Origin of the sequence: Aneurinibacillus aneurinilyticus ATCC 12856, from assembly GCF_000466385.1 — a bacterium.
GTDB lineage: Bacteria > Bacillota > Bacilli > Aneurinibacillales > Aneurinibacillaceae > Aneurinibacillus > Aneurinibacillus aneurinilyticus.
This window is the reverse complement of sequence record NZ_KE952751.1, coordinates 1-42050: the sequence shown is the minus strand read 5'-3', so window position 1 is coordinate 42050 and position 42050 is coordinate 1. Positions and strand designations below refer to the sequence as shown.

At 43.9% G+C, this 42050-nt stretch carries 28 protein-coding genes, 1 pseudogene and 1 riboswitch; of the genes and pseudogenes, 10 read left to right on the top strand and 19 right to left on the bottom strand.

Features of this window, described 5'->3' with window-relative positions:
* Window positions 1-55 precede the first annotated feature (55 nt).
* Window positions 56-1390 (bottom strand): annotated as a pseudogene (locus HMPREF0083_RS08685) (aminotransferase-like domain-containing protein).
* A gap of 131 nt (window positions 1391-1521) precedes the next feature.
* Here HMPREF0083_RS08685 and HMPREF0083_RS08680 point away from each other — a divergent pair.
* Window positions 1522-2439 (top strand): DMT family transporter, encoded by a 918-nt coding sequence (locus tag HMPREF0083_RS08680; RefSeq protein WP_021620861.1) that lies wholly within the window; start codon window positions 1522-1524, stop codon window positions 2437-2439.
* 110 nt (window positions 2440-2549) lie between these two features.
* Here the strand turns inward: HMPREF0083_RS08680 and HMPREF0083_RS08675 are convergent, their stop codons facing one another.
* The 11 genes from HMPREF0083_RS08675 to HMPREF0083_RS08630 form a co-directional block, all read right to left on the bottom strand.
* Window positions 2550-4685: a DNA topoisomerase 3 gene (locus HMPREF0083_RS08675; protein WP_021620860.1), complete on the bottom strand. Its 2136-nt coding sequence runs from the start codon at window positions 4683-4685 to the stop codon at window positions 2550-2552.
* Window positions 4686-4818: 133 nt separating this feature from the next.
* On the bottom strand, window positions 4819-5073 hold the full coding sequence (locus HMPREF0083_RS27080) for a DUF2306 domain-containing protein (protein WP_021620859.1): 255 nt from the start codon (window positions 5071-5073) through the stop codon (window positions 4819-4821).
* A 39-nt stretch (window positions 5074-5112) separates the two neighbouring features.
* Window positions 5113-9903, bottom strand: a complete 4791-nt coding sequence (locus tag HMPREF0083_RS08670) for a helix-turn-helix transcriptional regulator (protein ID WP_040302119.1) — start codon at window positions 9901-9903, stop codon at window positions 5113-5115.
* Between the two features lie 164 nt (window positions 9904-10067).
* The gene (locus tag HMPREF0083_RS08665) at window positions 10068-10949 is read right to left on the bottom strand and encodes a GNAT family N-acetyltransferase (RefSeq protein WP_021620857.1); all 882 of its coding nucleotides are present in this window, start codon (window positions 10947-10949) and stop codon (window positions 10068-10070) included.
* 221 nt (window positions 10950-11170) lie between these two features.
* Window positions 11171-14071 (bottom strand): NHLP bacteriocin export ABC transporter permease/ATPase subunit, encoded by a 2901-nt coding sequence (locus HMPREF0083_RS08660; RefSeq protein ID WP_021620855.1) that lies wholly within the window; start codon window positions 14069-14071, stop codon window positions 11171-11173.
* Complete coding sequence (locus tag HMPREF0083_RS08655; RefSeq protein WP_040302117.1) at window positions 14068-16272, bottom strand: NHLP family bacteriocin export ABC transporter peptidase/permease/ATPase subunit; 2205 nt, start codon at window positions 16270-16272, stop codon at window positions 14068-14070. The genes HMPREF0083_RS08660 and HMPREF0083_RS08655 overlap by 4 nt, the downstream gene beginning before the upstream one ends.
* Before the next feature lie 18 nt (window positions 16273-16290).
* Window positions 16291-17112 (bottom strand): HlyD family efflux transporter periplasmic adaptor subunit, encoded by an 822-nt coding sequence (locus HMPREF0083_RS08650; protein WP_021620853.1) that lies wholly within the window; start codon window positions 17110-17112, stop codon window positions 16291-16293.
* Between the two features lie 35 nt (window positions 17113-17147).
* On the bottom strand, window positions 17148-19976 hold the full coding sequence (locus HMPREF0083_RS26305) for a cyclic nucleotide-binding domain-containing protein (protein WP_021620852.1): 2829 nt from the start codon (window positions 19974-19976) through the stop codon (window positions 17148-17150).
* A gap of 153 nt (window positions 19977-20129) precedes the next feature.
* Window positions 20130-21614 (bottom strand): SMP-30/gluconolactonase/LRE family protein, encoded by a 1485-nt coding sequence (locus HMPREF0083_RS26300; RefSeq protein ID WP_021620850.1) that lies wholly within the window; start codon window positions 21612-21614, stop codon window positions 20130-20132.
* Window positions 21615-21658: 44 nt separating this feature from the next.
* The gene (locus HMPREF0083_RS08635; protein WP_040302115.1) at window positions 21659-23509 is read right to left on the bottom strand and encodes a FecR family protein; all 1851 of its coding nucleotides are present in this window, start codon (window positions 23507-23509) and stop codon (window positions 21659-21661) included.
* On the bottom strand, window positions 23506-25266 hold the full coding sequence (locus HMPREF0083_RS08630) for a CHASE2 domain-containing protein (protein WP_051354590.1): 1761 nt from the start codon (window positions 25264-25266) through the stop codon (window positions 23506-23508). Before HMPREF0083_RS08630 ends, HMPREF0083_RS08635 begins: the two co-directional genes overlap by 4 nt.
* A gap of 326 nt (window positions 25267-25592) precedes the next feature.
* Between HMPREF0083_RS08630 and HMPREF0083_RS08625 the strand changes: the two genes are divergently transcribed.
* Window positions 25593-25955: a DUF3307 domain-containing protein gene (locus tag HMPREF0083_RS08625; RefSeq protein WP_021620847.1), complete on the top strand. Its 363-nt coding sequence runs from the start codon at window positions 25593-25595 to the stop codon at window positions 25953-25955.
* Window positions 25956-25983: 28 nt separating this feature from the next.
* Window positions 25984-26667 (top strand): Crp/Fnr family transcriptional regulator, encoded by a 684-nt coding sequence (locus HMPREF0083_RS08620; RefSeq protein WP_021620846.1) that lies wholly within the window; start codon window positions 25984-25986, stop codon window positions 26665-26667.
* A 106-nt stretch (window positions 26668-26773) separates the two neighbouring features.
* Here HMPREF0083_RS08620 and ftsW read toward each other — a convergent pair whose 3' ends face one another.
* From ftsW to HMPREF0083_RS08590, 4 genes are all read right to left on the bottom strand, one after another.
* Window positions 26774-27910, bottom strand: coding sequence for a putative lipid II flippase FtsW (gene ftsW, locus HMPREF0083_RS08615; RefSeq protein WP_021620845.1), 1137 nt, complete (start codon window positions 27908-27910; stop codon window positions 26774-26776).
* 49 nt (window positions 27911-27959) lie between these two features.
* Entirely contained in the window at window positions 27960-30602 is a 2643-nt protein-coding gene (gene mgtA / locus HMPREF0083_RS08610; protein WP_021620844.1) for a magnesium-translocating P-type ATPase, read from the bottom strand.
* Window positions 30603-30932: 330 nt separating this feature from the next.
* Window positions 30933-31109, bottom strand: a riboswitch (M-box (ykoK) riboswitch).
* A gap of 78 nt (window positions 31110-31187) precedes the next feature.
* Window positions 31188-32204, bottom strand: a complete 1017-nt coding sequence (locus HMPREF0083_RS08600; RefSeq protein ID WP_148315927.1) for a hypothetical protein — start codon at window positions 32202-32204, stop codon at window positions 31188-31190.
* Between the two features lie 247 nt (window positions 32205-32451).
* Window positions 32452-33219, bottom strand: coding sequence for an arylamine N-acetyltransferase family protein (locus HMPREF0083_RS08590; protein ID WP_021620840.1), 768 nt, complete (start codon window positions 33217-33219; stop codon window positions 32452-32454).
* A gap of 171 nt (window positions 33220-33390) precedes the next feature.
* Here HMPREF0083_RS08590 and HMPREF0083_RS08585 point away from each other — a divergent pair, with 171 nt between their 5' ends.
* On the top strand, window positions 33391-33702 hold the full coding sequence (locus tag HMPREF0083_RS08585; protein ID WP_040302111.1) for a winged helix-turn-helix transcriptional regulator: 312 nt from the start codon (window positions 33391-33393) through the stop codon (window positions 33700-33702).
* A 39-nt stretch (window positions 33703-33741) separates the two neighbouring features.
* Here HMPREF0083_RS08585 and HMPREF0083_RS08580 read toward each other — a convergent pair whose 3' ends face one another.
* Both HMPREF0083_RS08580 and HMPREF0083_RS08575 read right to left on the bottom strand, forming a co-directional pair.
* Window positions 33742-34542 carry a cobalamin-binding protein gene (locus HMPREF0083_RS08580; protein ID WP_040302110.1) on the bottom strand — a complete coding sequence of 267 codons (801 nt, stop codon included), beginning with the start codon at window positions 34540-34542 and terminating at the stop codon, window positions 33742-33744.
* A 273-nt stretch (window positions 34543-34815) separates the two neighbouring features.
* On the bottom strand, window positions 34816-36027 hold the full coding sequence (locus HMPREF0083_RS08575; RefSeq protein WP_021620837.1) for a cytochrome P450: 1212 nt from the start codon (window positions 36025-36027) through the stop codon (window positions 34816-34818).
* Window positions 36028-36299: 272 nt separating this feature from the next.
* Here HMPREF0083_RS08575 and HMPREF0083_RS08570 point away from each other — a divergent pair, with 272 nt between their 5' ends.
* Entirely contained in the window at window positions 36300-37916 is a 1617-nt protein-coding gene (locus HMPREF0083_RS08570) for an ABC-F family ATP-binding cassette domain-containing protein (protein ID WP_040302107.1), read from the top strand.
* On the opposite strand, the gene HMPREF0083_RS08565 is transcribed toward HMPREF0083_RS08570, so the two are convergent.
* Window positions 37893-38405, bottom strand: a complete 513-nt coding sequence (locus HMPREF0083_RS08565) for a thermonuclease family protein (protein ID WP_040302105.1) — start codon at window positions 38403-38405, stop codon at window positions 37893-37895. The two genes, HMPREF0083_RS08570 and HMPREF0083_RS08565, sit on opposite strands and share 24 nt — an antisense overlap.
* Window positions 38406-38462: 57 nt before the next feature.
* Between HMPREF0083_RS08565 and kapD the strand changes: the two genes are divergently transcribed.
* The 5 genes from kapD (at window position 38463) to yjcZ (ending at window position 41997) form a co-directional block, all read left to right on the top strand.
* The gene (gene kapD, locus HMPREF0083_RS08560) at window positions 38463-39170 is read left to right on the top strand and encodes a 3'-5' exonuclease KapD (protein WP_051354588.1); all 708 of its coding nucleotides are present in this window, start codon (window positions 38463-38465) and stop codon (window positions 39168-39170) included.
* A gap of 831 nt (window positions 39171-40001) precedes the next feature.
* On the top strand, window positions 40002-40817 hold the full coding sequence (locus HMPREF0083_RS08555; protein ID WP_040302103.1) for a Cof-type HAD-IIB family hydrolase: 816 nt from the start codon (window positions 40002-40004) through the stop codon (window positions 40815-40817).
* Between the two features lie 71 nt (window positions 40818-40888).
* A complete protein-coding gene (locus HMPREF0083_RS26295) occupies window positions 40889-41302 on the top strand; it encodes a universal stress protein (protein WP_021620830.1) in 414 nt (137 codons plus the stop codon).
* A gap of 35 nt (window positions 41303-41337) precedes the next feature.
* Window positions 41338-41526 carry a hypothetical protein gene (locus HMPREF0083_RS08545; RefSeq protein ID WP_021620829.1) on the top strand — a complete coding sequence of 63 codons (189 nt, stop codon included), beginning with the start codon at window positions 41338-41340 and terminating at the stop codon, window positions 41524-41526.
* A 381-nt stretch (window positions 41527-41907) separates the two neighbouring features.
* Window positions 41908-41997 carry a sporulation protein YjcZ gene (yjcZ, locus tag HMPREF0083_RS27955; RefSeq protein WP_167331554.1) on the top strand — a complete coding sequence of 30 codons (90 nt, stop codon included), beginning with the start codon at window positions 41908-41910 and terminating at the stop codon, window positions 41995-41997.
* The last annotated feature ends 53 nt before the right edge of the window (window positions 41998-42050 follow it).

Genomic DNA, 42050 nt, shown 5'->3' with positions numbered 1-42050 from the left:
GCACGGTGTGGTGACGATTCACTCTGGATCGTACCGGATAATCAACACCCTTGTATCAATATATTTCCTTCAAAATTAGCCGAATCCCTCCCTTAATATCCTGTCCTGTAATATTTGAAACGTTTAACTTAAGCAGTGGCTCCTTTTCAAAAGAAGTTAAATAATGATGCTCTGCCGTCTCCACGATGATAGATTTTTGTCTCAATCTATGTGTTAATTTTTTTGTTGATATCCGTTTATCCAGTTGGATAAATGTGTGAATACACGGGTTTTTTAGAGGAGTATAGCACCAAAAATCCCCCTGCTCTTTTGCGTATTTTTCCAATGTATTGTGTAAAGATACAGTTCGATGGAAATAGGAAGAACGAATCTTTTGTTTGTGTCTTTCAAACATTTTATTTTTAATATAAATTTCTAACGCTGCTTGTGAAATCATTGAACTGTCTATATCCAATATTTTTTTATACGTACTAAAAGCTCCGGCTATGCTGGCGGGAATAACAGCAATACCGATACGCAACCCCGGAAACATAATTTTCGAATAGCTTTTCAAATAAATCACATGTCCAGAAACATCATACGAGTATATCGGATCGGCCTTTGCATCCTGCTCTAAATCTGCCAAATAGTCATCTTCAACAATAAATACATCATATTTTTCCGCTAATTTCGCAATTCTCTCCTTTTCTTCCTTTGAATATGACGTACCTAAAGGATTATGAAATCTAGGCATTGTATAGAAAAACTTAATGTTTTCCGTTTGAAATAATCTTTCCAACTGCAGCAAGTCGATTCCTTCGCTGCTTCTTTTAATGCCTATGACAGGAATATTATGGGTTTGCAAATACTCTATGAACAAATGATATCCAGGCTGCTCAATCAATATGGTTTCTTTTCCGTTAGGAAATGGAATTGTAGTCAATAAAGCTAAAGCTTGCTGAACACCGGACGTAACAAAAATAGTCTCCATGTCTGCAAAAACCTGATAATTCGCCAACTGCTTTTGTACTACGCTAATAAGTGAAGGTAATCCCTTCGGGGTACCATATATAAATAAGTCATTTTGGTATGTATCAATTGCCTTATTAATACAATGCTGAAAATCTAAATACGGAAATATGCTTGGATCAGGAGCTGAAGACGAGAAGTCCAATATCGATTGGTGTGGATTATGTTTATGTTTTCTTTTTACAACATAATGACCGCTTTTAGGGGATGAGTATACGATATGCTTTTTTTCTAGCTCATCAAATGTCCGGATAATCGTACTCTTACTGCAACGATATTGTTCAGCAAGCACACGAATAGAAGGGAGCCTTTCCCCCTCTTTATATCGCCCACTTTAAATAAGGCTTTCTAAATCGTTTAGGATGGACAAGTATTTATACATACATTCCCTTCTTTCTTATTTTGTACCGGTACACATACCTATTGTTTTTATTGTACCTTTTATCCTGCTTTATTACTATAAACATAAGCTGGCCAGCGAAATTACACATTTAACTGAGGAGATGTATACGAATGGATTCTAAAAGAAAAAAACTGGCCTATATCGCAGCTTTATTATACGCCTTTATTATCGGGTTTTCTTTTATTTTTGTAAAATTGGCTCTATTAGCTGCTGATCCTCTCAATACACTGGCTCATCGTTTTACGGTCGCTTTTCTCGTGGCCTCGATTCCTATTGTATTCGGGTGGATAAAACTAAATATAAAGCCAAGAGATATGTTGCTTATCCTTCCGCTAACGTTATTTTATCCAACAATGTTCTTTGCCTTTCAAACGTTTGGCTTAGTCTACGCCTCTTCATCAGAAGCAGGGATTATTCAAGCTACAGTACCGATTTTCACACTCATTTTAGCTACCTATTTTCTAAAAGAGCACACCAATCGTTGGCAAAAATTATGTATTGTACTCTCTGTAACAGGCGTTATTTATATTTTCACTATGCAAGGAATCGCGATTGAATCAACTAATTTCAAGGGAACAATATTGATTCTTTTTTCTACACTATCTGTATCAGGCTATAATATCGTAGCCAGGTCACTAACAAAAAAATATAAGCTAAGCGATTTAACTTACATGATGACAGCTATCGGTTTTCTTTGCTTTAACTTATTTTCCCTTATTCACCATGCCGTCAACGGGAGTATACACCTGTATTTTCAGCCTTTTACGAACATGACATTTCTCATATCAATTGTTTTTCTCGGTGTGCTATCGTCTCTTATCACATCTTTTTTATCAAACTATGCACTTTCTCAAATAGAAGCCTCTAAAATCAGTGTATTTAGCAACCTTGCAACATTCATCGCCATCATGGCCGGAGTTGTTTTTTTGCATGAAAAACTAGCATATTTTCATATCATTGGCGCTATTATGATTGTTTTAGGACTTCTTGGTACAACTTTTTTGGATAAAGAAACGAAAGCGGCCTAAAAATTTCTTCCCTGTTATTTATCAAATCGCTTCTGTACTTCCTTCATAAACAATAAAATATAAAAGAAAAGAGCCGTGTATGCTACAAATGTAACATACACGGCTCTTCTTTATTTTTTATTCTGCTCCAAGGCCGCTTTTAGCAGCTCACCCAGGTTCGATGTCAATCCTTCATCGCTGCTATATTTTTTCAACAACGCTTTTTGCTGGTGCTTATTTACTTTTCCGCCACCAGACACATTCTCAAGCTTTTCCACCACATTGCACGGCTTGCATTGGAAGAATTTCCCTACCTTTCCGCTCCGAATCTCCATTTTCTTCTTACACTGCGGGCAACGACGATTAGATAATTGATGCTCGGCTGCCCGACGGTACCCGCACTCCCGATCAGGACATATGAGGGTTTTTCCGCGTTTTCCTTTTATTTCACGCAAATTCTGGCCACACTCCGGACATTTCGAGCCGGTTACATTGTGCGGTTTATATTCTACATTACTTGTTGCAATTTCTTTTACTAATGCTGCAGCCTGACGTCGAATACCCGATAGAAATTGCTTAGCGTCGCCCCGACCACGCGCGATGTCTTCAAGCTGACGTTCCCACTGGGCTGTCAGCTCCGGCGAACGAAGCTCATTGGCCACCAATTTGATGAGCTGAAGCCCCTTTTTAGTCGGATACAGTCGATTGCTCTGACGTTCAATCGTCTCCGTATGAAGCAGTTTCTCAATAATATCAGCTCGGGTCGCCGGTGTACCAAGGTTGTTTTTTTCCATTCGCGCAAGCAAATCCGACTCCGTATACCGAAGCGGCGGTTTGGTCAGGTGATTCTGGATAGCGCTGTGTTTGACACTTATTTCTTCCCCTTGACGCAGTACCGGCAATACCTGATCTGCCGCTTCCTCTTCTCCGCTTTCTTCATTAGATAAAGAAGCCTCTACACCGTATACTGCCTTCCAGCCTATATCTTTCACGGCCTTACCCTTCGCATGGAACGACTCTCCTGCCACTTCTACAGTCAATTGAATACTGTCATAACGGTACGCAGGATAAAATAGGGCGATAAAGCGACGTGCAATCAAATCATATAGCTTACGTTCATCGTTCGTCAAATCGCCCAGGCGCAGAGATTCTTCAGTCGGTATAATTGCATGGTGATCGGTAACTTTACTATCATCCACAATGCGCTTCGTGACACGCAGCGCTTTCTCCTTGAGCAGCGGGCGTACGAGTTGTGCATACGGTCCCACCTCGATACTGTCAAGTCTGCCTTTTAGCGTCGACACCATATCACTCGTTAAGTAGCGTGAGTCCGTACGTGGATATGTGACCAGTTTATGCTGCTCATATAACCGCTGCAACACATTGGAAGTGTGTTTTGCCGAGAAGCCGTACCGTTTATTCGCATCACGTTGCAGCTCCGTCAAATCGTATGCGAGCGGTTGCGGCTCCGTTTTTTCACTTGTTTTCATGCTTGTGACTTTTCCTGTCTTACCTGCGACTTTCCGATCAATGTCCTGGGCAATCTCTTTTCTAAATATTCTACTGCCCTCATTTCCTCTCGCACGCCACATGCCGGAGAACGCACCAAAATCCGCAGTCAGCGTCCAATATTCTGTCGGTTTGAATTTACGGATTTCTTCTTCACGCTGGATAATCATAGACAGCGTTGGGGTCTGTACACGACCTGCTGCCAATTGTGCATTGAACTTGCTTGTTAACGCCCGTGTAATGTTCAATCCGATAAGCCAGTCCGCTTCAGCGCGACATACTGCAGATTGATACAAGTTATCATATGCCTCTCCAGCTTTAACACTGGCGAATCCTTCCTTAATCGCTTTATCTGTCTGGGATGAAATCCACAATCGTTTAAACGGTTTCTTCCACTTCACCATTTCCATAATCCAACGGGCAACCAATTCTCCTTCCCGTCCGGCATCCGTGGCAATAATTAAGTCTTTAATATCCTTACGTTTCGCCAGCTGCGAAATAGCACGGAATTGGTGGGACGACTCCCGAATCACTTTCAGCCGCATCCGATCGGGCACAATCGGCAAATCCTCCAGTTTCCATGTTTTGTATTTTGGATCATAATCTTCAGGCTCAGCCAACTCGACCAAATGGCCAAGAGCCCAGGTAACGATATATTTTGGACCTTCGATATAACTTTTGCTTTTTTGGTTACATCCAAGCACACGCGCTATCTCTCTGCCTACGCTTGGCTTCTCAGCAAGAACTAATGTCTTCATCTTGATACTCCTTTATGTATTTTAGACTTTAGCTAACGTTCCTTCCCCCTTCGCTCTCTACGATTATACCAAACAGGAGACTTCTGCACATCCGCTCCTTATTTACTCGCTTTGTCAGCTGTAAGAACAACTTTTAGATAAACACTTTTTTTCTAATGAATAATTCTGCTAACAACAAATTGAGAATCCAACAAAGCCAGACGGCTATCGTGTACGAAGTACCATAAGCAAGATTCATTTTATGGTGGGCAATAGCAACAATTATGTAAATCGTCATGTTGGCAAAGGAAAGGAAAAAGCTTCTAACCATCCACTGACTGTGGGCGACAATTTGCTTCCGAACATGATTTGCAAAACAAAAAGGGCTGCTCCTATGAATAGAAAACAACCCGTATATGGCTTTTGTTCAGGAAATGAACCGACGCTATTATTGATCTTGAATCAATTTATATTTTTTTGCTTCTGCAACCGCCATCGTACGCCGCTTCACATTAAGCTTCCCAAAAATGTTCTTCACATGATATTTAACCGTACCTACCGCAATCACCAGCTGTTCGGCGATTTCTTTGTTCGACAATCCCAGAGCGATTAAATTTAACACTTCCAACTCCCGATCAGTCAGAGGTTCTATCATGCTCTCAGCCGAATTGTTAGGAGAGTTCTGTACAGAGATGCTTGTATCGCCAAAAGAATAAAGCAGCTTATTTACATAAATAACCTGGGCTGACAGCATATGCAGAACTTCCGGCCGAGCTAAAGCAAAGGCTCTTTCTGTTGCATCGTTAACCAAATACAAAACGCCGTTTCTTTCTCCCTGGACCATAATCGGTATACAGAGAACTGAACGCATACCGTGGCGGGAGACATATGGATCCGTAGCGAATATTCCTTCCTTGGAAGCACAATCGAGAATAATTGTTTCACCTGTACGGAATACGTAGCGAACAATGGCTTCGGAAATACCTTGGCTCTGCTTCAGAGGACTTGATTCTGAAAAAACTGCCGGATTCACTTCCATATTCAAAGCAACCGCTACATCAAACATATCATCCTTCTTTACAATGATATAGCCTCTCTGTGCACCAGCATTTTCGATGATTAACCGGAGTAGCCGATGCAACAATTGACGTAAATCTATTTCTTCCGACATACTTTGTGAAGCCTTAACAATAGTCTTTAAATCCAGCTCAGCGTTTACTTCTTCGTTTTCATTAGGGGAACGACGGATACGTTCCCCCGTAAAATCCGGTGCTTTTTCTGCATGCACCGATGCCTGCTCTACTTTGGTGTTCTCATGTTTCGCACAATCTGGAAACCGCTCCAGCACTTGTTTTGCCTTTGCTGTAGCACCCCATGTCCGGTATGCATCATACGCACCAAAAGCATAGACGTTCGCTGTTCTCTCGATCCCGTTTGCACGGTAAAAATAGGCAGCCCTCTCCATAGCAATCGCTACATTTTGTATATATTCGTTTTCCGTGGCAGAGTGGACTGCCTGTTCATACAATTGCATGGCTCTATCATTTGTTTCCGATATTCGCGCCATCTCGGCTTCAAGTATTTGTAGCTTGTGTAAACAGTTCTCTGGAGCATTCCCCGCCCATTTGCGCATTCGCTTATAATTATCGGTAAAACGGCGCATCATTCTCTTTCTGTCAGAAGTTCGACGTTCGTTGTAGCATGCAGCAATTGCAAGCGATTCGTAGAAATAGCATTCGATTAAATGAGGAAGATGCGTCCCATAGAATTCGAACTGACGGGCGGCATCGGCGCACTCCATAGCCTGGATATATGATCCGTTAAAGTAATGAAGCTGCACGATATATGTATAATACTGGAACATAGTAGTAGCCATGAACTGTTCCTTGGATATTTTATTCAAAAAATAAGACTCTTTGAAATCTGCCGTATCAAATGAAACCGGATGCTCTGTATTCCCTCGAAGAGCCAAAATCCATTGCTTAAACAAATGAAAATTATCAATAACAAATTCGTCTTTCGTGTCTTCAAGGATTTCTAAATAGTTGGTGATTTTACGTTCCAGATCATCCAGCCGCATTCTTGTATACAAAGAGTTCACATGTCCGCCCATAGCGTAACCGGCAAATACATAATCCCCCGATTCCAGCGCAAACTGCAGCGCTTGCTCTAAATAGACTTCCCCTTCTCTCGCATGCTTTACCCATATCGAAATAATGCCAAATATTACATACGTCTTGCTTTTGACGGAAGTGATATTGAATCGTTCTGATAGAGCAAGGCCGATCTCTCCTAGGCGATACCCATTCTTGTAATCTCCCATCCCAAATCCCAATACCATGCCGAATGCTGCAAAGGCGGCTGATGAAACCGGGCATATGCCGTACTTTACAGACAAACGGACAGACCTTGACATCAATACGGTGAAAATTTCTTTATTGGAGAAGAAGGACGGTGCCGCAATCGTAAACATAAGATCTATAGCCGCTTTCATGTCTTGATTCTGCATTTCTGGAAGATCGTATAAGCGCTCGAACTTGCTACCTAATTGCCATTTGGCTAACAGTATTTCTCTCATGATAACCGCACGTCCGGGTTTCGGTGCGAAGGAAATATCGAACTCTTCTAGCATTTGCAAACCTAACGAAATTGCCTCAGCATATTTCCCTAAATTAACGTACTGTATAGCAATTACCTTGCAAACCGCCGCTCGGTCAAGCCGATTGCGTGAACGCTGCCTCAACTGTTCAGCCAGATGCTCTGCCCTTGTGAATTCCCCGCACAAATACTCACATTCCATCTGCTCCAAGTACAATGCAAAGCATAAATCGAATTGTTCTTCCCAGTCCTTTTCCGTAGTGTGTGCTGTTCCCTCCCGGAATAGCTGAACAGCTGCATCGTAGGCGGATGCTGCTCTCGTCTTTCTACCTGCGGCAAGATTTACTTCCATTACCCGCAGTCTTTCAGCATCTTCCGTAATACATACTGCACCAAGATTAAGATGTTTAGCCTGCTCAAATAAATCCGCAACAAATACAGAGTTTTCGTTTTCTTCCAGTAGGTATCTTCCGACTTTCCAGTGGAAACGTTGCCGTTCCTCTTCATTTAAAAGCGAATAGGCTGCCTGCCGGATACGGTCATGCAGAAATCCAAACAAAAACTTTCTTTGTTCTTCTCTCCATTCATGCCATAAAGCTGCCCCTGGCCCATTCACTACCTGATTATGCCCCATCTCCATTCCATTTGAGCTAACTGTATATTCCACCGGAAACACAAGTCCTTCTCTCACCCCGACCCACAAGTCGGACGCAAGTTCATCCAATGACAAGTTCCCTACTTTTGCCAGCAATTCAAAATCGAACTGGCTTCCAAGACAGGCCGCCCATGATAAAACCGTTTGGACTCTATCTGGAAGCTTTTTAATTTTACGAAGCATGAAATCCAGCAAACCGGCTGCCGTCTCCTTGGATTGAATCCGTTCAACATCCCACTTCCATATTCCTTGCTCTAGACTGTAGACAAGCATATTTTCGTCATAAATAGACTTGAATAATTCCTTAAAATAAAATGGATTCCCTGCTGTTTTAGCATATAGCAATTCGGTGAGCATAGCGGTATGTTCCGGTACGCTTCGCAGCGTGTCAGCCACCATCTGATTAAGATCAGCAGGTGTCAATGCCGCAAGAGGAAGCTGATGTACCCCAACGCCGGATTGTTTAATCTCTTCTATTTTTAGAGTAAACGGATACATACGATTAACGTCGTAATCCCGGTAGGCTGCGATTAAAAGAAGGCATTCGCTCTCTGGAGCAGTAACGAACGAATGTATCATTGCAAGCGATGCTGAATCCGCCCACTGCAAATCGTCCAAAAATAAGATAAGCGGACAGTTTTTGCGGGTAAACGCCTGAATGAAATTGCGAAATACGAGTTGAAATCGATGCCTGGCTTCTGTAGAAGAAAGCACCTCTACAGGTGGAACATTACCTATAAGCATTTTTACTTCCGGGATCATATCCGTTATAACAGCAGCATTCAATCCAAGTGCGTTACCAAGCTTTTTTTTCCACTCTAGAATATGTGTTTCATCTTCACTCAGAATTTGCCGGACCAGTTCGCGAAAAGCTTCAATCAAAGGCGCATACGGCACATCCCGATAAAGCTGTTCGAACTTACCCGAGATGAAATACCCTTGCTGATCGGTTAAGGTCTGCCGTATCTCCCTGACCAAAGCTGTTTTGCCGATTCCAGCAGGACCTGAAATTAGAATCACTTCTGTTGAGCCAAGGCAGGCACAGCGATATGCATCCTCAATAAAGGCTATCTCCTCCTCTCTGCCATACAAATCAGGGTTCATTTGGAAAATACCGATTCCTTCGCTGCGTCCAAGCGGAAAATCAGTCATGGTCCCTGTCGCCATCCATTGGGTAAAACAATGCTCCAAATCCGCTTGTAAACTATAAGCACTTTGATAGCGCTCCTCCGCATTCTTACTTATCAATTTCATGACAATTTGGGACACTACATGCGGGATCTCTGGAATAATCGCCTCAATCGGCATAGGTATTCTGGCGATATGTGCATGAATCCATTCGATCGGATCGTGTGCCTGAAACGGAAGCTGCCCCGTCAGCATTTCGTAAAATATCATGCCCAGGGAATACAAGTCGGTACGATAATCTATGGCCCGGTTTAACCGACCGGTCATCTCCGGCGACATATACGCAAGCTCTCCCTGTAATGCTCCGACATCCTGTATTTGATCATGGGCAGATACGAAGACAGCATTCCCGAAATCAATAAGGCAGACTTGCATGGTGTCTATTTCTATCATTATTGTATCCGGTTTTAAATCTTTATGAATAACGGATGATTGATGCAGGTGTTCCACAACATTAGCTAATCGAATGGCAATCTGTAAAAATTCCTTGATCGACGGTCGCTGCATTGCCAGGTAAGAACGCAGCGTTATACCAGCTACAGCCTCAGAAACAAGAATATAGGACAACCCGTTTCTTTCCAGAGACAAAGGCTGGATTATCCCCCGCACCTGCATCCGGCGGAAAGCTTCAAATTCTGCGACGTAATGCGCCGCATCGGCTGCGGAATACGCCTCGCTTTTTCCCATCTTTATGATAACGGGATGATTGTCATATTCACGGCAGCCTCTACAAATGATTTTTGTCGTATCTTCATAAAGCACTTGATCGATTTGATAACCTGCTGCTTTCATGACCATAAGTTCCTCTTTTGAGTAGTATTCTATCACTTTATTCCAAACATAATTATAAACGATTCACTTTAGAACACTATATATAAAATTCTAAAAATAAAAAACACATATGCAAAGCCCGCATCAGAGAACGACCGATACGGGCTTTACGCATTTTTTGGGAAGAGACATTAGGATGACAAATCTTTTTCGCAGTTCCAATATGGGGTAATAACAGGGGATAGCGGTTCGATGATTCGTTTATAGATTTTTTGCATCCTTTCATTTGTCGCCACGATTTGGATAACACCATACGGTATGCGTGACGCCAATGCGCCATGCGCCGTTTTTGCTGCCAGCACGAGGCCGAGACCCTTGTCACGGTAAGCTTCACGAACATAAAGCACACGATATAGCAACGTATCTTCCAGATGGCGTTCTACAATGGACCACCCGATAATCGTGTCCTTTTCTTTCAAGAAATAGCTACATGTGTCCACAACTGCCTTTTCATTTTCAGAAGGATCGTAGTAGCTCCGGTAACCAGCCTCATCCAAGTTTTTGACCTGCTCCCTCTCCTCCCTGGAAACATCTCCCCATGAGACTAAGCGATAAGGGGGCGGTAGCTTCATTCTATCCATCCACCTGAATCCAACGAGGTTCTTCAACTCAAGACGGTAATAACGGCTATAAAGCTGCGGGGGTTCCCATCCCGATTTCTCCAGTATTTTTTCTAGTATATGGATGTTGGTAAGTCCATAATATTGAATAATAACCTTCAAAAATTTTTCTGATTGTAAATAATCCAATAAATAGTTCATTAAAGCTGTACCAATACCTATATTACGAAATGATTGCTGTACAAAAATAGAGACGACGTTAGCAGTTGCTCCCTTCCGATCGCATCCTGCAACAATTAGACCTACGGGATTCCCCATAAAACTGGCACCGACAACAATCGGCCGAACTTCTGGCGAAACGGCAAAATCTATAATTTTCTCACGAAAGCTTTGGTACGTAAATGTCTTGTACGGCTTGGCACTTTCAGGCGTTAACAGCTTAAGTTCTAGCATATAGCTTCACTCCGAACGTGAAATAGTTTTTTTTAAAAAAAGGTCCCCATACCACGCTTGTGTGATAGGGGGATGTCTTGAAACCTTCCGGCACTTCCTCCTTCTTTATATCATCTTGCACAGCTTTATTGTATGGGGGCTGTATAGTAAAATCTGTAATTGTATTCACAAAATATATTATTTATCAAGGGTGTTGATTATTTATATAAAGATGTGCTATTTCACACCACTTGCCGCCTCGCCATCCTTGCGAATAGTCCCTCCTTGGCCAATAGCTCCTTATATGTTCCCTGCTGTACAATTTTACCTTTATCCATTACGATAATTCGATCGGCATGGACAATCGTGCTAAGTCGATGAGCAATGACAATACGGGTTGCATTCATGTTTTTCAGCATCTCTGTCACTTTCTCCTGTGAAATCTGATCCAGGGCACTTGTCGCTTCATCGAGCAAGACAATTTTCGGCTTATGCACAATCGCACGGGCAAGCAAAATGCGTTGCCGCTGTCCCCCTGAAAACGTTCCGCCGTCTTCAGACAATACCGTATGCATCCCCATCGGCAGCTGGTTGATATCCCGATCCAAACCGACAGCTTCTGCTGCATCCCATGCATCATTCAACGTCAAATCACTGCTTTGTCCAATAATATTCTGCAATATGTCACCAGACCATACGCGCCCGTTTTGTAGTACGACGCCGCATTGACGGCGCACAGCCCGCAAATCCAGACCGTTTAAATCTTTTCCATCATAATAAACAGCTCCTGCAACCGGCATTTCAAAACCAAGCAGCAAACGAAGCAAAGTAGACTTCCCGCTTCCGGAAGAACCAACGATTGCAATATATTCTCCCGCTTGAACCCGCAACGACACATCATCAAGTGTCAGGCCAGAGGGTGCATGATAGGCAAAGGAAATATGGCTAATCTCGATCTCTCCCCGAAGCACCCCTGGCTCCGCTCGGCTTGTTCCTGTTTCTGGCTGTTCTTCAAGCAACGGCTTTATCCGTTGATATAATGGAAGCAACTCGAACAACGGAAGCGAGGAAGCACAAAATCCGATGACTGAGCCGATTAAAATCGAGTAAGCCGTATAAAATGCAACAAACTCCCCCGGATTCATTTGAATACCAAACGCGGACACTGCCCAGAATAGCACCAGACTGGAAAGAAGCGGATAGCCGCTATTGATAATCTGCAGATGGTTGCCTGCCTCGCGCAATTTATAAGCGAAGGACCGCTGAATACTAAAAGCGCTGCTCCAGCGGTTAAATGCTCGCCGCTCGGCGGCCGCGACGCGCAATTTAGGAATATTAGCTACAAGCTGAACAAATAGTCCGCTAACGGCACCTTCCTGTTCCGCCGTTTTTTGTGTGTATTTCCGCAGCTTCACACTAATTAAGGCAAATAGCAAAACATAAATAGCGGTCAACCCAACTGCAAGCCATGCCAGTCTGGGCTGATACCAAAGCAACAGCATGATTTGCACAAGCGAAAACAGCGCATTCGACATTCCTGCCGAAATCCAATCGGCGAACAGCCGAAAGGAAGCACTCACGCCGCTAATTCGCTCTGCCAAATCGCCCGCATTATATTTGCGAAAAAATGTAACAGGCATATTAAGCAAACGATCCCATGTTGCGCTTTGCAAGGCAGCGTCTGATGTTCCAAATAACCGCAGCCATAGAAAGGACTGCGAGACGGTACATGCAAATATGGCAAAGGAAACCGCAGCTAATAAAACCAGCATATAAAATAACTGCTCCGGCTCTGCTGCCGGGATGATTTTGTCTACCAGCATGCCTGTAATGATAGGAAAAGCCATGCCCAGCAGCCCTGTTACAAGACCGAATGAAAGCGCACGATATCCATCTTTTTTCGTTCTGGATGTGAACATGAACCGCAATAAATCTTTTGCATGTAGCGCCCTATTGGGCAATGGTCGGTACAGCTCGTAAGCAAAAACTTCCATCTGTGTCGCAAGCTCAGCAGTCACTTTTCCTTTCTCACCAGTCATCCCATCCCGAAAGTGATAAGATGGTCCATTGTCGGGAAGCAGGGCTACAGGCCAGCCGTCTGTCCAAAAAGCCAGCAGTGGACCGTTGTCTTCCCTCCACCAGTCATTCCGCAACGCAACTTTGCGGTAGCGCACGCCAGAGTCAAGAAAAATGTCTTCCGGTCTTAGCTTGCACCGAAGCTCATTTAACTGGGGCGAGGTTTTTATATCGATACCGATCTCTTTTCCAATCCAGCGGAAGCACCGAAGCAGCGGCTCGTCGCCTTCCGATTCAGCCAGCAGCTTTTCTTGGCCAACTTTTTCTGCCACAGCGGAAAAACGGGATAACGCTTGTGTCATCATAAGATCGTCCTGTTGCGAACGAAGTCTCATCCGGGTCTGCTCTGCTTCTTCCCGGTCCTTTGCATTACGCTGAATGAATAAACGAATAAGATGATGATACTGTCGTAAACTTGTGCCAAATTCGTCTTCCTTCATAAATAATGCCGTACACATGTGCTGAAGCCGATTTCCTTTCGGAGAGGCAATCCATACCGAACGCATCAGCGGTACAATTTGACTGGCCGAAATCTCAGGCAAATCATTTCTGCCCCAGCATCGTACAGCCAATGCCATCGGTTTAGTCCATACAACGCCGCTTTCCGATATGAATTGCCCCTCTTTCCAGACGACCGTCTCTTCTTCTACAGTAACAGGCTGCGCATGACGCGGAGGGAGCTGTGTAACGACAGAAACGGCTATGTTTTGTAGCCATTCATCAATTATGCGCGCTATCCCAATCCGAAGCCCGTCATCCTCATGCAAGCGAGGGAACAGCGTATGCAAGTCTACTTTCAGCAGCTTCGTTCCCGCAAAAGCATCGGCAATCAAACCGAAATGGCCGTCTTGCCTGTCAGGAAATGCAAACATACATTGTTCCGCTCCGATGGCAAGTAAAAATGTCTTCATACTTGCGACGCGCCCGTTGCGAATCGGAGCCGTATATACTTCACACGTTCCTTCTATGACAACATATATAACCCCCGGATCATCCAGTATATAAGACGTGCGTTTCGCAAAATTCAACGTTTCATAGGCGTTCTGAAGCCAAAACCTTGCATTCACGATGCTTCCTCCTTCTGCGCTGCTGCATTGTACAAGCGTGCATAAAGACCTTCTTTCCTGATAAGTTCATCGTGCGTCCCCTGTTGTACAATCCTCCCTTTATCAAGCACAATGATTCGCTCACAATCCCGGACGGCACTAAGCCTGTGGGCGATAATAACACATGTACACCCTCTTCGACGAAGATTAGCATAAATGCTCGACTCAACATCGGGATCCAGAGCGCTGGTTGCTTCATCCAAGATCAGAATGGATGGCTGCTGGGCAAGCGCCCGGGCGATTTCAATCCGCTGTGCTTGACCGCCACTAAAGTTACGCCCCCCCTCTTCCAGCATATATTCGTAGCCACCCGGCCTGGCACTAACCTCCTCATGAATGCAGGCATCCTTGGCGGCATGTACGACAACGGACTGCGGGATCGTCGTATCCCATAAAGCAATATTGTCGCGAACCGTACCAGTGAATAAGCGAATATCCTGATCAACGAGTGCGATCGAATGAACTAACAGCGGACGCGAAATCGACGTACGTTCTATCCCGTCAAATGCGATACTGCCGGACCATGGCTCATACAAACCTGAAAGTAATTTCGCAATCGTCGATTTACCGCTTCCCGAACCTCCGACGATAGCTACAGAGGAGCCGGGTTCAAGTTGCAGGGACATATTTCTGATGAGCGGGGCATCCAGTGGATTGTATCCAAACGTAACATTATCCAGTATGATTTCTCCTGCAAGCTTTGCCGGTAATAATGCTTGTTTTTTGCCTTTCATGCTTTCTTTTTTCATGACACATACACGATCAACAGGGTAGCGAAGCACATCATCCAGCCGGGAAAGGTGGCCTTTCATTTCCTGCAACTGTCTTCCCATGACAACCAGACTGTTTACAGGCTTCAAAAAACCAGCTGTAAACCCTTGGAAAGCGAGCAACATTCCGACCGTGAAGGAGCCGCTTAGAATGAACATCCCACCCATGCATAGAATCAACGTATTATTTAGATGCTCCAACAACGGGGGAACAGCGGACAAATATTGATTGGTTGCTCCCAGCTTCTGCTGCGTCCGAATCGCATTTGCCTGATATCCCGCCCAACGGGAAAAGAAGTCCGATTCTCTTCCACTGGCCTTCAACGATTCCAAATTTAACAAACCTGCGAGGGAGGTTCCCCACAATTTCCCCTGGTCTACCTGCATCTTCTGATTTTGATCAGATTGCTTCCGGGACACGTAGAGCAGATAGGCGACATTGAGACACGCAATCAGTAAAGCAACCATCGCCAGCCGAATGTCGTACACCAGCATGAAGCAAAAGTATACGCCAATGAGCAGTAAATCGATAACAGTGCCTGCTAAACGTTCCGTAACAAATTCAGCAACCCGATCACCCGCCCGTGCCCGGCTGGCAATCTCACCGACATACCGCTGTGCGAAAAAAAAGACCGGCAAACGGAGCACATGCCATATAAAAGAGCTGCACATGCTTAGGGATAGCTTTGTTTCCAAACGCAGCAACGCATGCTGGCGAAGGCTAGTAAGCAACATTTGAAGCGCAAGCGTCACAGCCATCCCGACAAGCAACGCCGACATCCATTGCATTTGACCAGCAAGCAGCATATAATCCACGAATATTTTCAAAAAAATCGGGATTAGGACACCGATCGCAGCTAAAGCAAGTCCGGTCAACACTAGGTAAGTCCATTCCGGTCCATATCCTTTCACACGTCTCTCAAGCGATTGCATAACCGAAAACTTGTGGCCCTGAAGCAAGAACTCATCTCCCGGCTCCATCGTCAGCACCACACCCGTGAATGACTCATCGAATTCTTCTAAAGAAACGACGAGCGGTCCGTGCGCAGGATCGTTCAAATAAACCTTGTTTCCCTTAAATCCTTCAACCACAAGAAAGTGATTGAAATTCCAGTGCACAATAAAAGGCGGGCTCATCTTCCGCAGGCTTTCCGGCTCTTTCTTGAACCCCTTGGCGTTCATGCCATATTTGCGGGCGGCCTTCAAAAGATTACCTGCATTGCTTCCATCCCTCGATACCCCACAGTCCCCCCGCAGCGTTTCGATCGGAATATGACAGCCGTAATATGCCAGCACAATGGCCAGGGAAACGGCACCGCATTCCACAGCTTCCATTTGCAAGATAGTCGGTGTTACCCGTCTTCCGTGCTGACGGCCCCATAATGAAGTCACTCTTTCTCACCTCGATGTTTAAAAAATCCAATCGATGGGCCGACTTTTGCCCACAATAAAGTCAACTGAACAAATCATTCCAGTTTGTGCGTGAAATCCAGAGGCAGCACGGGGAGCAGTCCAGCGAAATCCGGTCGGATGCTGTTCATCTGCCTGCAGGGATACCCTAATCTCAACGACAGGGCCCGCTTCCATGAATTTAGTAGCGATCTCATGGCTACCGGTTGTTCGTTCCATACGTTCAAGTGAAGCAGGTACACCTGAAACGGAAGCGACTTTGCCAAGCATTGCCCCATTTTCGAATCCCCGATCCTGATTCGGCCATACTCTAGCTTCCATGCCAACAGCAATATCCCTTCCATCCTGCAAAGGCATATAAATTACTGCTTCTGCTCCGCCTTCTTTACGAGTTGTCTCCAATGTCAGCACAGAGTCTCCGACTTTAAGCCATTGACCTGGCACAGCATGAAGTTGGGTGACACTTCCATCTTGCAGACTTAAAACACGGGATTGTTCCAGCAAGTTTTGTGAGGTATCAGAAGCATCAATCCCGTTTCGTACCCAGGCAGGATTGAACAGGCGGGCTACAACTTCGCCACGCGATACCCAATCGCCAGGCTGTACACCTATATCAGTCACCTGGCCCGCTACGGCGGCTACAACCGAAACGGTTTCTCCCTGCAAAGAAAATACACCGGTACCCGTTTTTTGTACGGGAACGGTGCTAAAAATCGCCCAGATAAAAAACGCAACAACTAGACCGAATACAGCTAGCAGCGCAATCCAATGACGCGGACGTGCAACGGTCATCAAAATATCCAGCTTTTCAGGAGAGGACATACGCTCCAGCGCTGCTTTGCGGTATAGATTCGGATTTATTGTTCCCTCCCCCTTTCCTGCTCTGGTTTTCGTATCTCATAAGGCAGCGTTTTCACTTTTAGAGCGCCCCTGAATGCTTCATTATCGGTAATCGTGTACGTTCGTACCGCTCCCTCCCACCGTTTTATATGACTCAGCTCCCTGCCAAGAGCTTGCGAATCGGATGTACCTGCCAAACGTGCCGCTTCCAATACTAGCATCGTCGCATCGTACCCGATCGCAGCCATCCGATCAGGCATCTCATTGTATGTGGCTACATATTGATCAATAAATTGTCTGGTCTGCTTCCGTTCCGAGGCAATGTCAAAGTCTGTCAGCCAATGCACGGCGAAATTCGTGCTTTCACTTAGCACGTTTTTGTCAGAGATAACTAGTAGCGGTAACGGAAACGAGGCCGAACGATTCTCTTTTATTAATGTTTCAGCAAGGGTCCCGCCGGGATCGAATACGACACAAAGCTTCGTTCCAAACCCCTTCCACTTCTCCAGCGTTTGCTGCATCAACAGCCTGGAATGTGTGTCAACTATCCGATCAGTGACAGTCACTTCCTGCTGTTCTGCCATTTTTTCCAGCCTGGAAGCAAAAAGCCTTCCTTCATCACTGTCAGCATAATAAATCGCAATTTTGTCATATGCATGTTCTGTAAGAAATGCAAAAGCTGAACGCGCGTAAGCCTCAGGCGAAACACTCAGTACATACATGTTTCCCTTACCTTGATCTGCTTTCTTCACCTTATTGCCATTAGTCGCGAGTATGGGAATATGCTCAGGCTGAACGCCTGGTACGGATGACGCAGATACAATAAAAGAAGGCTGCTGGGCTTGCAAAGCGGGATTTTCTTCCGGTTCAATATACACTGTCCTAAGCTCCAAGCCTTCAGCCGCTGTACGCTCCGCTAATCGTATGCCACGACGCATTGATTCAGACATTGCCTTATCAGAAGGTAAATATATATTTCCTGTCATACCGGATTGCATGGTAAATACAGGCTTCGAGGCAGGAATTGCATTCGCTTCCGGGAGCAATTGCATGGCCTGCCATACTGGAATTACTGCAGCTAAAGCAAGTAAAGCAACAAGGCTATGCCTGATGCGGCTAACTCCACCTGCATTTCCGGAATATTCTTGATTCCCTCCTGCCATTGCAGCTACTGTCGCAACGAGCGCAACGACAATAGGTTGAACGCCCGCTTCTAAAGCGTACGAGCCAAACAGGACCATGCCTGCCATAATCGCCAGCATTGCTGGAATTATGAGGCGCAAAAATATGACACATAAAAATAAAAAGAGCAACAGCCAAAAGGGAGAAATCCCTGCCAGCACATGTATTTTGCCTGCTCCTGTCAAACCGACTTTATCCATAACGCCTGCAAAACCAACAAGCAAACCAAATACCGCGAAGTCAGCATAAGGAATTTTGCGGCCCGTTTCTTTATTCAGGCCGACTATACCAACCAAAATGAAGCACGTAGCAGCGACAATCCAAAGCACCTGAACATCAAATCGCGGAGCAACAAGCAAACCAGCTATCATAAATCCCATGACAAAACACGCAGCCTTCTCCTGCAAAGACCAGGGGCCCATCACATTTAACTGAGCCTGAATGACGCTTCGATCCAGATTGCTTACATCTTTGTTTTTTTCAAATATACCGATAAGAAAATAAATAATTCCCATAGCTATCGCAAGGGGCAACGCGGATAGTATCCAATCTCCGTACCCGATTTCACCACGTTCGTGTTCAGGCAAAAAGGCAAGCGTAAACCAGCAGGAGATAGATGAAGTAATAAATAGAAATGCATACACCTGAAGCGCTGAAACATCCCTGCTTTTATTGAATATGGGAATAGCCGCGTTTATCCGCACCCGCGTGGAAGGAATAAGCAAAGCCGTTACAATCCCTGTCAAGCACAGAAGCGTCTCAAATAAACGTGAATGTTCCGGGATTCGAACCACCAGCATGAAAAGCATTCGTTGTAAAACACCTGTCTCAGCGATTATCTGAGCAATGAATGCCAGGAAAATCGCAGTAATAATCGGCTCCTCCACAAAAGCTGAAAGAACCTGTTCAAGCGCGGCAACATGAAAAATAACAATAAGTACAGCCATAGCTATAGTGGTCACTGTCAATGATACAAGCCGAAAGGCCACCAATAAAAAAGCCGCAAATAAAATGGACAATACGATAGCAGCATCACGATCAATCGGAAGCTGTACTAGCCCCAAAAACACCCCGATGCTCCCGAGTAAAACCATAACAATATATCCAAATGTATACAAACTTCTCGGCTCAGTATTTGTTTGCCCTGCCTCCGCCCGGTTTATAGAAGAAGATGAACCTATCCTCCCTTCTTTTTGGGCATGAATGGATGATTGAGCCTGGCGCGCTTCATCCTGATCCGGTGTCGAATCCTTTTTCTGATTTACTAAAGCCAATCTGCGTGCCAATATTCCCGCAAATTGAACAGCCAGCGTACTGTGCTGCAATAACAGCCGATCAAACTGTTCTTTGTCCAGACGCAAAACAACTACATCTTCCTCCGCTCTCGCCGAGGCAGAACGCGGATCGCCCGTCAGCAGGGACATTTCCCCAAAGTATTCTTTTTCCTGCAATAGTGCGAGCGTTCGCTCCTTTTCCTCCTTATCGAGAAAAATACGAACTTTTCCCTGCATGATAATATACAAACAATCGCCAAGTTCCCCCTCTTCAAACAAAACGGAGCCTTTTGGGAAATTTTTCTGGGTAAACTCGGGCAGCAGCATCGCTTTGTGTACCCTGTCTAAATCTTTAAAAAGTGGTATCTCTAAAAATGTCAGCTTATCCAAGGATGCGAAAATCCTCCCTTACACTTCGTACTAACAGACTAGCACGAGGTTGAACAAAAAAATGTAATTTGAATTACAAAATCACGCCTGTTGATTATCCATATATCGGAAGAAATAAGATACACGCGTCCGTGTGTTCCCTCTACCCGATTTTCATTGGCCGCTATCAATAACGACCGCGTTATACTCCTCATCATATGCGAATAAAAATTGCGGGAGCGTATTTTTCAAATAGTCAGATTCGACATACGTAATTCCGTCTCTTACTACTACTTGAACATTGTCGGGCCGAATCATCGTTGCGCTCCAGTCGCCTTTCTTCAGCTGCACTCCCCTTGTTGCAGGCAGCCACTCTACTTTTGCACCCCATTGTTCAAATAGTGGCCTGATAGGAAGATACATTTTATCCCCTGCTTTATAAGGCTTTATCCCGGCCTGGAAATCGACGTGCTTCCCGTCAAACCAGACCTGAATCGTCTCACTGGCAGGTAAAAGCTCCGTACCTGAAAGAAGCTCCCCTGCACTCCGAACAGGCTCCAGCCGCTCCGGCTGAACAGGCACCGTCTTTACTTTATTGTTTAACGAATCGGAAACATAAAGTTTACCCTCCATATAAGCAAGTGCAACTGGCTGGTTAAACCGTTCGTTTTCAACCGAACCGCTCGTGTTACCCGATGTACTTTGTCCCGCAACATTTATTACCTTGCCATCTGATTGAATAGCACGTACCCTATGATTCAAGCTATCCGCGATAAATAAGACACCTTCTGCATAAACGAGTCCCTGAGGACGGTTAAAACGCGCTTCATGTCTGTCTCCATTTCTATATCCACCAGCCATATAGCCTGTATCTTTATCTATTACAGTCGGCTTACCGGCGAACGTATCAACCTTACCCCGAGAAATAAAGCGAATCAGATGATTTCCGCTATCCGAAACATACAGTCCTCCGTTATTATCAAAAATCAGTCCTACCGGTTCATTGAAGCGTGCCACTTCAGCACTTCCGTCCGTATAGCCGCCAGCCTCCGCCTGATTCCCAGCAAACGTTGTCACAGTACCATCTGGCGTGATTTTGCGAATAACATGGTTTAGCGTATCTGCAACATACAGATTATCGTCCTGATCGATCGCAAGACCCGTCGGTGCATGGAACTGGGCTTCTGCTCCTTTTCCATCCTTGCAGCCGGAATTTCCAGTTCCCGCCAGCGTATACACTTTTCCTCCTGTAATTTTACGGATTGCATGATTATGTGTATCGCTAACATACAAATTGCCTTTTGTGTCTGCTACAGCAAAGGATGGATGATTGAAGACCGCTTTGGCCGCTTCTCCATCCACATAGCCGCCTCTTGGCTGGCCATATGCATCCAGCGCCCGATCCGCTCCGGCCACGGTTGTTAAGTTACCGTCTTTTAGTCTACGGATTTTTTGATTTGCCGAATCGACGATAATGAGACCATCCTGACTTACCGTTAAGCCACACGGCTGATTTAGCTGGTGAGCAGCATAGGTACCGCCGCCGTCAGGAGCGGCAGGCACCAGCTGTTCAATCGAGGTTGTGGCGTATACAGAGGGCGCCGTCAATAATAGGACGAGCGCTGTTCCTCGTACCACATGCCAAGCCTTTTTTTTCATTTCATGTTCCCTCCATTTACATGAATGTACAGTATATTCTAGCTTTATGGCTTTCTAAAAAGAGCGATTTTTAATTGATATTCTTCCGGAGTTTCCAGGTACACCCGTAAAGTATATTCTCCATACTCAGTTAATTGTTGAATCAATGGCGATTTAAGTGTCAATCTACTTGGAGTAGATTCATCGGAATTAACTTCATAATCCGTTCCTTTTACCAATACATGCGCTTCGCCTGGCCCACTATCATTCGGTGGAAATTCCAGTTTCAATTCTCTTAATGGAAAACCGAATCCCATGATGTTGATAGCAATTTCTTGAGGGTTGATTGGGTCAACTTCAATAAAATCAGGATTAGCGGATGGTTCCAGACGAAGTTCCTGCATCCTCTGTTCCTCTTCTTGCACGTCTCCAGTTTCCTTGTTTTTCAAGGTATTGGAGACAACGGTAATATCGATGAGCGAACCAATAGGGATGCCTTCGCCCAGTTCAATCTTCAATTTGTTTTCCTCTATCATAATGCTGTCGTTCTGTTTCCATTCATACGGTGGAAAATCTACTCTTTGAAGTATTACGCCATCTTGCAATACCTGTGTTTCATCAATGAGATCATCCGTTACATTCGGCTGAATATGAGTCGTAAACGGTAGAATAAACGTTTTATTATTTGGAACATACACATGCAGATTGTTATAAAATTCCTTGATATCCAGTTGCGGACTTTTCACTTCCCTCGCCTTGACAGTAACAAATAGCGTATACCCCGACGTAAATGTAAGCTTCAGCTCAAATGAATTTCGGTCTCCAATTCTATCTTGCAGGAAACTTTTGAGCAACACGATCGTCTGTTGCCCGGATTGTGTACCACTTTCAAGCCGATAGTCGGTACCTTCTTCCAAATTTCTCTCACCGGTAGAATAAAATACTGTCTTTAATGAATCACCCGCAAGCGCCAGTTCGATATTCAAATCAGTTCTTTGATCAGGAATTGGATGGAAAACGCCTTGCGATACGATAGACGGTCTAACCACAGGAGTAGGATCGCCTCCGCCCGGGCTACCTCCCCCGCCTCCGCTTGAGCCACGATCTGATCTATCTCTGGATGGAGCCGTTCCTTCGTAAATAATCACAGGTGATTCGGGCTGTTCCTCATCCTCTTGTTCATCGCCCTGTGCCTGCTGTTTTTCCTTACGCACCTTTTCAAGCTGTTCCTTTAGCGTCTGTAAATCCGGAGTCGGATGATTCTCCAGCATCTGCTCTACATCTTCCGCATATTGCTCCAATGCGAACAGAGGCAAGTCATGCAAAATAAGCGTCTCTGGAACGCCGTCACCAGATGAATTCAAATGCACTTGTTCATTCGCATGAACGCTCGGGCCTTGTGCTCCATCGGGCTTACTAACGGCAACCGTTCCTTCAATCACACCGACAAAGCTATTGCCTTCCCTATACTCCACAATGAACTGTGTTCCCATCACGCCCATAATTGCGGTCGGTGTTTTAATTTCAAAGCGAGAGTCTCCGGTCAACTTTTTCTTCACCTTGACCATTACACTTCCTCCCAGCAGACTCAGATTCGTCTTGCCGGACATCGCTCTCGCATTTTGTATCAGCTGGCTGATGACCAGCTTTGTGTTCGGCCCGACAATTACTTCTTTATCGCTGTCCAAATCCATATTTACTTTTCCGTTACGGCCGGTAATGATCGTATCTCCCTGGGTAATTGCCATACTTTTAAACGCTTTAATCTGCTTTGTTCCACCGCTTTTCTTTACTTCAGAACTGCCGGAAACAGCAGTGATTTTCCCTACCTTTTGCGTATCTTTGGCTTCAGCGAACCCGGGTATAGTAACAGCCATGATAAGCAGCAAAGATAGAAATGATTTCACGGTTCTCACGTAAGCCCCTCCAATTCGTATATACGTATGCCTTGCTCTTTTCCTTTCACCTTGATTTCCCCCAGCGGTACGGCGGTAATACGCTCTTTCACCGTCTCATATACGGTTTCACTCAGTATGATTTGCCCCGGTTTGGAATTACTCTCCAGGCGTGCTGCGGTATTGACCGTATCCCCGATAGCTGTATAGTCCATCCTTGTTTTCGATCCGATATTACCGAATACGGCTGGTCCTGTATGGATGCCAATACCGAACTTCACGCTGCGTCCAAAGCGCTCCATCAGCTTCTTCTCCAATGCAACAGCACCTTCTTTCATCGCCCATGCAGCTTGCACTGCTTTCATCGGATGATCCTCTAATAACAACGGTGCATTAAAAATCGCCATCGTCGCATCCCCGATGAATTTATCCAGTGTCCCATCATACCGAAAAATGCAGGTAGCCGTTAAATCGAGATATTCATTTAGTATTTCGACAATCTCTTCCGGTTCCGCCTGCTCGGACAACGGCGTAAACCCCCGTATATCCACAAACAGTACCGTTAACTCTCTTCGAGTACCGCCCAGCCTCAACCCTTCCTCGCCGCTCTCCAGTATTTGGCTAACAACCTGCGGTGCTACGTATCTGCCAAAAATATCAGTAACCCTTCGTCGCTCCAGCAATTCCTTCATATAATTAAATCCAATGACGACAATATAGCTAATAATAAGGAAGGAAATAAGATAACCCATTGAGATTATGACACCTTTTCCATATAAATACTTCCCGCCGAAAATCAAACCGGCAATCATTGCTACCAGCACGATGAACGAAATCCCTGGATGCGTTTTTCGGAAAAGATAGTAGACGGCGCTCGCAGTAAACACCAATATCGCAGCATTCCATTTCCAATCTAATTCTTGTTTGAAATTCCGCTCCAGTAATGCCTGTATAATATTGGCGTGAATTTCCACTCCATACATTTTCGTTTTGTAATCCAACGGTGTAGGATAGTCGTCTTTAAGTCCCACTGTGTATGGCCCAACGAGCACGATTCGATCCCGAAAATAATCGGGCGGTACGTCTCCGTTAATTACGGACGAATAAGGGACCGCCTCGAATTGCCCTGGCCCGCCTGCATATGGAATATGGTAACGATTAAATCCATCCAACGGCAGTTCCTTCGGATTAACTTGTTGGCCTATATGTTTTTTGAACATTTTGTAAATTCCCCATGAGAAACTTTCGATCAGCTGTCCTTTATAATTGAACGTATGCAGCGATTTACGGACAACTTGATCTTCATCTGGAATTGTGTTGATATGTCCAAGGCCTGCAGCTGCCGCCTTAAGCTCCGGGAACGGCTCTGACAGCTCCAAAGCTTCAAGTGTTCCCTGTTTAGCGGATGCTTCAAACGTGCCATAACGCGACATTACTACATTTCCGGCACGTTTCATGGCATCGATTAGCTCCATATCATCTTCCGGATCGTCAGAAGGCACCGGAAATGTCACATCAAAGGCAATAACTGCAGGGCAGCCTTGCGCAAGCATGTCAATTAATTGCGCATGAACACTTCGATTCCAGGGCCACTTTCCTACATTCTGAATGCTCTCATCATCAATGCCTACGATTACAACTCGATTATCTGTTGTGCTCTCATGCTGCATAAATTTATCCTGAAAGAAAAAATCTACCGAATCCAGCGTTCCTCTATACATAAAGAGAACAGCAAGTGCGGTTAGCACGGCGATTACCTGCCCTAACCTAATTTGCATACATCTCCCCCCTTTCCAAAGCACCAAAGCCTGATACCTCTTTATTGCCATTCATATTATAGTAAAAATTCCTCCTATGTCTCCCTCCCAAAAGTAAGGGTTGTAGTAAAATAGCTAAAATAAAGTTCATACATATAACCTGAAAACCTCCTATTCGTCCGGATTATGCAGCCCACCTGTCCGTCTCTTCGACTACCGACTTTTTAATAAATGTAACAGTAACCGAAATTAGCGAATGTAATCCAAACTACAGAATCGGTATAGTATAAAAAATATACTTTGTAAAAAGAACCTGTTCATGTAACCGGAAGGAGGTCTTCACACAAATGAATCATTTCAGCTCTTTTGATATATTGCTGCTTGCACACTTGGTAGGTGACTATTTACTGCAAACAGAATGGATGGCAAAATATAAGGCAGAGCGCTGGCTCCCGCTGTTGACTCATTGCCTTGTTTATACAACGGTTATTGCATTGTTCGCATTTCTATGGCTTCCTGAAGGATTATCAATGTGGGGAATCGCATTGGTGTTTGTCTCCCATGTTATATTGGATCGACGTACGCTCGTAGCTTTATGGTACAAAAGGATTATGCGAGTAACAGATGAGAAAAGCAAGTGGTTAATGATCGTAGCCGATCAAATATTTCATCTTATCGTATTGGCGCTGGCTCTTGCTGTGACAGGCTAGGAGAACGAATGCATGGAGGAGATGCTTCTTGATTGATGTTTATTTTTTGCGTCACTTTCCCTTTTTTGAGCACTTAGGAGAGGATGAATTGACAGAAATCGCTCCCTTATTTATTACACGAAAATATGAAAAGGGAGCGAACGTGTTTTTTGAAGAAGAGGAAGGCGATGAGCTGTATATCATAAAATCAGGAGTTGTAAAAATTTACCGTGATGACAACGCAAGAGAAATTATCCTCGCCATTTTTAGAGAGGGTGATTTTTTTGGTGAGATGGCTGTATTACAAAATGAGCAAGTTCGATCCGCTTCCGCCAGAACGTTGGAGCAGTCCACATTGTATGTATTAAAACGATTTGATTTTATTTCCCTATTAAATCGAAGTCCAGATATTTTCATTAAAATACTGGAAACTGCCTTGGATCGTCTTCGTAGAGCGAACGAACTCATTACTGATTTGACTATTCTAGATGCCCGTACACGCATCGTCAGAATGATATTGCGGTTAACGGAAAATCACGGGCTCCAGAACAAAGAAGGACTCCTGATCGATTTGAAACTGACGCATCAGCAAATGGCTGATATGACAGGAACCGTGAGGGAAACCGTAACGAAAATCCTACTGGATTTACAAAACCAGCAACTTATTCGAATTGATAAAAAGAAAATCATAATCTGTAATATTAACGGACTCAGACATTTAATAGAGCCTTGAACGATACGGGAAAAAGGAGAAGAAATCATAGGCGCCCTGGCAGAAAAAAGACCAGCGCGTCTTTTTCTAACCTCTGATGTTCTCTCTCCTTCCCTTATACTTTTATCTATCGTCCATCTATTATCCTCTGAACGGTTCGTTTATCATTCTCCCGTGAAATGCTCAGTATAATTCCTATACTGAGCATATGAAGAAGCAGGGAGGACCCTCCATAGCTAATAAACGGTAAAGGAACACCTGTAATCGGGAGCAGTCCTGTCACTCCCCCAATATTAAAACATGCTTTGATAGCAATCATGCTAACCACACCAATGCCGACCAATATAGCGAAGGGTTCTTGTACCCGTAGTGTGATAAGCAAAATGCGCCATAGGAAGCATACATACACAAATAAAAAAAGACACACCCCAATAAATCCAAGTTCCTCCGCCATAATAGAAAAAATAAAATCAGTTTGGGCTTCAGGAAGATATAAATACTTTTCAATGCTTTTTCCAAACCCCGCTCCAGCAATGCCTCCATGTGCAAGTGCAAAATAAGAATGGACAAGCTGATAGCCGTTCCCCAAACCGTCCATGCCATCCGCCCAGGGATTCCCTATATTTTGCATTCGCTCCCAACGGTACGGTGAGAAAAACACAAATAGGAAACCGATAATGCCAACAGGCATTCCTATAATAGATAAGTATTTGAGATTCGCTCCACCTGCTACGATTATCGAAAGTCCCGTTAACATGAGAATAACTGACGAACCAAAATCAGGCTGAAGAATAATAACGCCGCAAAAAACACCCATAACTACCATAACAGGAAACAATCCTTTTCTAAAATCCTGAATCGCATTCCCTTTTTTCGCAATCAGGGCAGACAAATACAAAATAACTGCGAGATTGGCAAATTCAGTAGGTTGTAGAGAAGCGAATCCAAGATCAATCCATCTACGGGCACCATTTTGCACCGTACCAATACCTGGTATAAGTACAATCAGCAGAAGAAACAGCCCTCCTAAAGCGATGCTAACAAAGTGCTTTTTATAGAACGTGTACGGAATATTCATAGTGAATAACATGAACACCAAACCAATACTGGCCCATGTAAGTTGTTTTTTTACAAAATACGTATCAATACCATATTTATGAAAGGAAAAAACAGAGCTGGCACTGTAAACGATCACAATTCCAAATCCCACAAGGAGAAGGGTAAGAAAAAGTATCGTAAAATCAGGTTTTCCTCTTATTTTCATACGTTCCTCCCAATAACTACTTTATAGGCATGCTGTTTTTGTTTTTACACTACAGCCATTCATTAAATTTACGAATATACCATTTTTTGATAACTTGCGTAAGAAGACAGTAGCTGAGCAGAATAGCTATTAACCAAGGAAAATATGACATAGGCAGCGGCTGTAATCCAATGCTTGCGCCAAAAGCAGAGAATGGGATATAGATGCCCGCTATAATAATTGCGCTCGTAAGCAAAAGTACGGGTAGACTTGCCCTGCTTTGAATAAACGGTATTTTCTCTGTGCGAATCATATGCACAATCAAAGTTTGAGACAATAATCCTTCAATAAACCAACCGGATTGGAACAAAGACTGGTCATCCACGGTATTGGCCGCAAATATATACCACATAACAAAGTATGTTACATAATCGAAAATCGAGCTGATAGGACCAATAAAAATCATAAATCTTCTTATGGACTTGGCATCCCATTTTTTGGGTTTTTTCAAAAATTCTTTATCCATATTGTCCCAAGGGATGGAAAGTTGCGAAATATCGTAAAATAGATTTTGAATAAGCAGATGAATCGGCAGCATCGGCAGAAAAGGTAAAAATGCGCTGGCACCCAACACACTGAACACGTTGCCGAAGTTAGAACTTGCTGTCATTTTGATATATTTAATAATATTGCCAAAGGTCTTACGGCCTTCAATGACGCCTTGCTCCAATACAAGTAAACTTTTTTCCAGCAGAATGATATCCGCTGACTCTTTTGCAATATCTACCGCTGTATCCACTGAAATGCCTACATCTGCCTCACGCAAGGAAGCCGCGTCATTAATACCGTCACCCATAAATCCAACGGTATGCCCCTTGCTCTGGAGCGCCCGAACAATTCTTGCCTTTTGGAGCGGGTTCAATTTAGCAAATACGGTAGTCCTTTCAGCCATATCAGCCAATTGCTCATCCGAAAGATTGTCGATGTCATTTCCTAATACGATCTGATTTACATGCAAACCTACATCTTTGCAAACTTTGCGGGTGACCGTTTCGTTATCACCTGTAAGCACTTTGATATTTACACCGTTTTCCCTCAATGCTTTAATCGCCGCTGCCGCGCTGTCCTTTGGCGGGTCCAAAAAACCAATATACCCGACCAAAATCATGTTGCTTTCATCTGTAATCGTATAAGGCCTATCTTCCGATTCGGTTTGTTTAACAGCGACAGCAACTACGCGTAATCCGTCTGTGTTTAAATCGTGTACAAGCCTCTGTATTTTTTGCGTTATATGCGGTGTAATCGGAACAACTTTTCCATTACTGGATACATGCGTGCAAATACTTACGATTTCTTCCATCGCACCCTTGCAAATAAGGATATGTCCATTGTCGTTTTTCTTCAGAACGACAGACATGCGGCGACGGTTAAAATCAAAAGGAATCTCATCAACTTTCGTATACTTCCCTTCCGCTCCTTGTACTTCGCTTACCCCCGCATGCTCCAGTACAGCAACATCCAGTAAATTTTTTAATCCAGTTTGGTAGTAGCTATTCAAGTAAGCATATTCTAAAACGGCAGTATCTTTATCTCCATTAATGTTCAAATATTTTTCAAGAATAATTTTATCCTGTGTAAGTGTTCCTGTTTTGTCTGTGCATAAAATATCCATGGCTCCGAAATTTTGAATCGCATGGAGCCTCTTCATAATTACTTTATTGCGGGCCATCACCACTGCACCCTTGGCCAGGTTCGCGGTCACGATAACCGGTAGCATTTCCGGGGTCAAGCCGACAGCGACGGATAAACCAAAGAAAAACGCATCCCACCAATCCCCTTTTGTAAAACCGTTAATAAAGAAAATAATCGGAACCATAATCAGCATAAAACGGATGAGAACAAAAGTGACACTGTTTACCCCTTTATCAAAACTGGTTAGCGGTCTTTTACCTATAAGCGTTTTAGCCATCGAACCAAAATAAGTAGAGGCTCCGGTAGCAATCACAATGGCAGTAGCCGAACCGCTCACAATATTGGTTCCCATATAGCATATATTAGCAAGCTCCAATGCGTTGAGCGGATTCTTTTGATTGACTGTCTCGAGCGGTAGTAATTCCTGTTTTTCCACAGGTAGGGCTTCTCCAGTTAGAGCGGATTCACTAACGAAAAGATCTTTAGAGGTGAGCAGCCTTACATCCGCAGGAACGAGATCACCCGCTGACAGACGGATAATATCTCCAGGTACCAACTGTTCCATATCAATTTCTTTTTCCGTTGATTGGCGTATGACAGTTGTCGTTGTTTTTACCATCGCTTTAAGCTTTTCCGCTGTTTTCATTGAGCGAAACTCTTGCGTAAACGTAATAAGCACACTAATTAAGACCATTGTTGTGATGATAATGACTGCTTCTGTATCACCTGTAAAAAATGAAAATACATCCAACCCCAGCAAAATGAGAATAAATGGATTTTTAAAATTTAAAAGCAATTGAATATACCAGGCAGGCGGCTTTTCATGAGCAACCTGGTTTTCGCCATAATCATCCAGTCTTTTCTTTACTTCAGATTCACACAATCCATGAGGTGAAGTAGCTATCTCCTCCATAAAATAATCTACGGGATATACAGATGCTTCGATAAGGCGCTCTGAGATTTCCTTGTTCAAGGCTTTGTTGCCGATTTTATGTCTTTTTTTATCAAAAATTTTTTTCATATTGACTCCTCCTATCGCGGAACCCAGACACAAAAAAAACCCTTCTCTATTGCAGAGAGGGTCTGGCTTTGAACCTTGTTCTCATTGCGCTCACATGTCAAAAACGCATACTTAAATAAACCCACCTTACAGATAAGAAAAGAAGGAAAATAAAGTATGGAAAATGATGGAGAGCAAAGAGAATCCGGTTCTCCCTCTGCACAGAATGTTGATATAAAGCGTACATTCGACTACTGGAACTATCGTCCATGTGGGTGTTCCCCTCCTTTACAAATAAAAAACCCCCTAGTTCTTCTAGAGGGTTTAATGAATGCATACCAAAAAAACATCCGTTTCCCCCTCTAGTCGAGTTTTGGCACTATACAACGTAAAGAGAAAATTATCTATCTCTTAGCCACCTTATGAAAAGCCTTAGTCCGACAATTCCTGTTCTACCCATGGGCATCTCTCGATATTTCTGGGCAGTGGCCTGTGTTTGTATAGGAGCCTCACCTAACGAGGTCTTATTTAATACAAACCCAATCGTACTCCTACTCAAATGATTTGTCAATAGTTTATGCATTAAAATGTTTTAGCAACAGCTGTTTATTTTATATTAATGATTTTCCAGGGAGACTGTTTCGTATTTCTTCCAACATGAAATACCATTTTAACTGTTTCTGTCCTTTTCCCTTTGCGCTCCATTCGGATTTCTACTGGTATTTCTGCTGTCAGCACATTTGTCATATCTTTCTTTTTCGTATATTTTGAGACACGGCGAAACACTTGAATATTCGGCAGTTCTTTTTGCATTTCCAGCAAACGGACATGCCGTAAATCTAAAAAGCATTGTGACAATATATGCGGTTCCCTCGCATTTACAGCGCCGATAAAGCTATCGACGAGTTCATGCGGAGTTACGGATTTGAAGTATGTGTCCAGCTTTCCGGCAGCCTTATAAATCATCAAATGATGCTCAGGATCTTTATTGCGTGACCCGTGGGTTAAACTATCGAGAAAGTGAATGCAAAAATGTCCGGAAAAGCCATTGCCGGGAATCCCATCTCCTCCATGTGGCATTCCTTGCATGGAAGCTGCATAATAGCGGCCATCCTTTTCAACCAAAATCGCCTTTCTTTTCCAGCTCCATTTGCCATTGTATATTTGCTTCATTATTTTTGTATCAGACTTTGTAAGCGGCTGTACATCAGCATGATATTTTCCGGCTCTTCGTTGAGCCTGAAATTGCAGTCCCGTCTCCAAATCAATCACTGTGAGCACAGATTTGTTGAGGATATCCTTTTTCACCTCATTCCAGGGTAGTAGCTCTCCATAATGAGAAGCTGCCGTCATATCACCGTATGCTTTTAACTTGCTTTTCCATTTCTTCGGAATGAGAAGCTGTTCTGATGTACGTGGATTAAACACTCCACCTTCTTTATCCATAACATACGTATCTTCCCTTTTTTTATGTGAAAGAATGAGATAGCGATCAGTAACAGGAAGCATGCTTACTTTTGTTTTTTTTTGCACGAACGACGACGGACGGAAGACCGCGAATGATAATTTTGAGCCGGGTCTCATTCTCTGCAGCCGGTGTACTTTTAACCACGACTGTAGCATAGCTATCCGCCCCCACTAAGCTAAAGGTGGACATGCCTGTACAGCATATACCCACAAATATAAAAAAAATGGGGAGAAGCAGACGCATTTTTCTCATAAAGCCCTCCTTACCAAGCCTCTTCCGTTATCTTGTTCAAATACCTCTCGGAAAATAAGAATTTTTCCTGTATATATATGGGATTTGAAGGAAATAAAAAAGATGTAAAATGCGGGGTATCCCACCTTCTACATCCTTCGTATTTGCCCATTAACGTTCTTTGTGACATACGATGCCAAACGAATTGCGCAGAAAAGACGGTATTTCTGCCTCCTCCACTGTAAATCTGTTTTTCTGCCCTTTTTTTGTAACCGTCACTTCATTACCTGATAGCGTAATTCTGCCGTCTATTATGGCTTGTGTTACGATGCGGCGACTAGTAAAATGGGATTCAGGCGACGTCTGCGTATATTCACATACTGCGTGAAAGTCAGCAAGCTTTTTAGGTGTAATGGAGAAACGATTTTTCACTGTCCACGCATCCTCTGTTCGCTTCTGTAAATCGTACATACCCGGCTTCTCGTAAGGAATAATACGATATATGCCGCTTATATCTTCTCTTTCTTCTCCTGTCAACGGGAGTGGCACACGGGCCGAATCGCCGAACCCAACATCCACAAGGTACGGTTGATCAAGATGAACAAGAATGGTCGCATGACTATTATCCACACTCCATTTTCCGTCGCCTGCATGAACGATTGCAGCTACCAAATGCGCAGAAAAACCAAGCTCACACAGCAACCAGCAAAACAGCCCATTGAGTTCATAGCAAAATCCCTCCCGCTGCCGGAGGATGATTTTCTCATACAGACGCTCCGGTGATAATACAATCGGGACGCTATTCATTACATCCAGATTGCCAAACGGAACATGCAACAGGTGCTGTTTCTGCAATTCCGACAGACAAGAAAATGTGGGTCGAATATGTGCAGCAGACAAAGGAAACTGTATACGCTTTAAATATGTTTGTACATCCATTAGCCACTCACCCCTTTATGATTTCTATTGCAATTGTATCTTGTTGAGCGGTCTTGCACAAAACAAACACCACCCTGCTCGGGAAAAAAACTTTCTCCATTGTTATATCTTACGTATTTATACTAATTTTTTTAAAGTAACTGTGGTAAAATATATATGGAGGTGAAAATCATGAAGCATGATCACGCGCTATGTCCCCGATTCGAAGCTGCGTTTGAACTGCTCGGAAAACGCTGGACAGGCCTTATTATTCAATCAATGATAGACGGTCCGAAGCGATTCTGTGAAGTAAAGGAACTAATTCCGAATATGAGCGACCGCATGCTAACAGAGCGATTTAAAGAGCTTGAACGCGCCGGTATAGTAAACCGACACGTGTATCCAGAAACACCCGTACGCATCGAATATGAGCTTACGGATAAAGGAAAAGCATTACAGCCAACGATGGAACAAGTACAGCGCTGGGCAGAATCATGGATATAGGAAAAGCCGATGACTTAGTCACCGGCTTTTTTGCATTGTTCACTTCTCCGATGAAATTTTAGTCAGCAATCTTTGAAAGTATGGAGCAGCCTTCTTCATATGGACCCCATACCATGAGAACATCTCCCCATCTACCAGCACAGGCTTGCTCCCTTGAATCATTTCACGGAACAATTGCACGTGCGTTTCCTGAAAAGGAAAAGGCTCCGATGATAAGAAAATATAGTCTGGATTAGCTGCACGCAGATCATCTTCTGTTATTTGTGGATAACGCCCCGGTGCATCTTTGAACACATTGACAAAGCCGCACTTCTCCAGCAGCGAATGAATGTATGTATGATTCCCGGCAGCCATATACGGCTTCTGCCAAATAAGATAGGCGACACGAATTCCTGATGCAGGTTTTAAAAAGCTAAATGCTGCATTGATATCGCAAACCATCGCATGCGCAGCTTTTGCTGTTCCGGTTACTTCTCCTAAATCCGTAATCATACGCAATGCATCTTCATAAGATTCCACATCTGTTACATAGACCGGATACGACTTCGCCAAAGATTCCACCATCTCTTTCGGATTCTCTTCTTTTTCGGCAATGATTAAATCGGGGTTAAGTTCATTAATAATGTCCGTCTTAATTTGCTTTGTCCCACCTACCCGCCGTACATTCTGTACTTCTTTAGCAGGATGGATGCAGAATTGGGTCCGGCCCACGATGCGCTCATTCAACCCAAGCGCAAACAGCGTATCGGTAAGCGACGGACATAATGAAACAATACGCTGTGGAGGATAGGAATACGTTACGAGGCGTCCTGTATGGTCCGTTATATTTTTGATAGACATACGTAACTCCTGCCTTTCTGTATAAGTTACACTTAATATTTCAACATGCAGCATGGTTGAAGATAGGAAAGTTTAAAAGTTGGTGAAGAACAGGAGATAGGCCCTGTGCGCCCCAGCAGAAAAAAGACTGGCGTGTTTTCCAGTCTTTAATGTCCTGCTTCTTTCTCACCTTCCACTAGGTGCAACAAACCATCAGCAAAGGATGAAAAGCCCTAAGCTGATGGAATTTTTACTTTATTCTCTTATTATGATACCGACTTTACCCTTCGTCAATCATGTTCGGAAACGGACTGGAAAATGAGTCACGCCGAACACGAACGGGCTTTGGATCGGATGCAACAAAGCGCCTTCTTCACGTTCAATATCTATACACCGGTGCAACAAAATGCCAAGCACAATTCTTGCTTCCAATCGGGCAAGCGGCGCTCCCAGGCAGAAATGAATCCCAAATCCGAAGCCAAGATGGGGATTGGGTTTTCGAGTTGGAACAAAACGTGCTGCCTCCGCAAACTTCCGGCCGTCACGGTTAGCCGCAGCAACCCAGCTAATCACCTGGCTGCCAGCTTCAACCTTCTGTCCGCCTATCTCTACATCTCGCGTTGCGATCCGTCCAATCGCCTGAATGGGCGGATAAAATCGCAATGTCTCCTCTATTGCATGCGGAAGCAATTCAGGATGTGCTCGCAAATGAGCCTGGAGCGGCACATCTTCTGTCATATAGCGGATCGCATTTACGATAAGATTCGTCGTTGTCTCATTTCCCGCCACCAATAGCAGGATGCAAAATCCGAGTAGTTCCTCTTCAGACAGCTTTTCTCCATCAATTTCCGCATCCAGCAGCAAAGAAATTAAATCATTCTCACGCTTGCGTCGGCGTTGAACAAGTATGTCTTTGAAATAATCGCTCAGCTCATCTGATGCCTGACGTTTTTCAGCCATCACTGAGGTAAACGCCTCGTCTGTGTTTACTTCAGGCCCCTTTACCAGCACATCGGACCATGCTTTAAACAATTGGCGATCGCGCGCCGGAACACCTAATAATTCGGCGATCATAATGACAGGCAGGGGTCCGGCCACATCGTATACCATATCCATCCGGGTATTAGGTATCACCTCGTCTAGCAGTCCGTTTGTAATCTCTGCAATGCGTGGCTCCAACTCCTGAATGACCTTTGGTGTGAATGCCTTATTTACAAGGTTACGCATCTGGGTATGTTTGGGCGGGTCCATAATTAGCAAGCTTTCCCTTTTCTCGCCTTGTGAACGGCGGGAAGAGAATAGCTTTGGATTTTTTAACACAAGGTGAACATCATCATAACGAAATATATCCCAGCATGCCCGCTCCTTATCATAGCGTACAGGGGTTTCCTCTCTGAGCTTATCGTATATCGGAAATGGATACAGCCTTTTCTCCTTCGTATCTAATTCCTTCATTGGGATAATATTGGCGTAACGTGTATTTTTCATTTGGTCCATACTATTCATCCTTCTTTCGTTATTGTGTTAAATCGGAGGTTATGAATAATTAACAAATGTACCATTACACATAGATGTTTGACTTCTTTTCTTGACTTTATATCGACTACTACATATATTCTGACCAGATGATAATTTTAGTCGAATAATGCTAAAAATTCCTGCTTCCAAAAACAACTGACCTGCATAAAAGTCCACTCATGGGACTATGCGGAAGAAAAGTGTGCTATAATGCATGTTTAGTGAGAAAAATCGAAAACAAAGGATGGTAGATGCTCCATATGATTAGTACAACAGGCTTAACACTTCGTTTTGGAAGCCGCGCGCTTTTCAGCGATGTAAACATAAAATTCACTCCTGGCAATTGCTATGGCCTTATCGGGGCCAACGGCGCGGGAAAATCCACATTTCTTAAGATTCTTTCCGGTGAAATTGAACCGACAAACGGTCAAGTCAGTATTACACCGGGAGAACGTTTAGCAGTTCTCAAACAAAACCACTTTGAATTCGATGAATTCGAAGTACTAAAAACGGTAATTATGGGACACCGTCGCCTGTACGAGATTATGGAAGAAAAAGATGCGCTGTATGCAAAACCGGACTTCTCGGAAGAGGACGGCATTAAAGCATCTGAGTTGGAAGGCGAATTCGCCGAATTGAATGGCTGGCAGGCGGAAGCAGAAGCGGGCGAAATGCTTATCGGTCTCGGCATTCCAACCGACTTACACGACAAGAAGATGAGCGAGCTGGACGGCAGTCAGAAGGTACGCGTGCTACTGGCTCAGGCGCTGTTCGGCAACCCGGACATCCTGCTGCTTGACGAGCCAACGAACCATCTGGACCTTGAATCGATCGCCTGGCTGGAAAATTTCTTGTACAACTATGAGAATACGGTCATCGTGGTCTCCCATGATCGTCATTTCCTAAACAAAGTATGTACGCATATCGCGGACATCGACTTCGGCAAAGTTCAGCTGTATGTCGGTAACTATGATTTTTGGTATGAGTCAAGCCAATTAGCCTTAAAACTTGCTAAAGACGCCAATAAGAAAAAAGAAGAGAAGATCAAAGAACTTGAAGCATTCATCCGCCGTTTCAGTTCCAACGCTTCCAAAGCAAAACAAGCAACATCACGTAAAAAACAACTGGACAAAATCGCCCTGGAAGACATCCGCCCTTCTTCTCGCCGTTATCCGTACATCAACTTTAAACCGGAGCGTGAAGCAGGCAAAGATATCCTAACAGTCAAAGACGTTAGCAAAACAGTAGACGGCGAACTTGTCCTAAATAATATTAGCTTCACAGTTAATAAAGGTGACAAAATCGCTCTCGTAGGTACAAATGAACTAGCAAAAACAACGCTCATGCAAATCTTAATGGGCGAGCTTGACGCAGATGCAGGCGAATACAGCTGGGGCGTAACAACGACACAAGCCTACTTTCCGAAAGATAATGCTTCTTACTTCGAAGACTGCGATTTGAACCTGGTTGATTGGCTACGTCAATATTCACACGATCAGGATGAAACATTCGTACGCGGCTTCCTCGGCCGGATGCTTTTCTCCGGCGAGGAAGCTCTGAAGAAAGCGAGCGTACTATCTGGTGGAGAAAAAGTTCGCTGTATGCTATCCCGGATGATGCTAACAGGCTCCAATGTTCTGCTGTTCGATGAACCAACGAACCATTTGGACCTCGAATCCATTACGGCGCTTAACAACGGACTCATCGAGTTCAGTGGCACACTGCTGTTTACTTCGCATGACCACCAGTTCGTGCAAACGGTCGCGAATCGAATTATCGAAATCACGCCACAAGGACTGATCGACAAGCAAGTGGAGTATGATGAATATCTTGCAAATGAAGACATCAAGCAATTACGCGAAAAAATGTATGCATAAAAAATAAAAGAAGCGCCCGGATAAATTTCGGGCGTTTTGTTTTTGGTCAGCCTGTTCCTGCCGACGCCGAAAATCGTTTATGTATCTTGTCTGCTGCGGTGTGGGGGCTACACGTGCGTAGCCTTTTTCAAGCATTGTGCGATTTAACATTTCTGCTTCTAGCCAGACATATGCTATAATATTTCCTTTTTCATCACGCGTTTGTTCATCATATTCAAGTTCAACTTGATGGCCTGTCACCTTTTCTTTTAAGAAGCGTCGTGCCTCAGATTCTCCTGATACTGTTACACCCTGCATACAAATGCTATATATCTTTCCCTTAATGGTGGCAAGAATTCGGTTGTCTTTGGTCACCTTGTACACATACGCGGTAACTGTTCCATCTGGTTTTTCCTCCTTCTTGATTCCAGTATCGGCAGCGTACACATAAGATAGACAGAAAAAACAAAGAAACCAGAACAAAAACACAGTATCGTGCAGGCGAAACACTTTATCCCTCCCCCTCTGCGATGTCCACTTTAACCATATGCGGGGGATGCTTAGTAATTGACTGATTTTCCGATTAAAAATACAATGATTGAAAAAAAAGAGAAACGAGGGGCCCGGATGAAAGAGCGATATATTTTTATTGACTTCGAGTTTACGACATTCGAAAGAAAAGAAGCGCCAAAAGGATTCTTTCATGAGGTAATTGAGGCTGGAATGGTCATCGTAGAAGAAGACGAGATTATTGATACATTCTCTTCATTGGTATCGCCCGTCTTCTTTCCCCAGTTGGGCGAGAAATGCGTAAACTTAACCGGAATTACACAGGAGGATGTAACAGGCGGAATGGATTTTACAGAGATGATTGATGAGGTATTGGCGCGCTATATTCCGGAGAAGACTACATTAGTGACGTGGGGCGATCTTGATATGAGAGGACTGCGCCGCAATTGTCGCGAACACCATGTGAAATTTCCGTTTTCCGTCATGTTGGAGGATTGGCTGGACCTATCTAAAGCATATCAGTTTTATTACGGGTACAAAGACACACCAGGGCTATGGTACGCCCTAGACAAATATGGATTGGCGGAAAGCTCCCAAACGCATCGTGCGCTTGATGACGCACTCGCCACATATAAAGTGATGCAAATGATGCAAAAAGATCGCTGGATATATACGCCACAGACACCAGCTATGCAAACATCCATTGCGGATTTAATGGGGGGCCAGATGGCGCTTTTAGAGAAGTTAAAACAACAATTGTCCTAAGTGTAGCGTTCCCCCTTTTTTATGTTACACATCTGACATTCAACACAAATCCCATTCATTAAAATACTACGGCGGTCGCGCAGACAAAAGTGTTTGATATCTATCTTGACAAAAAATAATTTTATACTGTTGCTGTAAATATAAAAACATGTGAGGCGATAACTTATGCGCAACAATCCCCTAATTGATAGCCATGCCTTCTCTCCCCCGTATTTTCGCTATGTATTATTCTATGTGCTATCGTGCATAATAGGACAAAAATACCCATGGGTAGAAAAGAAACGGGACGCGTACTGGACGAGAATAAAAGAAAGTCGTTATATCCGCTAATTTGCGGCACTCTTCTTATGCTCTATTTGACAAGTGAGCCAGCTCACGTTAGAATCCTATTAATCATATACGGAGTACATAGTAGAAGAAAATGAAATCCTCAGTATGATCAAGACGCGTGAATGCGTCGTTATCTTGTAATGCAGGCTCTTGTACTGTGTTTCTATACACGCTGCAAGAGCCTTTATTATTTTTCCTCTATAATTCAAAGTTTCCGCCAGCCCCTACATGATGATACATAAAATGGTTCAAAAATGCCTTACGGGAAATAACTGTGCTCCACATATTTGGTGCAAATGCATATTCAGGCCTATTTGAAATCAGGGCATATATTCTGCACATGGTAAAAATCCAATATTATACTTATACTTGCCATTCATTGAGCGCTTTATATGTGTGTTTTTCATTCATAACACGCACGCTACTGTTTCTTTTGCATGCGAATAAATGTGATATGATAGGATAAGAAACACAGATAAGCAAAAAGGAGTGGACATGACGATGTATCGGATGATTGCGATTGATATGGACGATACGCTACTAACCGACGACTTAACGATTACACCCGGAACATCAGACGCGATTAAACAGGCTATCGAGGCTGGAGTCGTCGTCACATTGGCTACCGGACGTATGTTTCCGTCCGCCCTGCCATTCGCATCTCAGCTTGAATTAAACGTACCATTGGTTACCTATCAAGGCGCAATAGTTAAAGATACAAAAGGTGAGACGGTTATGTACGAACGACTTGTAACACCGGATATCTCCCGACGTGTCATCGACATCGCACGCACAAAAAATATACACCTGCAAGTGTATCAAGACGATATCCTCTACTCACCAGAAGATAACGATAAAATCCGGCAGTATGTAAAAATTGCCGGTGTTCCATATACTGTGGAATCAGACCTCCATCGGTTAGCTGAGCGAGATTGTATTAAGCTGCTGTATTTCGATGAACCAAAAGTGCTGGACGAGCTAGCAGAAGAATTGCGCGCAGAATTCGGCGAAACTGCACACATTACTAAATCAAAACCATATTTCCTTGAAGTCATGCATCCGGAAGCAAACAAAGGAAGTGCCGTCCTGCATTTTGCCAAAACGCTCGGCATCGATCGCTCAGAAATTATCGGGATCGGCGATAGCTACAACGATCTGGATTTGATTGAGACCGCAGGGCTCGGAGTAGCGATGGGTAATGCCCCAGAGGCAATCAAGCAAATTGCCGACTATATTACTTTCTCCAACAATGAAGAAGGTGTGCGCCATGTCATCGAAAAATTTGTCCTGCAAAAAGAGAGTAATATAAAGTGCTAATCTTAAAACCAGACTTTTCATGCTGCATTTTTTGATTATAATGAAATAAAAAGAAAAAAACCGAGGGGAACATGAACAAAATACTACTAGCGGTTGACGGATCCGCCTATGATGAGAAATCCATTGCCTTCATTAATAACAAAGCCGCCAAAGTGCGTGATATAGAAGTATACGTAGCAAGTGTACTGCCGGATATCGATACTACACTCCTACGTGTTTATCCAGGCCTTAAGGACGAATACAAATCGCACACGGAAAAACTATTGGCACACACTGTACAGAAGCTTACAGTGCATGGAAAAGTATTCTGGAATATACTAGAAGGCGACGTAGCTGAACAGCTGCTGGAGTTTGCAGAACAAACCGGGATCGATCTTATCGTAATGGGTTGTCGAGGACTCAGCAATTATGAGGAGCTTGTGCTCGGCAGTGTAAGTATGAAAGTCATCCGGTTATCTTCGCGTCCTGTCGTTATTGTAAAATAAGATTGTATTACCTTTTAGGAGAGGAACTCTAGACGATGCACAAAAAACTTTGCTGTCATTGCTTAAAAATCAGCGTCTCCGCTGATTATTTAATTCCTGGCGAATGGCAATGTACTCACTGCGGCCGCGACATTACAAACGTTCCGACGATTCCGTACCATGAGGAATTCTCTAAAGAATATTTAATGAAGCTCGCTACATATAAGCAAGAAATTACAAGATGAAACAAAGGAAACCACGCTCGATTCAAACTCCGTATAATAGAGTACGCCCGCCTTATCCGGTACATGTTCCAGATAAGACGGGTGGCTTTTATATCAGTCCGCTATGCCAGACTACCTCCCATCATTCAAAAGTATTTTTCCTCCTAACCTATTAATGACGAATAACTTATCCCATCGTTTCGCGGCTTCAAAGAGGAGCGCCCCCAAAAACCTATTTTTAGAGATTTTTGTGCGTTTAATTGAATAATTCACCCCCTCCCAGGAAACAAAATATCACAATTACAATTACCTAAACTTCTAAATAACGGCTAGAACCCAACACTCGTCCTTCTCCAGCTACATAGTATGAGATTAGATTCCGTATTGAAAGGGGGTGAAGAAATGGGGTTCTTTGGAAGTCGAATGGAAATTAACTTCATTCTTGTTCTCTTTATTCTGCTTGTGATTATCTCTTGTGCATGTGAAAATTAGTAGAAATATGTCACGCCTTTTGATTATCCATAAGGTGGAAGAAGGAAGGTGCA

Excerpts from the sequence above, each read along its gene's own strand:
- HMPREF0083_RS26295 (WP_021620830.1), top strand. The coding sequence starts at position 40,889 with ATGAACAAAATACTACTAGCGGTTGACGGATCCGCCTATGATGAGAAA.
- HMPREF0083_RS08580 (WP_040302110.1), bottom strand. The coding sequence starts at position 34,542 with ATGTCTATCAAAAATATAACGGACCATACAGGACGCCTCGTAACGTAT.
- HMPREF0083_RS08570 (WP_040302107.1), top strand. The coding sequence starts at position 36,300 with ATGATTAGTACAACAGGCTTAACACTTCGTTTTGGAAGCCGCGCGCTT.
- mgtA (WP_021620844.1), bottom strand. The coding sequence starts at position 30,602 with ATGAAAAAAATTTTTGATAAAAAAAGACATAAAATCGGCAACAAAGCC.
- HMPREF0083_RS08545 (WP_021620829.1), top strand. The coding sequence starts at position 41,338 with ATGCACAAAAAACTTTGCTGTCATTGCTTAAAAATCAGCGTCTCCGCT.
- HMPREF0083_RS08665 (WP_021620857.1), bottom strand. The coding sequence starts at position 10,949 with ATGCTAGAACTTAAGCTGTTAACGCCTGAAAGTGCCAAGCCGTACAAG.
- HMPREF0083_RS08555 (WP_040302103.1), top strand. The coding sequence starts at position 40,002 with ATGTATCGGATGATTGCGATTGATATGGACGATACGCTACTAACCGAC.
- HMPREF0083_RS08590 (WP_021620840.1), bottom strand. The coding sequence starts at position 33,219 with ATGGATGTACAAACATATTTAAAGCGTATACAGTTTCCTTTGTCTGCT.
- HMPREF0083_RS08630 (WP_051354590.1), bottom strand. The coding sequence starts at position 25,266 with ATGCAAATTAGGTTAGGGCAGGTAATCGCCGTGCTAACCGCACTTGCT.
- HMPREF0083_RS08675 (WP_021620860.1), bottom strand. The coding sequence starts at position 4,685 with ATGAAGACATTAGTTCTTGCTGAGAAGCCAAGCGTAGGCAGAGAGATA.
- ftsW (WP_021620845.1), bottom strand. The coding sequence starts at position 27,910 with ATGAAAATAAGAGGAAAACCTGATTTTACGATACTTTTTCTTACCCTT.
- HMPREF0083_RS08650 (WP_021620853.1), bottom strand. The coding sequence starts at position 17,112 with ATGTCCTCTCCTGAAAAGCTGGATATTTTGATGACCGTTGCACGTCCG.
- HMPREF0083_RS08575 (WP_021620837.1), bottom strand. The coding sequence starts at position 36,027 with ATGAATAGTATGGACCAAATGAAAAATACACGTTACGCCAATATTATC.
- yjcZ (WP_167331554.1), top strand. The coding sequence starts at position 41,908 with ATGGGGTTCTTTGGAAGTCGAATGGAAATTAACTTCATTCTTGTTCTC.
- HMPREF0083_RS08680 (WP_021620861.1), top strand. The coding sequence starts at position 1,522 with ATGGATTCTAAAAGAAAAAAACTGGCCTATATCGCAGCTTTATTATAC.
- HMPREF0083_RS08600 (WP_148315927.1), bottom strand. The coding sequence starts at position 32,204 with ATGCTACAGTCGTGGTTAAAAGTACACCGGCTGCAGAGAATGAGACCC.
- HMPREF0083_RS08585 (WP_040302111.1), top strand. The coding sequence starts at position 33,391 with ATGAAGCATGATCACGCGCTATGTCCCCGATTCGAAGCTGCGTTTGAA.
- HMPREF0083_RS08670 (WP_040302119.1), bottom strand. The coding sequence starts at position 9,903 with ATGGTCATGAAAGCAGCAGGTTATCAAATCGATCAAGTGCTTTATGAA.
- HMPREF0083_RS08625 (WP_021620847.1), top strand. The coding sequence starts at position 25,593 with ATGAATCATTTCAGCTCTTTTGATATATTGCTGCTTGCACACTTGGTA.
- HMPREF0083_RS26300 (WP_021620850.1), bottom strand. The coding sequence starts at position 21,614 with ATGAAAAAAAAGGCTTGGCATGTGGTACGAGGAACAGCGCTCGTCCTA.